This window comes from Epilithonimonas zeae (assembly GCF_900141765.1).
GTDB lineage: Bacteria > Bacteroidota > Bacteroidia > Flavobacteriales > Weeksellaceae > Epilithonimonas > Epilithonimonas zeae.
In genome coordinates this window covers 288047-345717 of the sequence record NZ_FSRK01000003.1, presented here as the reverse complement: position 1 = coordinate 345717, position 57671 = coordinate 288047, and the positions used below count along the sequence as shown (strand labels likewise).

General features: G+C 35.3%; 53 protein-coding genes, 1 tRNA gene and 1 riboswitch (2 of these 55 running past the window's edge). Of the genes, 20 read left to right on the top strand and 34 right to left on the bottom strand.

Annotation, left to right across the window (positions count from 1 at the left end; all coding sequences use genetic code 11):
• Positions 1 to 142, bottom strand: partial view of a hypothetical protein gene (locus tag BUR19_RS17840; protein WP_139297418.1) — the 5' portion only. 413 nt of this gene lie to the left of the window's left edge; only the first 142 of its 555 coding nucleotides appear in the window; its start codon is at positions 140 to 142; its stop codon lies off the left edge, out of view.
• 103 nt (positions 143 to 245) lie between these two features.
• Here BUR19_RS17840 and BUR19_RS17835 point away from each other — a divergent pair, with 103 nt between their 5' ends.
• The 3 genes from BUR19_RS17835 (at position 246) to BUR19_RS17825 (ending at position 3686) form a co-directional block, all read left to right on the top strand.
• The gene (locus BUR19_RS17835) at positions 246 to 1172 is read left to right on the top strand and encodes a transcriptional regulator (RefSeq protein WP_074236868.1); all 927 of its coding nucleotides are present in this window, start codon (positions 246 to 248) and stop codon (positions 1170 to 1172) included.
• Positions 1172 to 1972, top strand: coding sequence for a helix-turn-helix domain-containing protein (locus BUR19_RS17830; RefSeq protein ID WP_074236867.1), 801 nt, complete (start codon positions 1172 to 1174; stop codon positions 1970 to 1972). The genes BUR19_RS17835 and BUR19_RS17830 overlap by 1 nt, the downstream gene beginning before the upstream one ends.
• A 67-nt stretch (positions 1973 to 2039) precedes the next feature.
• Complete coding sequence (locus BUR19_RS17825; protein ID WP_074236866.1) at positions 2040 to 3686, top strand: serine hydrolase domain-containing protein; 1647 nt, start codon at positions 2040 to 2042, stop codon at positions 3684 to 3686.
• A gap of 3 nt (positions 3687 to 3689) precedes the next feature.
• Here BUR19_RS17825 and rimM read toward each other — a convergent pair whose 3' ends face one another.
• The 9 genes from rimM to mutY form a co-directional block, all read right to left on the bottom strand.
• Entirely contained in the window at positions 3690 to 4232 is a 543-nt protein-coding gene (gene rimM / locus BUR19_RS17820) for a ribosome maturation factor RimM (RefSeq protein ID WP_074236865.1), read from the bottom strand.
• Positions 4233 to 4311: 79 nt separating this feature from the next.
• Positions 4312 to 4884, bottom strand: a complete 573-nt coding sequence (locus BUR19_RS17815; protein ID WP_074236864.1) for a 30S ribosomal protein S16 — start codon at positions 4882 to 4884, stop codon at positions 4312 to 4314.
• A gap of 413 nt (positions 4885 to 5297) precedes the next feature.
• Positions 5298 to 6590 (bottom strand): cryptochrome/photolyase family protein, encoded by a 1293-nt coding sequence (locus BUR19_RS17810; RefSeq protein ID WP_074236863.1) that lies wholly within the window; start codon positions 6588 to 6590, stop codon positions 5298 to 5300.
• Positions 6591 to 6620: 30 nt separating this feature from the next.
• Positions 6621 to 7133 carry a nitroreductase family protein gene (locus tag BUR19_RS17805; RefSeq protein WP_074236862.1) on the bottom strand — a complete coding sequence of 171 codons (513 nt, stop codon included), beginning with the start codon at positions 7131 to 7133 and terminating at the stop codon, positions 6621 to 6623.
• Positions 7134 to 7213: 80 nt separating this feature from the next.
• Positions 7214 to 7663, bottom strand: a complete 450-nt coding sequence (locus BUR19_RS17800; protein ID WP_074236861.1) for a GreA/GreB family elongation factor — start codon at positions 7661 to 7663, stop codon at positions 7214 to 7216.
• Between the two features lie 90 nt (positions 7664 to 7753).
• On the bottom strand, positions 7754 to 8428 hold the full coding sequence (gene trmD, locus BUR19_RS17795) for a tRNA (guanosine(37)-N1)-methyltransferase TrmD (RefSeq protein ID WP_074236860.1): 675 nt from the start codon (positions 8426 to 8428) through the stop codon (positions 7754 to 7756).
• 73 nt (positions 8429 to 8501) lie between these two features.
• Positions 8502 to 9761 carry an NAD(P)/FAD-dependent oxidoreductase gene (locus tag BUR19_RS17790; protein WP_074236859.1) on the bottom strand — a complete coding sequence of 420 codons (1260 nt, stop codon included), beginning with the start codon at positions 9759 to 9761 and terminating at the stop codon, positions 8502 to 8504.
• A gap of 152 nt (positions 9762 to 9913) precedes the next feature.
• Positions 9914 to 11830: a TonB-dependent receptor plug domain-containing protein gene (locus BUR19_RS17785; protein ID WP_074236858.1), complete on the bottom strand. Its 1917-nt coding sequence runs from the start codon at positions 11828 to 11830 to the stop codon at positions 9914 to 9916.
• Between the two features lie 100 nt (positions 11831 to 11930).
• A riboswitch (cobalamin riboswitch) is annotated at positions 11931 to 12139 on the bottom strand.
• A gap of 29 nt (positions 12140 to 12168) precedes the next feature.
• Positions 12169 to 13227, bottom strand: a complete 1059-nt coding sequence (gene mutY, locus BUR19_RS17780) for an A/G-specific adenine glycosylase (protein ID WP_074236857.1) — start codon at positions 13225 to 13227, stop codon at positions 12169 to 12171.
• A gap of 47 nt (positions 13228 to 13274) precedes the next feature.
• On the opposite strand from mutY, the gene BUR19_RS17775 reads away from it, so the two are divergent.
• From BUR19_RS17775 to BUR19_RS17745, 7 genes are all read left to right on the top strand, one after another.
• Positions 13275 to 13565, top strand: coding sequence for an HU family DNA-binding protein (locus BUR19_RS17775; RefSeq protein WP_027383593.1), 291 nt, complete (start codon positions 13275 to 13277; stop codon positions 13563 to 13565).
• A gap of 239 nt (positions 13566 to 13804) precedes the next feature.
• Entirely contained in the window at positions 13805 to 15361 is a 1557-nt protein-coding gene (locus tag BUR19_RS17770; protein ID WP_074236856.1) for an Rne/Rng family ribonuclease, read from the top strand.
• A 180-nt stretch (positions 15362 to 15541) separates the two neighbouring features.
• Positions 15542 to 17086 carry a T9SS response regulator signal transducer PorX gene (gene porX, locus BUR19_RS17765; protein ID WP_074236855.1) on the top strand — a complete coding sequence of 515 codons (1545 nt, stop codon included), beginning with the start codon at positions 15542 to 15544 and terminating at the stop codon, positions 17084 to 17086.
• A 339-nt stretch (positions 17087 to 17425) separates the two neighbouring features.
• On the top strand, positions 17426 to 17929 hold the full coding sequence (locus BUR19_RS17760; RefSeq protein WP_139297414.1) for a ribosomal protein L7/L12: 504 nt from the start codon (positions 17426 to 17428) through the stop codon (positions 17927 to 17929).
• Positions 17930 to 17936: 7 nt separating this feature from the next.
• On the top strand, positions 17937 to 18701 hold the full coding sequence (locus BUR19_RS17755) for an exodeoxyribonuclease III (protein ID WP_074236853.1): 765 nt from the start codon (positions 17937 to 17939) through the stop codon (positions 18699 to 18701).
• Positions 18702 to 18788: 87 nt separating this feature from the next.
• Positions 18789 to 19421, top strand: a complete 633-nt coding sequence (locus tag BUR19_RS17750; RefSeq protein ID WP_074236852.1) for a trimeric intracellular cation channel family protein — start codon at positions 18789 to 18791, stop codon at positions 19419 to 19421.
• Between the two features lie 76 nt (positions 19422 to 19497).
• Positions 19498 to 21729, top strand: coding sequence for a C25 family cysteine peptidase (locus BUR19_RS17745; RefSeq protein WP_074236851.1), 2232 nt, complete (start codon positions 19498 to 19500; stop codon positions 21727 to 21729).
• Positions 21730 to 21800: 71 nt separating this feature from the next.
• Here BUR19_RS17745 and BUR19_RS17740 read toward each other — a convergent pair whose 3' ends face one another.
• Both BUR19_RS17740 and uvrC read right to left on the bottom strand, forming a co-directional pair.
• The gene (locus BUR19_RS17740) at positions 21801 to 22367 is read right to left on the bottom strand and encodes a hypothetical protein (RefSeq protein ID WP_074236850.1); all 567 of its coding nucleotides are present in this window, start codon (positions 22365 to 22367) and stop codon (positions 21801 to 21803) included.
• Positions 22368 to 22426: 59 nt separating this feature from the next.
• Positions 22427 to 24229, bottom strand: a complete 1803-nt coding sequence (uvrC, locus tag BUR19_RS17735) for an excinuclease ABC subunit UvrC (RefSeq protein ID WP_074236849.1) — start codon at positions 24227 to 24229, stop codon at positions 22427 to 22429.
• Positions 24230 to 24373: 144 nt separating this feature from the next.
• Here uvrC and BUR19_RS17730 point away from each other — a divergent pair, with 144 nt between their 5' ends.
• A complete protein-coding gene (locus BUR19_RS17730; protein WP_074236848.1) occupies positions 24374 to 25660 on the top strand; it encodes a DUF2130 domain-containing protein in 1287 nt (428 codons plus the stop codon).
• Positions 25661 to 25705: 45 nt separating this feature from the next.
• On the opposite strand, the gene BUR19_RS17725 is transcribed toward BUR19_RS17730, so the two are convergent.
• Positions 25706 to 26731, bottom strand: coding sequence for a lysylphosphatidylglycerol synthase transmembrane domain-containing protein (locus BUR19_RS17725; RefSeq protein ID WP_074236847.1), 1026 nt, complete (start codon positions 26729 to 26731; stop codon positions 25706 to 25708).
• 10 nt (positions 26732 to 26741) lie between these two features.
• Positions 26742 to 27092, bottom strand: a complete 351-nt coding sequence (gene panD, locus BUR19_RS17720; RefSeq protein WP_074236846.1) for an aspartate 1-decarboxylase — start codon at positions 27090 to 27092, stop codon at positions 26742 to 26744.
• Between the two features lie 329 nt (positions 27093 to 27421).
• Here panD and BUR19_RS17715 point away from each other — a divergent pair, with 329 nt between their 5' ends.
• A complete protein-coding gene (locus BUR19_RS17715; RefSeq protein WP_074236845.1) occupies positions 27422 to 27721 on the top strand; it encodes an HU family DNA-binding protein in 300 nt (99 codons plus the stop codon).
• Positions 27722 to 27791: 70 nt separating this feature from the next.
• On the opposite strand, the gene ribA is transcribed toward BUR19_RS17715, so the two are convergent.
• The 9 genes from ribA to BUR19_RS17670 form a co-directional block, all read right to left on the bottom strand.
• Positions 27792 to 28385 carry a GTP cyclohydrolase II gene (gene ribA / locus BUR19_RS17710; protein WP_074236844.1) on the bottom strand — a complete coding sequence of 198 codons (594 nt, stop codon included), beginning with the start codon at positions 28383 to 28385 and terminating at the stop codon, positions 27792 to 27794.
• A gap of 15 nt (positions 28386 to 28400) precedes the next feature.
• Entirely contained in the window at positions 28401 to 28862 is a 462-nt protein-coding gene (locus BUR19_RS17705) for a chitosanase (protein ID WP_074236843.1), read from the bottom strand.
• On the bottom strand, positions 28859 to 29473 hold the full coding sequence (locus BUR19_RS17700) for a DUF4254 domain-containing protein (RefSeq protein ID WP_074236842.1): 615 nt from the start codon (positions 29471 to 29473) through the stop codon (positions 28859 to 28861). Before BUR19_RS17700 ends, BUR19_RS17705 begins: the two co-directional genes overlap by 4 nt.
• Before the next feature lie 15 nt (positions 29474 to 29488).
• Entirely contained in the window at positions 29489 to 29695 is a 207-nt protein-coding gene (gene tatA, locus BUR19_RS17695; protein ID WP_074236841.1) for a twin-arginine translocase TatA/TatE family subunit, read from the bottom strand.
• Positions 29696 to 29725: 30 nt separating this feature from the next.
• On the bottom strand, positions 29726 to 31261 hold the full coding sequence (locus BUR19_RS17690; protein ID WP_074236840.1) for a peptidoglycan DD-metalloendopeptidase family protein: 1536 nt from the start codon (positions 31259 to 31261) through the stop codon (positions 29726 to 29728).
• Entirely contained in the window at positions 31258 to 32058 is an 801-nt protein-coding gene (locus BUR19_RS17685) for a DUF4292 domain-containing protein (protein WP_074236839.1), read from the bottom strand. Before BUR19_RS17685 ends, BUR19_RS17690 begins: the two co-directional genes overlap by 4 nt.
• A gap of 128 nt (positions 32059 to 32186) precedes the next feature.
• A complete protein-coding gene (locus tag BUR19_RS17680; protein WP_074236838.1) occupies positions 32187 to 33206 on the bottom strand; it encodes a sugar phosphate nucleotidyltransferase in 1020 nt (339 codons plus the stop codon).
• A gap of 52 nt (positions 33207 to 33258) precedes the next feature.
• The gene (locus tag BUR19_RS17675) at positions 33259 to 34716 is read right to left on the bottom strand and encodes a lipopolysaccharide biosynthesis protein (RefSeq protein WP_074236837.1); all 1458 of its coding nucleotides are present in this window, start codon (positions 34714 to 34716) and stop codon (positions 33259 to 33261) included.
• Between the two features lie 45 nt (positions 34717 to 34761).
• A complete protein-coding gene (locus BUR19_RS17670; RefSeq protein WP_074236836.1) occupies positions 34762 to 37059 on the bottom strand; it encodes a GH92 family glycosyl hydrolase in 2298 nt (765 codons plus the stop codon).
• A 114-nt stretch (positions 37060 to 37173) separates the two neighbouring features.
• On the opposite strand from BUR19_RS17670, the gene BUR19_RS17665 reads away from it, so the two are divergent.
• Complete coding sequence (locus BUR19_RS17665; protein ID WP_074236835.1) at positions 37174 to 38511, top strand: dihydroorotase; 1338 nt, start codon at positions 37174 to 37176, stop codon at positions 38509 to 38511.
• A gap of 187 nt (positions 38512 to 38698) precedes the next feature.
• Here the strand turns inward: BUR19_RS17665 and BUR19_RS17660 are convergent, their stop codons facing one another.
• Positions 38699 to 39301 carry an FMN-dependent NADH-azoreductase gene (locus BUR19_RS17660; RefSeq protein WP_074236834.1) on the bottom strand — a complete coding sequence of 201 codons (603 nt, stop codon included), beginning with the start codon at positions 39299 to 39301 and terminating at the stop codon, positions 38699 to 38701.
• A gap of 157 nt (positions 39302 to 39458) precedes the next feature.
• Here BUR19_RS17660 and BUR19_RS17655 point away from each other — a divergent pair, with 157 nt between their 5' ends.
• Positions 39459 to 39842, top strand: a complete 384-nt coding sequence (locus BUR19_RS17655) for a winged helix-turn-helix transcriptional regulator (RefSeq protein ID WP_074236833.1) — start codon at positions 39459 to 39461, stop codon at positions 39840 to 39842.
• A gap of 136 nt (positions 39843 to 39978) precedes the next feature.
• Here BUR19_RS17655 and BUR19_RS17650 read toward each other — a convergent pair whose 3' ends face one another.
• Together BUR19_RS17650 and BUR19_RS17645 are read right to left on the bottom strand one after the other, a co-directional pair.
• Complete coding sequence (locus BUR19_RS17650) at positions 39979 to 40893, bottom strand: helix-turn-helix domain-containing protein (protein ID WP_074236832.1); 915 nt, start codon at positions 40891 to 40893, stop codon at positions 39979 to 39981.
• Positions 40894 to 40942: 49 nt separating this feature from the next.
• Positions 40943 to 41782, bottom strand: coding sequence for an SDR family oxidoreductase (locus BUR19_RS17645; RefSeq protein ID WP_074236831.1), 840 nt, complete (start codon positions 41780 to 41782; stop codon positions 40943 to 40945).
• 375 nt (positions 41783 to 42157) lie between these two features.
• Here BUR19_RS17645 and BUR19_RS17635 point away from each other — a divergent pair, with 375 nt between their 5' ends.
• Complete coding sequence (locus BUR19_RS17635; protein WP_074236829.1) at positions 42158 to 43039, top strand: SDR family oxidoreductase; 882 nt, start codon at positions 42158 to 42160, stop codon at positions 43037 to 43039.
• Positions 43040 to 43128: 89 nt separating this feature from the next.
• Positions 43129 to 45063 carry a M1 family metallopeptidase gene (locus tag BUR19_RS17630; protein WP_074236828.1) on the top strand — a complete coding sequence of 645 codons (1935 nt, stop codon included), beginning with the start codon at positions 43129 to 43131 and terminating at the stop codon, positions 45061 to 45063.
• A gap of 115 nt (positions 45064 to 45178) precedes the next feature.
• Here the strand turns inward: BUR19_RS17630 and ribB are convergent, their stop codons facing one another.
• The gene (ribB, locus tag BUR19_RS17625) at positions 45179 to 46303 is read right to left on the bottom strand and encodes a 3,4-dihydroxy-2-butanone-4-phosphate synthase (protein WP_074236827.1); all 1125 of its coding nucleotides are present in this window, start codon (positions 46301 to 46303) and stop codon (positions 45179 to 45181) included.
• A gap of 308 nt (positions 46304 to 46611) precedes the next feature.
• Between ribB and BUR19_RS17620 the strand changes: the two genes are divergently transcribed.
• Positions 46612 to 46685 (top strand) — tRNA-Cys (locus BUR19_RS17620).
• Positions 46686 to 46920: 235 nt separating this feature from the next.
• Entirely contained in the window at positions 46921 to 47784 is an 864-nt protein-coding gene (locus BUR19_RS17615) for a lamin tail domain-containing protein (RefSeq protein WP_074236826.1), read from the top strand.
• A 159-nt stretch (positions 47785 to 47943) separates the two neighbouring features.
• On the opposite strand, the gene BUR19_RS17610 is transcribed toward BUR19_RS17615, so the two are convergent.
• The 6 genes from BUR19_RS17610 to BUR19_RS17585 form a co-directional block, all read right to left on the bottom strand.
• Positions 47944 to 48729 (bottom strand): phosphatase PAP2 family protein, encoded by a 786-nt coding sequence (locus BUR19_RS17610; protein ID WP_074236825.1) that lies wholly within the window; start codon positions 48727 to 48729, stop codon positions 47944 to 47946.
• Between the two features lie 17 nt (positions 48730 to 48746).
• Positions 48747 to 49769, bottom strand: coding sequence for a sulfite exporter TauE/SafE family protein (locus BUR19_RS17605; RefSeq protein WP_074236824.1), 1023 nt, complete (start codon positions 49767 to 49769; stop codon positions 48747 to 48749).
• Positions 49770 to 49848: 79 nt separating this feature from the next.
• Positions 49849 to 51834 (bottom strand): LTA synthase family protein, encoded by a 1986-nt coding sequence (locus tag BUR19_RS17600; protein WP_074236823.1) that lies wholly within the window; start codon positions 51832 to 51834, stop codon positions 49849 to 49851.
• 58 nt (positions 51835 to 51892) lie between these two features.
• Positions 51893 to 53203 (bottom strand): sensor histidine kinase, encoded by a 1311-nt coding sequence (locus BUR19_RS17595; protein ID WP_221407797.1) that lies wholly within the window; start codon positions 53201 to 53203, stop codon positions 51893 to 51895.
• A gap of 37 nt (positions 53204 to 53240) precedes the next feature.
• The gene (locus tag BUR19_RS17590; protein ID WP_074236822.1) at positions 53241 to 53918 is read right to left on the bottom strand and encodes a response regulator transcription factor; all 678 of its coding nucleotides are present in this window, start codon (positions 53916 to 53918) and stop codon (positions 53241 to 53243) included.
• A gap of 158 nt (positions 53919 to 54076) precedes the next feature.
• Entirely contained in the window at positions 54077 to 55051 is a 975-nt protein-coding gene (locus BUR19_RS17585) for an SDR family oxidoreductase (RefSeq protein WP_074237041.1), read from the bottom strand.
• Between the two features lie 283 nt (positions 55052 to 55334).
• Here BUR19_RS17585 and BUR19_RS17580 point away from each other — a divergent pair, with 283 nt between their 5' ends.
• Both BUR19_RS17580 and BUR19_RS17575 read left to right on the top strand, forming a co-directional pair.
• Complete coding sequence (locus BUR19_RS17580) at positions 55335 to 55742, top strand: hypothetical protein (RefSeq protein WP_139297412.1); 408 nt, start codon at positions 55335 to 55337, stop codon at positions 55740 to 55742.
• A gap of 125 nt (positions 55743 to 55867) precedes the next feature.
• Positions 55868 to 57205: a UDP-N-acetylmuramate--L-alanine ligase gene (locus BUR19_RS17575; RefSeq protein WP_074236820.1), complete on the top strand. Its 1338-nt coding sequence runs from the start codon at positions 55868 to 55870 to the stop codon at positions 57203 to 57205.
• A 39-nt stretch (positions 57206 to 57244) separates the two neighbouring features.
• Here BUR19_RS17575 and BUR19_RS17570 read toward each other — a convergent pair whose 3' ends face one another.
• Positions 57245 to 57671, bottom strand: partial view of a thioredoxin family protein gene (locus tag BUR19_RS17570; protein WP_139297411.1) — the 3' portion only. It continues 53 nt past the right edge of the window; 427 of the gene's 480 nt are visible here — the last part of the coding sequence; the start codon falls outside the window, past its right edge; its stop codon occupies positions 57245 to 57247.

The window sequence follows — 57671 nt, the reverse complement described above, 5'->3', positions numbered from 1 at the left end:
CAGAAGAAGAAATGTTTTTGTAAGTTCCGTCAATTTCGCTCAAGTTATTTTTATTGAAACTTCCGCTTCCAGTAGGGTTTTTAAAACCTGCGCAATTTGTATTCAATAGTACAACAAGGAACAATAAAACTAATTTTTTCATTTTCTTGAATTTTAAATTATAATTCAAAATTATTTCTGAAATCAAAGTTTCTCAATGCGGAAAAGAATTAATATTTTTTATAAATTTGTGAAAATCGCAAAAAGTGTATCAGGAACTTTTATTGAAAGAAATCAGAAACAAAATCGGGGACAAATCTCTGAATGACGAGTTAGCGAATGTCCTCAACATAAGCTACGACGCATCGCATCGAAGAACATCGATGAAGTCTAAATTTTCTCTGGACGAAAGCCTGCAATTAGCTAAGTTCTACAATGTTTCTTTGGATAGATTCCTTGAAAATAGCGATAATCTTTTGGTGAAAAAGACAAAAGCAGTTAGTAAAACTGAGGATTTGCATTCGTTTTTTGATAACACTTTGGATATTTTAAGTTCAATCACTTTTTCAGAAGATTCTGTGATTTATTATTCGGCGAAGGATATTCCGTTTTTTTATACGGTTTCGGATACGCTTTTGTCGAGATTCAAAATTTATGTTTGGATGAATCTTCTGAATTCTAAACAGGTTTTCATTCCGTTTCAGGATTTTCAGCCACAACAATTTAATTCAAAAACAAAAATTCTGAGAGAGATTTACGAAGAACAAAATGTAATAGAATTATGGAATGATATGACAATTTCCAGCATTCTTTTGCAGATTTCGTTCTATTTTGAAATTGGACTTCTCAAAAAAGAAGATGCTGTAAAAATTCTTTCAGAACTGGATGATTTGATTCATTATATCGAAAATAAAACCGAAACAAATTCTCGTTTTCAAATTTATCAAAACGAATTGGTTCATCTTTCCAATGATATTTTTATTAATAACGGGCAACAATCGACGTTGGCGATTCCTTGCAATATGTTTGGTTATCTGCTAATGAATGATTCAAAAACCTGTAAAGAAACGTTGAACTATTTTCAACATCAAATTAAGAACTGTAAATCTCTGAACACAGCTGGAAACAGAGATAGAAAACTGTTTTTCAACAAAATGTACCAACAAATCGAAAATCTAAAACAAAAATTGTAATGAAAAACCTTCGTAATGGCGAATTTTTCGGGCAGACCAATGAGAAGCTAAGTTTCGATGGATTGACCATTACGGATACAGAATACACGCATCCTTTTGTCGATTGGCATTATCACGAGAATCCATATTTCACATTTTTGCTTCAGGGAAATATGACGGAAGGGAATAAGAAGGAAATCTACGATTGTTCCGCCGGAACTTTGCTTTACCACCATTGGGAAGATGCACATTACAACATAAAACCGGATATTTTTACACGAGGTTTTCATCTTGAAATCACGGAAGAATGGTTTGAAAAATTCCAGCTTTCAAAGGAAAATGTTGAGGGAAGCTTCAATATCAAGAATCCTTCTTTCAAATTATTGATTTACCAGATTTTCAAAGAATCGAAATTGAATGATAATTCTTTTGAAGTTAGTATTAATCAAATTTTGCTAAATCTTTTCAGTCAATTGTCTAATCAAAAAATTTCTGCTGATAAGAACCCACTTTGGGTCAATAAGATTGATGAAATTCTTCACGAAAGTTTTGCGGAAAAACTGAATTTGACAGAACTTTCAAAAACTCTTAACATTCATCCGATGCATTTGAGTCGGGATTTTCAGAAATATTTTCAATGTAATTTGGGAGAATATATTAGAAAACTGAAAGTTGAAAAATCATTGATTTTATTGAATAAAAATGATTCGCTTTCCGATGTTGCTTTGGAATGTGGATTTGCGGACCAAAGTCATTTCAATCGTTGTTTCAAACAAAACATTGGCATCACGCCTTTGAAATATAAAAATTTACTGAAATAGTTACAATGTTAATTTCATTCTATTTTTTCCAAGATTGATGTTCTACATTTGTCTGATAAAATTTACAATGAAATCAATTTTCTTATTTGTCCTGATTCTCGTTTTCGGTTTTTCATTAAGCCAGACCAAAAATATTATTGAGCCGGAAAAAATTGAAAATCCAGTTCAGAAAAATCATTTAAACCAAATTCTGTTTTTAGATAAAGTCGTTCCGCTTGAAAATCTCAAAGAATCTGATTTTCTCAAAACAATGACTTTTCAGGAAGATAAAGATTTTGATATTCGGGTTTTTCTGGATAATTCTTTGGTCAATTATTTACACCAACTTGATAATTCTTTAACTATTGACGAATTACTTAAAAAAGGAAATTATCAATTCAATTTCTACGTTGATGGAAAATTGATTTACACCGAAAATCTGAATTCCGGAGCAGGAAAAATCGATGATAAAAAAGTCAAAACCAATTTCAGAATTCCGTTTCTGAATACAAAAAATGAAGATTCGTGGGGAAGATATCTTTGGTCTCGTTTTTATTTTGCCAACGGTGGAGTAGATGTGTTGGAAACAGGAAGTCATACTTTGAAAATAGAAGTCAAACCTTATTTGAAAACTTCAACTCTGAAAGTTGGAAACGTAATCGCGTCAGGAGAAATTCAATTAATTGTTCCGAAAAAATACGTTTCCGAAGAACAAATTGCAATTCAGAAAATCAAACCAAATAGCGGTTGGAAGGTTTCTGATGAGAAAATTAATCAAGAAAAAATCCGACTTCTGAATCAAAAGGTTGCTGAAAACAGATTTAGGGAAGTCACAGGAATTGTTGTCATTAAAAACGATAAATTGTTGCTAGAGGAATATTTCAACAGTTACGAGAGAGATAGCTTGAATGATACACGTTCTGTCGGAAAATCCTTTTCTTCAGCTTTAATGGGAATCGCGATTAAAGATGGTCACATCAAAAATGAAAATCAAACTTTGAAAGATTTCTATGATTTGAAACAATTCAAAAATTATTCTGAGAAAAAAGACAGCGTGACGATAAAAAGCCTGTTGACAATGAGTTCTGCTTTTGATGGGAATGATGCAGATTCGGATTCAGCGGGCAATGAAGAAAATATGTATCCGACGGACAATTGGGTCAAGTTCACTTTGGATTTGCCAATGACGGAAAGTAAAATCGGAAAAAACTGGCATTATTTCACATCCGGAGTTGTCGTGACCGGAGATATTCTGGACAAATCTGTTCCGAATGGTTTGGAAAAATATGCAGATAAAAAACTATTCCAACCGCTTGGAATCACGAATTACAAATGGCAATTCACGCCTCAGCAAAAACCATCTTTAGCGGGCGGATTGCGAATGAAAGCTTTAGATTTTGCTAAATTCGGGCAGCTTTATAAAAATAATGGAATCTGGAATGGAAAGCAAATTTTAGATAAAAACTGGATTCAAAAATCTTTCACCAATTATTTTGCTGATAATAAAGAATCAGAAGGTTACGGCTATTTATTTTGGAGAAAAGTTTACAAAGTCGGAAACAAAACCTTTGAATCTTATCAATCCAGTGGAAACGGCGGAAATAAAATCATTATTTTTAAAGAAATCCCTGTTGTAATCGTAATTACAGCGAAAGCTTACAATAGACCTTACGCTCATTCTCAAGCCGATAAAATTGTTCAGGAATATCTGTTGCCTTCCGTTTTGAATGAGTGATTTTTACTCATCCTTTTTCGAAGGCATCAAAAAAACATCCATCAAACCTTCCGGTAAAAACATTTTGATAAATTTCTCTTCACGATTTACCTCAAGAATCCAATCTTTAATCAACGGAATGATGATTTCTTTTCCGGCAAGATTCAGAATGAAATAATTCTGAGCCGTCATATCATTAATAGAAACGATATTGCCGCAAGATTTCCCATCCTCTTCACGGATTTCGAAACCGACAACTTCGTGATAATAGAATTTTTTCCCCGTCAATGGAGGTAGAGTAGAAAGAGGAAGATAAACACCTTTTCCAAGCGATTGATTGACTAAGGCTTCGGAAGAATTTTTAAAAGAAATAATTTTGGTGTCAGCTTTGGACCAAGATTGTTTTTCCACAAAAAAAGGAACGAGTAAACCGTTGACTTCCACAAAAATCGATTCCAATTTGTTGTACATCTCAGGTTGGTCTGTGTCCAGTTTTAGGATGACGTTGCCTTGCAGTCCGTGCGTTCTGGTAATGGTTCCTAAAAAATAGCAGTCTTCTTTTCTCATTATTTCTGGTGGTAAATTTTATTAAACAACAAAGACACGAGATTATCGTGTCTTTGAGATTGTATCTTTTTGTAAAGAATTAAGCCTGAGTTTCTTCAGTTCCTTCTGCTTCAGCAGTTGGCTCTTCAGTAGCAGCTTCTTCTGTTGCAACTTCCTCAGCAGGAGCGTTAGCAGCCTCTTCAGCAGCTTTTGCATCAGCTTCAGCTTTCGCAGCAGCATCAATTCTTGCTTGGTTTACTTTAGCTTCAGCATCTAGAGCCGCTTTTTTAGCGTCAGCTTTAGCAGTAGATAAACCTTCAACTTTTCCTTGTACTTTAGCATCTTTAGCTTCAACCCAAGCAGCGAATCTCTTCTCAGCTTCAGCCTCGTCAAAAGCACCTTTAGCAACACCACCTTGAAGGTGTTTTTTGTACAAAGCACCTTTGTAAGAAAGGATAGCTCTTGCAGTATCAGTTGGCTGAGCTCCGTTGTTTAACCACTTTACAGCAGAATCAACGTTCAAGTCGATAGTTGCAGGGTTTGTAATTGGGTTGTAAGTACCTAATTTTTCGATGAATTTACCATCTCTTCTAGCTCTTGCATCCGCAACTACGATGTGGAAGAAAGGTTTTCCTTTCGAACCGTGTCTTTGTAATCTGATTTTTACTGACATAAATTTTAAATTTGTGGGAACACGTCCCGGTTAAATGTTTGAGTTTGCAAAGATACAAAAAAAGTTCAATGTCCAATAGCTGGAATTAAAAAATCTAAAAACCTTAAGCATAGAACTTTAAACTTTCAATATCTAGAAGAAGTGAATCTGCTTTCCGTTGCAATTCCTCGCTCGATCGGCTACGCTCCGCCATCTCGCTGTGGGATTTCCACTGCAAAACAAAGTTTCGACGATTCCATTAAATAATTAAAAAAGAAAGGGTCAATCAGGGCTAAGGGTTTGTTTTTCCAACCGAAGTTTGTCAAACCATAGAAATTGGCCAAAACTCAAAATCGAAAATTTCAAAAACTAAACTGCTTTTATGTGAACTAAATCAAAAATCAAATAATTCACTTAAGTTGTTTATAAAAATATCAGTTCAAAGCTTTCTTATAGGCTGTCAAAGCTCTTTCCCTAGCAAATTTATGTTCCACGATTCTGTCATCCAAAATACTTTTCTCAAAATCAGGATTCCATTTTCGGGTGTATTTCAAATCTTTATCGAATTTTTTCGTCTGCTCATCCGGATTGAAAACTCTGAAGTAAGGCGCTGCATCGCAACCGCAACCTGCCGCCCATTGCCAATTTCCATTGTTGGCAGACAAATCATAATCTAACAATTTCTTCGCAAAATAAGCTTCGCCCCAACGCCAGTCTATCAGAAGATGTTTGGTCAGGAAACTTGCAACCACCATTCGGATTCTGTTGTGCATTCTTCCGGTTTGGTTCAGTTGTCGCATTCCGGCATCTACAATGGCGTAACCAGTTTCGCCTTTGCACCATTTCTCAAATTCAGATTCGTTGTTTCGCCATTGGATATCTTCATATTTTTCCTTGAAACAATGTTTCACCACTTTCGGAAAATGAAAAAGGATTTGCATAAAAAATTCTCGCCAAATCAATTCATTCAGCCAAGTTTCGTTATGACTCAAAGCAAATTTTACACACTTCCGAATCGAAATTGTTCCAAATCTCAACGCAATTCCCAAATGTGTCGTGGCGTCCAAAGCTGGAAAATCTCTGTTTTCATCATATACATCAATGATTTTGGATTCTAGTTTTGGTTCTTCAAAATCAAAATCTGTTTTCTCAAATCCGATTTCTCTTAGACTTAATATTTTCTTGGAAGGTAATTTCAGAAATTGATTTTTATCAATCTTAACCGACTTGTAATCCTCTTCGGTCAGAAGTTTTTTCCATTTGTTTGAAAAAGGCGTATAAACCGTGTAAGGTTCGCCGTTGTCTTTTATGACTTCATTTTCCTCAAAAATCACTTGGTCTTTGAAATCGAAGAACTCAATATTTTTTGATTTGAGAAAATCCTTAACCTCATCATCTCTTTTAATGGCAGAAGGCTCATAATCCCGATTACAGAAAACAGATTTCACATCATATTCTTTCTGTAATTGTTTGAAAATCTCCAAAGGTTTTCCATAGAAAGTCAATAAATTACTTCCGGATTTTTTCAATTCTTGATTTATTTTTTCCAGTGATTGATGAATGTAATCGACACGACAGTCATATTTATCTTCGAGAAGATCAAGAATGTCTCTGTCAAAAATAAAAATAGGAATTACTTTTTCATCAGCTTTCAAAGCTTCGGACAAGCCTTTGTTGTCATCCAAGCGAAGGTCTCTCCGAAACCAGAATATTGAGATTTTTTGCATTGATAATTTTATAATTAATCAAATAAAAAATTATTCCAAACTTCCCAGATAAAACAATCCCAAACATTGTTGATTTTCTTCAATTTTTAAAGAGTTTTTCAAGTTATTTACGATTTTCGGAGAACTCCAATAACAGCCGATTCGGTTGGCGGTACAAGTTAGATACATATTTTGAACAGCCATAGATGTTGCAGCAATCTCTTCCCAATCCGGAACCAATCCACTGAACTCAACTACAATTGAAATCACGGCATTAGCTTTTGAAATTTTAAACCCGATATCATCATATTTCTTTTGTAGAAACTGGAATTCTGGCGTAATTTCCTTATAAATATTCTGAAGTTCCTGACCAAGATTCTGTTTTTCTTCTCCTTTGAAAACTTTGAAGCGCCAAGGTTTCGTACGTTTGTGATTCGGTGCCAGAACGGCGTTGCCTAGAATTTCGTCAATGATTTGTTGTGGGATTTCTTTATCCGAGTAATCTTTTGGGAAGATGCTTCTGCGTTCTTCTATAATGTGTTTGAGAATTGTTGCGTTTTCCATAGTTCAAAGATACAAGAAGGAATGCAAAAGAGCAAAGTAAAAACAGTAACTGAAAAACTCAGGATATCTGACAACTGACTTTAAAAAATTTCCACAATTTCCTGACCGATTCTATTGAGGATAAAAGAATCACCAGGTTTCATTCCCATCATTGTTTGAGCCATTGGACTTTCCGGAGAGATGGCATAGAAGCGGTCGCCCTGAAAGAAAAATTCTCCCAAAGAAACAGAAATATAAAAACGGGCTTTATTTGTAATGACAAGCGAACCAAGCTTTACAACATCCGATTCCGAATTCAGAACTTTTCGCATCTGGTTCTGCATACTTTTCAGTGAAACCATCTGCTTATCCAAATGATAAATTTCTTCCTGAATCTCCTCTCTTATCGAATCGTATTTTGATGTTTTTTTGATATCACGACTTGCCTCCAAAGAAAAATTAAGATAAAACTCTAGTGTTTTAACTTTTCCCGAGAGAGAGTCGTTCACAAAATTCCGTAATTCACTTTTATCATAAACTGTCTTCTGCATAAATCCAATTTTAAATAAAGATAATGATTTTTAAAAACAAATAAAAACCTCTCTAAAATTAGAAAGGTTATATTTTGATTGTATCATTAATTATTCCAAAAGGTCTGGCCTGCGTTCTTTTGTGATCCTTACCGCTTCGTCGTGTTGCCATTCTTCGATGGCGCCGAAGTTACCGCTTAGTAAAATTTTCGGAACGGATAAGCCTTTGTAAGTTTCTGGTCTCGTATAGATTGGATAAGATAAAAGGTCGTCTTGGAAACTGTCTGTTAATGCACTTTGTTCGTCATTCAAAACACCAGGCAATAATCTGATAACAGAGTCTGCTAAAACGCAAGCTGCTAATTCTCCGCCGGTTAAAACATAATCTCCGATTGAAATTTCTTTGGTAATGTGTAAATCACGAACTCTTTGGTCAATGCCTTTATAATGTCCACAAAGAAAAATCAAATTCTTTTTGATGGATAAAGTGTTGGCGATTCTTTGATTCAGAGTTTCGCCGTCTGGTGTGAGATAGATGATTTCGTCGTAATTTCTTTGTGATTTCAATTCAGAAATACACTTGTCCAAAGGTTCTACCATCATAATCATTCCAGCACCACCACCATAAGGTTCATCATCAATCTGGCGATGTTTGCCAATGCTCCAGTCCCGGATATTGTGAAAATGAACTTCTGCCAGCCCTTTTTCCATCGCTCTTTTGAGGATTGATGTTTTGAATGGACTTTCCATAAGTTCCGGAAGTACGCTGATGATATCGATTCGCATATTTATAAATGATAAATGATAATTGATAGACGATGAATTGCAATCAATTATCACTCATCAGCTATCGATTATATTACTGTTCTGTTGGGTTTTTCTTAGATGGCGCAATAATCAGCCTTAGTGAAGAGTCTTTGTTGATATAACTCCACATCCAGTTGAAAAAAATTGCTAGTTTGTTTCTGACGCTCAGAATCAGCATCAAATGTAAGAACATCCATAGATACCACGCAAGAAATCCCTGAAATTTAAATTTCGGAAGGTCGACAACCGCTCTGTGTTTTCCTATGGTTGCCATAGAACCGCGGTCGATATACTCGTATTCCTGCCAGTCTTTTTCTGAATTTTTTTTGAAATTCCTAGCCAGATTTTTCCCTTGATTAATGGCGACATTCGCAACCTGGGGATGACCTTGTGGGTATTTTGGCGTTTCCATATAAGCGATATCGCCGATAGCAAAAATATTATCAAAACCTTTAACCTGATTGTAACGATTGACAATGTATCGATTTCGAACTAGATTTTCTTTATTAAAATCATCAATGATATTTCCCGTAACTCCAGCAGCCCAAATCACATTGTTTGTAGGAATGGAATTTCCGCTTTGCATATTAATGACTTCTCCATCATAATCTGTAACGCGTTCGTTTTTTAGGAATTTGACGCCTAGTTGTTTCAGATAATCTTCCGCAGCATCTTGAGATTCCTGACTCATTGCTTCCAATGGTTTGTCACCGGCGCTTATTAGAATAATATTAAGGTCAGAGAAATTCATTCTAGGATAATCCCTTGGGAGAATGTGGGTCTTCATTTCGGAAAAAGCACCCGCTAATTCCACTCCGGTTGGCCCGCTTCCTACAATTACGAGATTCCAGTTTCCATCGTCGCTGGATTTTCTTTCGATAATCATCTTTTCGAAGGTCATCAAAATATGATTTCGGATGGTAATGGCTTCCTGTGTGTTTTTCATTCCCAAAGCCAAATCCTGCATCTTTTGATTGCCAAAAAAATTGGTTTTACAACCTGTTGCAATTACCAATTTATCATAAGTGAAAACACCATCGTCGCCGATAATTTTATTTTCGGATGGAATAATTTTCTTAACCTCCGTCATTCGAAACTGGATATTCTTTGACTTTTGGAAGATTTTTCTGAATGGGAAAGAAATATTAGAAGGTTCAATTCGTCCTGTTGCAACCTGGTAAAATAACGGTTGGAACATATGATGATTCATCTTGTCGATGACCATTACTTTATATTTACCTTGATTATTAAGGTTTTTGGCCAATTGCAATCCTGCGAATCCGCCACCAATGATAACAATCTTTTCCCTCATTGTGATTTTTTTATAAAATTAAGGTTTTTATTGCATCAATAACATCAAAAATTATGCTTGAAATTTTTAAAAACAATGATTTGTGTCATCTAAATAAAAAAAGCTCTTTCAAAAAAACTTGAAAGAGCTCTAAAAACACAAATGATGAAATTTTAAAACTGATAACTTACACCAATGGTATAGTTTCTCGGTTTTGTTTTATATCCAATGATATCGACATATGAAGTGTTGAAAAGATTTCCAACATTTGCAAATGCTTCAATTTTATTGGTTATTTTTTGATTAACATTCAAATTGAAAAGATGAAAACTTTTGTTGATAACATTAACTGTTGCAAAAGTTGCTGAATCAAAATATGCATCGCTTCTACTTCCAACGAATTGGTGATTGATGTATAATCTTGTAGATTTGAAAGGTTTTACCTCAACATAAGAATTGATTCTTTGCTTCGGTTGACGTAACATTGTTGCTTCTTTATCTTTTTCTACATAACTGAAATTTCCACCAATTCCTACGTATTGATTAATATCATAATCGAAACCGATTTCAAAACCTTTGGCTTTGTTTTCATCAATATTTAGATACTGTCCTGCGAAAGTAACCATATCAACTATTTGATAGGCAAAAGCATCTTTTTCCTGACGTTGAAAAAGGCTTGCATTTACTACGAACGTTTTTGAACTATTCCCGATTGTTAAATCTATTTCGTGGCTTTGATTGGTTTCAGGCTTCAGATCAGCATTTGGAAGAATGTACGGAAGAGAACCGTAATTTTGGTATAAAGTAGGTGCTATAAAAGCTGTTGCATAAGAATAGCCAATTTTGAAAAACAAGCTTTCAGTTTCTCCTAAATAATAAGGATTAACAGAATAAACCCAATGATTTCCGAATTTTGAATTGTCTGTCATTCTAGCGCCTGCATCTAGATTGAATCCATTATAATTTAAATTGATTTTTGCAAATGCATCGAAGTTAGAAAGCTTTGTATCTTTTTCCAAAAGCACATCTTCCAATTCTGTTCCGCCCCAAGGCAAAGATGCAGATCCCATTTTTTGATCTTCATATTGAACTCCTACAGTAAAATTGAAAAAATCATTGACTTTGTAGAAATTGTATAGCTCTGTGAAAAGATTTTTTCCAGTGTAAGAAAACTGATCATTGTATTTATCAGTATAAAAATTCTGGCTCAATCTATCTGTTCCAGAATATCTGGAATTGAAAATAACTTCACCATTATTATACTTGAAACCGGCATTTACACCTCCAAAGAATTGTTTATCATTGCCACGATAAAGTCCGTCTGTAAAGGCTCCTTCATCATATCTGTATAAATTGTGGTTCCAGCCTCCGGAAAGATTAATGTTGAACTTCTCATCAGTGTATCCAACATTTGCAGAGATGTTTTGCTTTTCCCAACCATCTTTGTCGAAAGTATCGTTACCTTCTGCCGAAGATATTCCTTCAGATTTTTCATTGAAACCATTTATTTGGTAATTGAATTTATCTAATTTACCTTTGACAGTAGCATTCTGAGCAAATGTATTGAATGAACCTCCTCTTGCAGAAACAAGTCCTTCGATTGCTTTTTGAGAAGATTTTTTTGTTTTGATATTGATAACAGAAACGGTAGCGTTTGAGCCATACAAAACTGAAGAAGCACCATTAAGAACCTCTATACTTTCTACATTTTCCAAAGCAATCAGACGTAAATCGGAAACGGTATAATCATTTCCTGTAACATCTTTCAAAGGAATGCCATCTAATAAAATCAAAATATTAGCACTTTTTCCCCCTCTGATTTTCAAAGATCTCGGCTCGGTTTGGTTATTGAAATTACCTGTAATCTGAAAACCGGCAACTTGATTCAGAACATCATTTAAGGTTTGACCTTTGAAGTTTTCAAGATCTTTTTCTGTGAAAAGCTTTACATTTTTTCCTGTCTTATACAGCTGTTGTGGGATTTTGGAAGCTACAGTAACCTCTTCGATTTTTGTTTCGTCATTTTGTTGGGCAAAAACCGATGTTCCTATCATAAGCATCGCGCTGGCCAAAATTAATTTTCTGTTCATTAAAATATAATTAAAGTTTATAAATTAACTTTCAGAAAATAGCAAGAGAATACAAACACAAAATGTCTATAGAATCAGGCTTTTCCTCCGAAAGCATTTATTCAAAATATTATTTTTGGCAGGTCTCCTGACTTTCGCTGATTTTGCGCCTTCTCATTCTTCTCAGAACAATGGCCTTTGGCAAAAACAGTTAAAATTTAATTATTAATTAAATTTGTTGCGATTTACAGTTGCGGGGACAGTTGAAGAATTGCGCTTCATTCCCATTTTAATCCGAAAAATATCGGAACCAAATTTTTGCAAATATAATGAAGTTCGGATGAAAATTTTAATTATTCTTAAAACTGTAGTTTTCCAATTTCTGGTTTTCCAATATTTTTATAATAATTTTCCAGTGGTCTGGGAAACGATTTGTCGTCGGCTTGTTTTTCGGTTGCGATGATGAAATCATTATCAGAAGCAAATTTTTCAAATTCTTTCTTAGAATCGATGTCAACGAGATTGATTTCTATTGAGAGGTTTTTGTGAGTCAGTTTATGACCTATTATTTTTGAATTGATGATAGAATCATTCCAATTTTCAGGAATAGAAATCGGGAATTCATATAATTTCTTCCAAATGAAATCATTGCCTCTTTGTTTGATAAGGAATTGATTCTTGTGTTTAACAAAGAAATATTTCAGACTCAAATCCGAAACCTTAACTTTTTTCGTTTTTACAGGAAATTCGGAAATTCTTCCCGTTTGGAAAGCAATGCAATCATCATTCACAGGACATTCTCCACAAAGCGGATTTTTCGGTTTACAAATCTCCGAACCGATGTCCATTATCGCCTGATTGAATTCACCAGATTTATCATCAGGCATAATTAACAAAGCTAAATCCGAAAAATACTGAAAAGCCTTTGAGCCGGAAATATCAAAATCATCAGCAAATATCCTTGACAAAACCCGATAAAAATTTCCATCAACCGCAGGGACTTTTTCTTCAAAGCAAATACTTGCAATCGCAGCGGCAGTATATTTTCCAACACCTTTTAGTTTTAAGATATCACTATATTGATTGGGGAATTCACCATCGAAATCTTCTATAACTTGATGCGCCGCTTTATGCAAATTAATCGCTCTGGAATAATAACCCAAACCTTTCCAGTATAATAAAACATCATCTTCCGAAGCTTGATGAAGTTCTTTTACAGTTGGGAATCTTTCTATAAATCTAAGGTAATGACCAAGGCCTTGTTTTACCTGCGTTTGTTGCAAAACAATTTCGCTAATCCATATATTATAAGGAAGCTGATTTTCTCTCCAAGGAAGTTGTCTGGCATTAGTATCATACCACTTTGTGAGCTTTTTTCCAATGTGAAGAAAATCAGCATTTTGTTTGTTTGTTTTCAAAAATATGTCTTATATTTGCACACCAAAAATATAAAGAATTTTAGAAAATGACAAAGGCAGAATTGGTAAATACCATCTCGAACAAGCTGGGAGTAGAAAAGAATGATACACAGAAAGTTATCGAAGCTTTTATGCAAGAAATCAGAACCTCTATGTATAATGGAGATAATGTATATTTAAGAGGATTCGGTTCTTTTATTATCAAAACCAGAGCAGCTAAAACAGGTAGAAATATTTCTAAGAACACAGCTATAGAAATTCCTGCTCACAACATTCCTGCTTTTAAACCTTCAAAAACTTTTGTGGAAAAAGTTAAGACTAAAGTTGCAGTAAAATAATTAGTTGAATATTAACAGTATAAAAAATATATAAATTATGCCAAGCGGAAAAAAGAGAAAAAGACACAAGGTTGCAACTCACAAGAGAAAGAAAAGAAGAAGAGCAAACAGACACAAAAAGAAAAAATAATCTGTATTTTTTCAGTCTTAAACATATTAAATATAGTTGGCACTTTGTCAGCTATATTTTTGTTTTATATTTACAACCTAATCCTTAATAAAAACCTTTTTATGAAGTTATGAAGAAAGAACTGATTATTTCCAATGAGGAAGATGCTTCAAAAATAGCTTTATTGGAAGATGGCCGTCTTTTTGAGCTTCACGAGCAAGAGACGAAGTCAGATTTTGTTGTAGGTGACCTTTTTCTGGGCAAAATCAAAAAGTTGGCGCCCAACCTTAATGCTGCTTTCGTAAACATCGGAACAGACAAAGATGCGTTCTTGCATTATCAGGACCTTGGTCCACAGTTCCTGTCTTACCAAAGATTTCTGAAAAATACAATATCGAAAAAACAACAATCTCCCAGCCTTAAAAGTTTTGAAACTGCCAAGGATATTGATAAAATGGGAACTGTTGACAAAGTTTTGACGGCGGGCGACCTTGTCCTTCTTCAAATCACCAAAGAACCAATTTCTACAAAAGGACCGCGTATCTCTACGCAAATTTCACTTACAGGTCGTTTTTTGGTTTTGATTCCTTTCGATAACAAGATTTCTATTTCCAAAAAAGTAGCCGACCCAGAAGAAAAAAATCGTCTGAAAACTTTGATAGAAAGTATCCGTCCGGAAGGTTTCGGCGTGATTATCAGAACGGTTGCAGAAGGGAAGAAAGTAGCTGAGCTTCATAATGATATGAATCAGCTGGTGAAAAAATGGGAATCTACATTTAAAAATATTCAGAAAAATAAAGTTCCGAGCAAAGTCTTGAGTGAAGAAGATAAAGCGTCTTCTATCCTTAGAGATAACTTTAACCAAGATTTCGTAAGTATCATTTGTGATGACGAAAAAATGGTAGAGGATATGAGATCTTATATCGAAGTGATTGCGCCGGAACGTAAGAATATTGTTCAGTTTTACGATTCTCACATTCCTTTGATGGAGTATTATAATGTCGAGAAACAGCTGAAACAAAGTTTTGGAAAGCACGTGAATATCCCGGCTTCCAAAGGTGCTTATCTTGTCATCGAACATACAGAAGCGCTACACGTGGTAGATGTGAATTCCGGAAACAATATTTCATCATCTTCGACTAATAAAATGCACGCTTTGACCGTCAACAAAATGGCTGCCACGGAAATTGCTAGACAACTGCGTCTGCGAGATATGGGTGGAATTATCGTGGTAGATTTTATCGATATGGTAGACCCAGAACACAGGAAAGAATTGTATGAACATTTCCGGGACGAAATGAAACGTGACAAAGCCAGACACAAGATTTTGCCGCCATCTAAATTTGGACTTATCCAAATGACGAGACAACGCGTCCGTGCTGAGAAACACATCGAAACTTCTGAAGAAAACCCCAACAAAGATGGAGAAATCATAGCTCCAATTGTAATTGTGGAGAAAATGGAGGATTCTATCAGAACGATTATGCAAAAAGAAAAAGGAAAACTATACCTGCACGTGCATCCTTTTGTAGAAGCTTATCTTACAAAAGGATTGACCAGCATCCAAAATAAGTGGTTTTTGAAATACAAAAAATGGGTTACTGTGATTCCGAGAGATTCTTTCAAGATGTTAGAGTTTCATCTCTATAATGCAGAGAAAAAGGAATTGATAAGTTTCTCCAATTAAAAAAATATTAAGACAGACTTTTTAAGTCTGTTTTTTTATGACTTAAAATTAGTAACGTTCATTAATTTAAAAATAAAATTTCCTTTAACTAATATTTAACGCATAAAAACTGTTATTTAAAATATAATTATGATACTTTGGTTATAATTTTGATACAAACTACTTAAATTAAATAAATATATGTCAGGAAAAATTTTATGGATCGATGATGAAGTAGATCTTCTCAAACCTCATATTGTCTTTTTGGAAAACAAAGGCTACACCGTAACACCAGTTAACAACGTAAATGAGGCTTTGGAATTGATAGAAAAAGAAAAATTTGTGCTGACATTTCTCGATGAAAATATGCCTGGGATTTCCGGCTTGGAAGCCATCCCCATGATCAAAGAAAAAGACAATGCGATCAAGATTGTAATGGTTACCAAAAGTGAAGAAGAGCACATTATGGAACAGGCGATTGGTTCTCAGATAGAGGATTATATCTTAAAACCTGTGAATCCAAATCAGGTTCTTTTGTCACTCAAAAAAATCCTTCAAAGCGAATCTCTTGTTGAGCAAAAGACAATTGTCGATTATCAACAGGAATTCCGAAACTTGAGTATGGAATTGTCTTACTTGAGAACATATCAGGATTGGGCAGAATATTACAAGAAAATCCTAAGCTGGGAAGTGAAATTCGATAAAGTTTCGGATAACGAATTCGCTGATCTGCTTCAAAATCAAAAAGAAGAAGCCAACATCCAATTCTCAAAATTTATTGAAAATAATTATGAAGAATGGCTTCACGGCAACGAGAAGCCGATGATGAGCCACACGCTTTTCAAAGACAAGGTGAAACCGGAATTGGAAAAAGAGAAAGTACTTCTTCTAATGGTAGATAATTTGAGATATGACCAGTGGAAAGTGATAGAACCATTATTCACAAAGTTTTACAACAAAACTTCCGAGGATTATTATTTCAGTATTTTACCAACAGCGACGCAATATGCAAGGAACTCATTCTTCGCAGGATTAATGCCATCAGAAATAGAGAAAAGATTCCCGGAGTATTGGTTTAATGATAATGAAGAAGGTAATAAAAACGAACACGAAAGAGATTTCCTGGAAGACCAGATGAAACGTTTGGGACTCTCCAGCAAATCAATGAAATACCTGAAAATCCTAAATTCAGATTTTGAGAGAAAAATTTTAGACGATTTCAATCAACATAAAAACAATGACTTACTAGTTATTGTCTACAACTTTATAGATATCTTATCTCACGCAAAAACCGACAATAATATTGTAAATCAATTAATTAGAGACGACAAAACTTTCAGGTCTTTGACTTACAATTGGTTCGAGAACTCATCTTTGCTGAAAATTATCAAAACTGCAGCAGAAAATGGATTCAAATTGGTCATTACAACCGACCACGGCACAATTTATGTTAAAAAACCAAGTAAGGTAGTTGGCGACAGGGAAACTTCTACAAATATCCGATACAAGACCGGAAGAAGTTTGACGTACGAGGACAAAGACGTTTGGGCGATAAACAATCCCGACAAACTCTTTCTACCAAAAGGAAATTTAAGTTCCAAATATATTTTCGCAAAGAACAATATATTTTTAGCATACCCGAAGAACTATAATCACTTTGTGAATTATTACAAAGACACTTATCAGCACGGAGGGATTTCTCTAGAGGAGGTCATCATCCCGATAAGCATACTAGAACCCAAGTAGTTTTTTCATAGTTTATTTGATTTGGGTTTATTGGGCGGAAAGAGGCAACTTTTTCCGCCTTTTTATTTTTTGGAGCAAGAAGTTTGGTCATTCTTTAGACGTTTCCAACCCGCTATCCACTATATCTTTTTTGCTTTTAGAACATTTTGTCATCAAAAGAAGATTTGTGCCAAAAAGCAAAAAAGGATGCCGTTCCTATCGGGGCTAAGAAGAACTTTTTGTATTTCTTTTGACCATTCAATCCAAAATCCCGACCTTTGATTTTCAACCAAATCATTTCCAAAAGTAAACGGAGTTTTTTCTGAATCACTAAGAATCTTGAAAACCAAAATAAAAATTATGAAAGACATCGACGCATTACTAAAAGAATACAATCTCGACAGGCAGGAAATTGAAGAATTGCTTCAACAAAATGAAAAGATAAACGCCATCAAACTGGTATTTGATAAAACAGGTTTGGGTCTGAAAAATTCCAAGGATCTGGTAGAAGCCATTCAAAGCAAAGAAACACACTTTAAGGAAGATAATTCCTTAACTAACAGTAATATTTCCGTCAAGACTTTCAGCAAAAATGGACATTTGACCGTCAAATTAAAGTTGAACAATCAACCGGAAAAAGTGGTGTTTCCTTCCGATCCAGATTGGGCTGAGGTCAAAAGAGTGATGGGAAACAAACCAGAAATCATTACTTATGAAAAAGAATATCTGGAAAATCCAACGAAATTTCAAAGTCAGAAAAACACACTTTTCATAGAAGATGAAGGTTCAAGAAAATGGAAAGTCGTACTTTTGGCTTCTGTTTTAACAATCGTTATTATTTACTTCATTTATTCAAAATCATAATAAAATAATGAGAATCATTTCCTATAACGTCAATGGTATCCGTGCTGCATTTACAAAAGACTTCCTCGGTTGGCTCAATGTCGCAAGTCCGGATGTCATTTGCATCCAAGAAAGCAAAGCAGGAAATGACCAAATCGATATAGAAAGTCTTGAAAATTTAGGCTATCACAGCTATTGGCATTCCGCAGTGAAGAAAGGTTATAGCGGGGTAGGAATCGCTTCCAAAGTAAAACCAAACCATATAGAATACGGATGTGGAATAGAAAGCTATGACAACGAAGGCAGAATTATGCGCGCCGACTTCGACGGCTTTTCTGTGATTTCTGTTTATGTTCCGTCTGCTTCCAATATCGAAAGACTTGAATTCAAAATGCAGTTTTGTTTTGACTTTTTGGAGTACATCAAAGAACTCAGAAAAACCATCCCAAATTTAATTATCAGTGGAGATTTCAATATTTGTCATCATGCAATTGATATTCATAATCCAATAGGTTTGGCAAATACTTCTGGCTTCCTCCCAATGGAACGGGAATGGATGACCAACTTTATGAAAGAAAATAGTTTGACGGATAGTTTCAGATATTTTAATGACCAGCCGGATCAATATTCTTGGTGGAGTTACAGAGCTGGTTCACGAGCAAGAAACAAAGGCTGGCGTTTGGATTATAACTTTGTCTCCGAACCATTAAAAGAAAAAATGACCAGAGCAGTAATTCTCCCAGAGGTCAAACACTCCGACCATTGTCCGGTTTTAGTAGAGCTGAGTTTATAGATGATAAATGATAATCGATATTTCATCAGCGATTATTTCATCTAATATTTATAATTTATCATTCATCAACATCATTTATAAACAGTCGTGCACGAGCAAATCAATCTTATTATAGAAATCTTGGGAACTATTTCCTTTGCGATGTCGGGCAGTTTTGCAGCGATGCAAAAACGCTTGGATCCATTTGGTGTTTTGATTATCGCATTTGTAACATCCGTTGGTGGCGGAACTGTAAGAGATTTGTTGTTGGATGTTCCTGTTTTTTGGATGACCGATATGTTAACTTGTGGATTGATTTTCACCACTTGTGTCTTCTCAATGATTTTCAAATCGATAGAAAAGAATTTCAAAGTCACATTGTTTATATTCGATAGTTTCGGGCTGGGGTTGTTCACCATTATTGGTGTTCAGAAAGGTTTGAGTACAGGTTTTCATCCGCTGATTTGTTTAACTTTAGGAACAATTACGGGATGTTTCGGTGGGATTATTCGTGATATTTTACTGAACAGAATTCCGTTAATCTTCCGAAAAGAAATCTATGCGACTGCTTGTATCGTGGGTGGAGGAATTTTTCTTTTATTATCAAAATTCACAACGCTTTCTTATACGTTGGTTCAGATTTTTACTATTCTTTTGATTGTTACCATTAGAACTTTAGCAGTAAAATACCATTGGAGAATTCCGAAATTTTATAGCTATGAGCAAAATGATGAAATGTAGCTAAATTTTATTTTTTATTGAAATATATAAACTTAATCAGCTTTAAATTTATATATTTGATAAAAAAATAAAACTTATGAGAAAAAATGTACTATTTTCTTCCTTAATATTGATTTTTCTTTCCGGTAACTCGTTTGCTCAAGATTTCAAATTGATCAATTCTGACAATCAGAATATTACTGTTGATTTTGATCTGGGTCATTTTGAAAAAACAGAGAAAAGTATCAATGGTAAATATTATCATACCTTTTCCAAACAATATTCTGTTTTGATGTCTGAAGCAGGAAATCCTGCAATGCCATATTTCTCCAAATCTATTCAGCTTCCTGAGAAAGGCGATTTTGAATATAAAATAGTATATGACAGCTACGAAGATATTGATAATATTGATGTCGTTCCATCTAAAGGAAATCTAAAAAGAAATACAGACCCAGAAACCATTCCGTATGTTTTTGGAGATAGTTATAAAAAAGATAATTTTTTTCCTGGTCAACTCGCCAAATTCGGAAATCCTCACATTCTAAGAAATACGAGAGGTGTAACTTTTTCAATTTATCCTTATCAGTATAATCCTGTTCAACGCAAACTTAGAATTTATAAAAATCTGAGAGTAGAAGTTGTCCTTAATAATAAAAAAGGGACAAATGAAGTCACTGCAAAGAAAGCGGACAATACATTTTTCAATGATATTTATTCCAAACATTATCTTAATCATATAACATCCAACAAATATACTCCTGCAAAAGAAGAGGGAGATTTATTAATTATTACAACCCCAGCTTTTGAAAATCAATTAAGTTCTTTGGTGAGCTGGAAGAGAGAAAAAGGTATCAAAACGACAGTTGTGAACACAACATCGACTGGAACTACGGATACAACAATCAAAAATTATATCACCAATTTTTATCAATCCAATCCTAATTTGGTTTACATACTTTTAGTTGGTGACTCTGGAGATATTCCTTCACATACTTATGGTAATAATGGAGAACAGCTTTGGAGTGACTCCTATTATGGGCAATTTACAAATGATTATTATCCGGAAGCTTTTGTAGGAAGATTATCAGGAAATAGTGTCGGAATCAAAACTATGACGGATAGAATTCTAGAATATGAAAAAAATCCTCTTGCTGGAGATTGGATGAAGAATGCAATAGGAATTGGCTCGAATGAAGGAAATGGTTATGGTAACGATGGAGAAGCAGATTATGTGCATCTTAGAAAAATTAGAACTCAATTGAAAGATTATGGCTATCAAAATGTTTATGAGTTCTATCAAGGTTCACAAGGTGGAGAAGATGCGACAGGTGAACCAACGCCAACAATGATTAACAATGCAATGAATGCAGGGATTGGATTATTCAATTACACAGGGCACGGCGATTTGAATCTGATGGTGACTGGGAATTATACTTCTACAAATGTGAAACAATTGAAGAATAACGGGATGTATCCTTTTGTAATTTCTGTGGCTTGTAATAATGGAACATTTGTTGGGAAAACTTGTCTTGCTGAAGATTTGATGTCGGTAAGTTATAATAATTCTCCTGCTGGTTCTATTGCTACTGCGGCCTCAACAATTCTAATGGCTTGGGCGGAACCAATGGAAACACAAGATGAAATGATGAATATCCTTACAGGGGCTTATGAGAACAATAAAAAAGAAACGATTGGCGGATTGTTTTACAACTCACAAATTGGAATGTTGGAAAGTTACAATGCTTCACCAACTGCTATTGAAGTAATGCAGACTTGGGTTCTGTTTGGGGACCCTTCCGTTGTTTTCAGATATGATACGACCAAAGATTTAGAGTTACAACATCCGAATCAGATTGATTCAAATACGCAGACTCTTACTGTTGCCTGTGAAGAGACAGATGCGGTCATTTCTTTGACTAAAAATGGTAACATTATTGGTTCTGCTCGCAGCAAAGATGGAAGTGTTGTATTTGATTTGAGTGGAATTGCTGATGGAGAAGCATTGGCAATTACTGCAACAAAACAAAATTTCAAACCATATCAGGCGACGATTGAGGTTAAGACTTTGGGAGTAGCATCTTTCAAGAAAAATGGAATTGGTATTTATCCAATTCCTGCGAAAGATATTGTCAACTTGTCTTGGGAAAATAATGCTAGACCAACAAAAGTTCTGCTTTATGATTTAACAGGGAAACTATTGCAGACTATCAATAATAATACGGCTGATAAAAAATTACAAATCAACGTTTCCAAATATCCAAAAGGAACTTATCTGTTGAAATATGAAATTGACAACAAAGCTTATTCAGAGAAACTAATTGTTGAATAATCAAAGCGTTGAAAAAGAAAAGGAGCGAAAATATTTTCGCTCCTTTTTTTATTATTAAAATAATTTCTCAATTAGTGGAATTTCCCTCTCATTCTCATATTCGGGTTATGCATATGTTTTTGCATTGTTGGCATTTTCATTTGCTCTTTCATCATTTTGATTTGGTCGGTCATCATTCCTGCAGAATCCAATTGTTTAGCTTCATCCAGAAGTTTTTGAGCTTCATTTTTTCTGCCTTTAGAAAGTGCAGCAGCAGCCAAATTCAGTTTTGCCATTGCTCTGTCGTGCTTCATATTCAATCCGTAATCTAAAGCTTTTTTCATCAATCCTTCCGTTTTTTGAGGATTGTCCTGAGCCGTTGTCAACGCCTGAAGATAATGGAAATAACCGTACTGACTCTTGTGAAGCTGAGATTGATAATTCGTGATATTAGCCAAAAACTTAGAAGCTTTCTCCATATTCTGTTTTCTCAACTGCCAGAATGCTAAAAGAATATTTTCGTTTTTGAAGAAAAGTGCGATTGGAATTGCAGAAAGCACAACCAAAACGATTCCCCAGCCGATGTTACGGTTGAACATCAGATAAACGCCTAGAGCGATAATGATTGCAGCGACTACAAATTTTATGTATTTGTTCATTTTTAAAATTTAGGATGCAAAGATAAGAATTAACAAGAAGAATTCCGATAGTTATAATGTTATGAATTTTGTGGATTATTAAAAAACTCCCAGATAATTTTTGCCTTAGCTTTTCCAAGGATTTCTTCCAAAGTGACTATGTCTGCCTCTTTAACTCTTTTTACAGATTTCAGTTTGGACAGAAGCAATTCAATCGTTTTTCCACCAACACCAGGGATTTCTTCTAACTCAGATTTGATTGTAGAATTTTTCCTTCTAGTTCTGTGATGTTTCACGCCAAAGCGGTGGGCTTCATCTCTAACACGCTGAAGGATTTTCAGCGTTTCAGCCTTTTTATCAATATAAAGTGGAATCGAATCTTCTGGAAAATAAATTTCTTCCAATCTTTTAGCAATTCCGATGATTGTGATTTTTCCATAAAGGCCAAGCAATTTCAGACTTTTGACTGCAGAAGATAATTGACCTTTTCCACCATCAATAAGAATCAGCTGAGGCAAAGGTTCGCCTTCGTCCAATAATCTTCGATAACGTCTGTAGATGACTTCTTCCATTGTTGCAAAATCATTTGGTCCTTCAACAGTTTTAGGATGAAAAATTCTGTAATCTGCTTTGCTCGGTTTTCCATCTTTGAAAACTACGCAAGCCGAAACCGGATTGGTTCCCTGGATATTTGAGTTGTCAAAACCTTCTATGTGGCGCGGTTCTACAGGCATATGCAGAATTTTCTGCATCTCTGACATTATCCTATTAGTATGCCTTTCCGGGTCAACAATCTGAACTTGTTTCAACTTTTCAACACGATATTCTTTGGCGTTTTTTTCAGAAAGCTCTACAATTCTTTTCTTATCGCCAACTTTTGGGACAATCAATTTTACATTAGGGATTTCGATTCCTAAATGGAACGGAATTAGAATCTCCTTCGAACCCGAATCAAATTTCTGACGAATCTCCACAATGGCCTCTTCCAAAATATCTTCATCCGTTTCTTCCAAAACTTTCTTGATTTCCGTCGTAAAACTCTGAACAATAGAACCATTTCTGATTTTGAAATAATTCACATAAGCCGCCGTTTCATCGCTCGTCATTCCAAAAACATCCACATCATCAATACTTGGATTCACAACTGTGTGTTTGGCTTGGTAATCATCCAGAGATTCTATATTCTGCTTTATCATCTGCGCTTTCTCAAATTCCAGATTCGAAGCAAAACGATACATTCTTTCTTCCAGATATTTTTTTGCAAAACGAAAATCACCTTTGATAATTCCTCGGATAGCTTCTACTTTTTCGTCGTAATCTTCCTTAGATTCCAAGTCTTCGCAAGGACCATTGCAATTTTTGATATGATATTCCAAACAAACCCGGTATTTTCCTTCCGCAATTTTCTCTGGAGCAAGATTCAGGTTGCACGTTCGTATTTTATAAAGACTTTTAATCGTATCTAGAAGGATTCTTGCAGGTCTTACTTTGGCATAAGGTCCAAAATACTCTGAACCGTCTTTAATCTTAGTTCTCGTCAAAAAAATTCTTGGAAAATCCTCATTCTTAATACAAATCCACGGATAGGTTTTATCATCTTTCAACATCACATTGTAGAAAGGCTGATGTGTTTTTATCAGATTATTTTCCAGAAGAAGCGCGTCGTATTCGCTGTTTACAACTGTAGTTTCCAATCTATGAATCTTGGAAACCATAATTCGGGTTCGGTAACCGTTCTGATTTTTGTTGAAATAAGAAAGAACTCTCTTGTTAAGATGTTTGGCTTTCCCGACATACAAAAGCTGATCGTTCTTATCGTAATAACGATAAACGCCAGGTTCGGAAGGAAGAGTTTTGAGCTGAAGTTCTAAATTGGGATTCACATTACAAATTTAGCGAAATCGAAGGTTTAAATCTAATAATGACAAAAAAATTGCTAATTACGATTTAGCTTTTTCGATTGGATTTTAATTTCAAAATTATTGATTAATTTGTACCTTGCCTTAACGAAAGAAACCGAAATCATTATGAACGAGATAATTTGTCCAAATTGTAAAAAAGCATTTAAAGTGGACGAAGCTGGATTTGCCGAGATTTTGAAACAAGTTCGCAATCATCAATTTGAAGAAGAATTGCAGGAGCGTTTGAAATTGGCTGAAAGAGAAAAGAACAGCGAGATTGAACTTAATAAAGAAAAATTCAAAAGTTATCTGCAAGAACAGCTTTCTAAAAAGGATGCTGAAATTTCTCAATTAAAATCGGTTAAAGAATTAGAGATTACAGGTAAAGTTTCTGAAAAAGAAAAGGAAATTCTGGAACTAAAAGCAAGAATTGAAAAAGCCGAAACCGAAAAGAAATTGGCGGTTTCAGAAGCTGTTCAGAAATTTGAGAAAGAAAAAAATAATCTCGAAAATGAGAAAATTGATCTTGGCAACAGACTGAAAAATAAAGATTTGGAGAAAGAGCTTTCCGAAAAATCTTTGAAAGAACAGTTTAATGAAAAGCTGAAGTCAAAAGATGAAATCATCAAATATAAGGATGAAGAAATCGACCGTGTAAAGGAAATGAAAGCCAGACTTTCTACCAAAATGCTTGGTGAAACTTTGGAACAGCATTGCGAGATAGAGTTTAATAAATTGCGTGCTACTGCGTTTCCAAATGTTTATTTCGAAAAGGATAATGACTCGCGTTCCGGCAGTAAAGGTGATTTTATTTTTAAGGAATTTGATGATTCGGGTAACGAAATCATTTCAATTATGTTTGAAATGAAAAATGAAGCTGACCAAACTGCAACTAAAAAAAGAAACGAAGATTTTTTCCGAGAACTAGACAAAGACAGAAGTGAAAAAAAATGCGAATATGCCGTAATGGTTTCTTTGCTGGAAACCGAAAATGAGTTTTATAACACAGGTATTGTGGATGTTTCGCATCGTTTCCCGAAAATGTATGTGGTTCGTCCGCAGTTTTTTATTCCGATTATCACACTTTTGAGAAATGCTGCTATGAACTCTCTGCAGTATAAAAAAGAACTTGCTTTAGTAAGGAATCAGAATATTGACATTACCAATTTTGAAGAAAAAATCAATGTATTCAAAGAAGGATTTGCGAAGAATTATGAATTAGCAAGCCGACAGTTTAAAACTGCAGTTGATGAAATTGATAAAACGATAATTCATCTGCAAAAAACAAAAGATGCATTGCTTTCTTCTGTTAATAATCTGCGTCTTGCCAATAATAAAGCAGAAGATTTGACCATCAAAAAACTGACTTACGGAAACCCTACAATGAAGGAAAAATTTGATGATTTAAAATAAAAATATCATTCAAAAGAGTCAAAGAATATTTGGCTCTTTTTTTAATTAAATTTTTCTATTCTTAGCCAGCATTGGAATCGAAATCAAGCCCATTACAAGCATAATAATGATTTGTAATGGCAATGTTATGAAAGAGTAGGCGAGTCCTAATTCTCCACCTTCTATTGCATCTTTACCCATTGAAATAAACAATGCTGTGAACCCGAATTTCATCGCTAAGTTGAATGCGCCAATTCCGCCACTTGCAGGAATAATCATTCCTAATGTTCCGACAACTAAAATAAAGCATCCGTCTGCTGGTGTAAAATTTGATGTTTCTGGAAGTGAAAAACAAACCAAATAGGAAGCAAAGAAATAGCAAATCCAGATTCCTGCTGTCAAAAGAATGAATTTTCCTTTTTGTTTCAAATTGAAAATTGATTTTAATCCTTCGAAAATCCCTTTCCCAAAACCAATGATTTTATTGTAAATAGATAATTTTTGCAGCGATCTTCTGAAAATAAAGAAGATAATCAGAATAAAGATAATGCAACTTAAAACTATATAACTTGTACTATAATCAGATTGAGGTTGAGTTTGTTCTTTTTGTTGAGTCGCAGATTTGTAAAAAGCTAAAAGAGCATTATATTTGAAAATCAAAGTCAATAAAGCGAAAATTCCCATACAAACCAAATCAACAACTCTTTCCAGAATAATAGTTCCAAAAGATTTGTCAACCGGAACTTTTTCAACACCGTAAAGTGCTGTCGAACGTGCAACCTCTCCACTTCTTGGGATTGTAAGATTCATCAGGTATCCGAAAGAAAGTGACCAAAGCGAATTGCTGTTGGAAATTTTGTAACCCATTGGTTCCAGAAGAAGATTCCATCTCACGGCTCTGAAAATGTAAGCGGAAACACCAAAAACTGCTGCAAATGCTACCCAAAGATAATTGGCTTTTTGCAGAGAACCTTTGATTTTGTCAAAGTCCAATCCTCTAAGAGCAACCCAAAGAAAAACTCCCGCAATTGCAATAGAAATTAGAACAGTAAGAATATTTTTTAAAACAGATGACTTTTTTTCTTCCAAAATAGCTGAGGAGTTATGTTAGAAGATTGGTCTTTTCGTCTGGAAAAACGATTTTTGGTTGAAAATCTTTAGCTTCCTCAGGACTCATTTGTGCATAAGCAATGATGATGATAATGTCACCTTTTTGAACTTTTCTTGCAGCTGGTCCATTCAGACAGATTTCACCAGATTTTCTTTTTCCCTTAATCACATAAGTGTCAAAGCGCTCGCCGTTATTCACATTCACGATGTAAACTCTTTCGCCTACAATCAAACCGGCCGCTTCTATAAGGTCTTCATCAATAGTGATACTCCCAATATAATCAAGATCCGAAGCTGTGACACGGACTCTGTGGATTTTCGATTTAAAAACTTCGATAAACATAGGTGCAAATTTACGCTAAATAAATAAAAGTTTGAAAAAATTTATATTCAAAAAGTCAATATAAAACCTCGCAAAATAAATACCAATTATTATGGATTTATGAATACTGATATTACTCATTGTATTTTGGCTCAATTGTTGATTAATAGTGGCAAATCATCAAATACGGACTATGTTAAAACGTGTGTTTTCGTTAACATTGATTTTAATAAAAATTCATTATAATAAAATAAAAGATATATTTTTCACTAAATTTTATAAAAATATTTGCGTGATATCAAAATTGTCTTATATTTGCTATAACAACATAACTTTAATTAATAAATATTATGAACAAGTCTGAATTAATCGACGCTATCGCGAAGGATGCAGAAATCACAAAAGCTGCTGCAAAAAAAGCTTTGGAATCTTTTGTTGCTAATGTAACAGAAACGCTTAAGAAAAAAGATGGTAAAGTATCTCTAGTAGGTTTTGGAACTTTCTCAGTATCTGAAAGAGCTGCTAGACAAGGTATCAATCCTGCAACTAAAAAACCAATCCAAATTGCAGCAAAAACAGTTGCTAAATTTAAAGCTGGTGCTGATTTGGCTACTGCGGTTGCTGGTCCTGCAAAAGGAAAGAAAAAATAATTTTATTTGAGTTTATCAAATAAAAAACCCGTCTAAGACGGGTTTTTTTGTTTTTATAAATTAAAGATTTTTAATTTTCGTCATCCAAAAGATGTCCGAAGAAATCTTTTTTAGTTTTTAGATAAGAAGCGCTGGATTCATTCGATTTGATTTGAAGCGGAATTCTGGAATTGAAATTAATTCTGCTATCTTTTATAATCTGAATTTTCTCCGGATTATTAGTCATTAAATTCAAAGATTTGATTCCGATTTTTTCAAGCATTTCTATTGCGATTCCAAAATCTCTGTCATCTGCAGGCAATCCTAATTCCAAATTAGCCTGAACAGTATCAAAACCTTTTTCCTGAAGCGCATAAGCTTTCAGTTTATTAATGATTCCGATGTTTCTGCCTTCCTGCCTAAGATAAATAATTATTCCTCCATTTTCCTGCATATATTGCATTGCGGAATTGAGCTGCTGCCCACATTCACATTTTTGTGAATGAAAAACTTCGCCAGTGATACACTCAGAATGAATTCTAACATTAACAGGTTTTTCTAAATCCGTATTTTCAGCTATAAGAGCCATATGTGGCATCCAGTTTTTATCGTCCTCGGAAAAAGCCATCATTTTGAACTTCCCAAATTCTGTGGGAACATTCGCTTGTGCTTGTATATTTAACATCGAATATTAGTGTAATTAATTGGAAGACATAGAAGTAGTCTCCATATTTTTATTGAGAGAGGCTTCCAAGAGATTCATATTGGTTTTTATTTTAACCATATATCTGTTCAGAACTTCGTCATCGTCTGTAATCAAAAACTTTCTAAGTTTCTGAATTTTTTTGTACGCTTTTTCAAATCCTTCCAATGATCTGTGTTTATCAGATTGATTGAAATTGCGAATTGCCGTTAAGTAATCTGTAAGAGAATTTTTCAAAACTCCAACTTCTCTGTTTACAGCATCGTTTCTGAATTTTGGAAAAGTGGAAACTAAATTTGAAATTGAGGAAGCATAAACAATTGCTTCAGGAGTAAGATATGCATAGGTATCTGATAAAGAATCACCATGCAATTCTTCTGACGCTGCCGAACTTGTAGAGCAAGAACCAGCAACATTGATAATGAATATTGTCGTTAAAAGTTTAAAAAAACTTTTCATTTTTTCTGCATTTTTTGATACAGGATTGGGTTAAGACTTTCATCATTATACATCTTCATTTGTTTGTAAAGTTTCATCTTAACTTTACCATTCTCTATATCAGAAAGCAGCTGATCTATAGCTGTTGACAAATCTTTATGTTGTTCCAAAAGGATTTGCAGTTTTTGAGAACATTGTAGTTTATGTTCTTCAGAAGCATCTTCCCGAGAAGCTTCTATAGACATATGATAAATTTTCAAAGATAAAATAGAAAACCTATCGATAGACCAAGCTGGCGTTTCGCTGTTGATTCTGGCATCAGAATTGGGAGTAATGGTCTCAAAATTTTTATAGAACCAAAAGTCGATTTGCTCAACAAGATCTGTTCTTTTTTGATTGAGTTTATCAATCCTTCTTTTTATTTTTAAAGCCTCTATCGGGTCAATATCTTCTTCTCGAATAATATCTTCCAAATGCCATTGAACGGTATCAATCCAGTTTTTTGAATACAAAATCCATTCCAAACTATTAGCTTGGAATGGATTGATTTCTTCTGAATTAACGTCATCTTTTATGTGATAATCTTTAACTGATTGGTTAAAGATTTCCCATGCTTTTTCTGTTAAACTCATTTAAAAATTCTTTTTTTAAGAAGGGTTGTTTGAATTGTCAGATGATGAAGAATTGTTTTTTTTATCTTCATCCTTAACAGCATCTTTAAACTCCTTGATACCTGAGCCTAAACCTTTCATTAATTCAGGGATTTTTTTACCTCCGAATAATAAAAGTAATATCAAAGCAACAATTAATATATGTTGCCAAGAAAGACTTAATATAACTGTGGATATTGTCATTTCAATTTTTTTACAAAGTTAAAGTATTTTTTAATACGAAACCCAACCCAATGGGTCTACTGGATTTTCTCCACTCCAGATTTGGAAATCCAATGTTATAGATTCATCAAAATCACTGCCAACTTCACCAATTAAAGTTCCAGCAGAAACCTGTTGATTAGCTTTTACCAATGTTGATGCTAGATTAGAGTAAACTGTAAAATAGTTCCCATGTTTCACAACAACCGTTCTGCTTCCGTTGATAGATTGGATGCTGGAAACAACCCCAGGGAAAACACATCTAGCTTTAGTTCCTTTAGCAACTGCAATTTTGATTCCGATATTTTCTTCTACAATATTTTTGAAAACAGGATGTGGCTGTCGTCCGAAACGGTGTGTTACGCTTCCTCTCTCAACAGGGAAAGCAATATGTCCTTTATTATCTGCAAAATTACTTCCTACAGTAGAGCCAACGCCGTAACTTTTCATTACTTTTTTCTCAGCTTCATCTTTTGCATCTTCATTTCTTTTGTTGATGGCATCTTCATTAGCTTTTGCAGCAGCCAGTTTTTCAGATGCTGCTTTTGCTCTTTCAGCTGCGTCTCTGGTTGCTTTTTCAGCAGCCGCTTTTCGCTCAGCCGTTTTATTAGATTCGGCTAATTTTCTTTCTTCTTCAATTCTTTTAGCCGCTAGTTCAGTTGCTTTTTTTGATTCTGTTTCTGCTCTTTTTCTTTCTGCTTCTGCAGCTGCTAGTCTAGCTCTGTTTTCAGCCTCGATTCTTTCTTTTTCTTTTTTAGCAGCTATATCGGCTAATCTTTTTCTTTCTGCTTCCGCTTTTCTTTCTGCTTCTTCTTTTGCTTTAGCAAGTCTGATTTCCTCAGCAATGATATTTCTGATCTGGCGTTCTAAGTCTTTGGATTGAGCTTGTTTTTGTCTAAGTTCAGCTGTTAATCTAGCTTCATTCTTTTTAAATTCATTAAGGAGATCCTGCTTTTGTTTTCTTTCGATTTCTATAGTGGCAAGATCTTTTTTCTGAGCTATCAAAAGATTATCCTTTTCAGACATCGATTTTTTCTTCAATGCGATGTTTCTTTTGATTTGGGTTGCTTTATTTGTGATTTCAGCGGCTTTCTTGTCTTGATATTCAGAGTATCTTTTGAGATATTCAACCCTACTAAGTGCTTCTCCAACATTTTTAGATGAAAGTATGAAGGTTACTTTGTTTTGAACACCTTTTGTTTTGTACGCTTTTACTAGAATTTCAGCATAGTTTTTACGCAGAACTTCTAACTCACGATTATTTTTGTTGATTTCCAGCTGACGTTTGTAGATATCATCTTCTATGAATCTTTTTTCTTTCTGGGTATTGGTGTAAACCTTTTCTCTCAGTGTAATCTTTTGATTCACTGCATTTAAGTAGGAGATAGAAAGTTTGGATTCTTGTTTAGTTTGATTCAAAGAAGCATTGATGGAAGAAATTTGTTTTTTAAGGTCTGCATTTTGTTTTTGCAGAACCTCTTTATCTTTTTGTCCAAAAACGCTTCCGAAAAGGATGATACTTATAAAAAAGCTTAATTTCTTAATCATTTGATCTCTGTCTTAGTATAATTGGCAGGAACGGAATAAGTAGTTTCCATCCGGGAAAAATCAAATTTCGTATTTTCAATTAATATTTCGTCAGTTTTATTAGCTTTTATAATTATTTTAACATTTTTTGGAAAGCTCTCATTGTTCAAAATTATCCTGTTAGAATAAGTAATTTCGAGTTGATTATTGTTAGCTGGATTTGTTAAAAGAACGTGATTTAAATTTAAATCCTGATCATAACCTAATTTGATATTGTACTCTGTAGTTTTACCATTTTCAGTAATTTTTTGAGTCTCTTTGGATTTTAATATGAATCCAGAAATATCCGGTGTCAAATTATAATTCTTTTCTGAGACTGGGATGAAAGTTTTACCAAGAAGCAAATTCTGTAAAGCGTTATAATCAATGAAATTAACATTCAGAAGTTTGTTAAGATAACCAAAATCTGAATCAATATAAGTTTTGTCCAATTTATAATAACCTTTGATACCTTCTGGTGTTGCAACGCCTCTGGCAGCTTGCAAAATGACTGCTGTAAGATTCATCCAAACTTTCTGTCCATTTTCTACATAGATTACAGCGTCCAAAGTTGGAATGAAAGAACCTGTTCTTGCATCAATTTTACTGTTGATTTTAACAGCATCAAAAGTTGATTTTTTTTCTATTGTAGAGAAAAACTGAGAGTTGTTTTCAATAGGTTTTGTTGTGCTAACTGGTTGCTCTTGAGTTTGTTTCTTTTGAACACTACAAGATGTAACCAATAAAGCTGAAAATATGATTTGAAAATATGATTTCATAAATTTTTTTCGAATGAATCTAACAATATTAACGCCAAAAAAGAATTAATATTTCTAAAAACTTAGTTAAATAAAATAACAAACTTTGCCAGATATCTGACAAAGTTTGTACTATAATTAATGTTGAATTAATCCTTTGAAAGGAAATCCAAAACTGAATAATCTCCTAAAGAAATCTCTCTTGCTACTCCAAAATATTTGGCAGAATTACCAATCATAGAGTTGCTTAAATTTCCGTGGTCGATAATTGTATCCTCCTGAATTAATGAATTATCAATATTAGAATTGATAACGACTGTGTTTTTTCCCAGAGAAACGTTAGGTCCAATTTTCGAATTAGAAATTTTCACATTTTCTCCGATAAAGCAAGGCGGAATAATCATACAATTTTCAATCTCTGCAGAATCTGGATAAGTCGCCATACATTCTTTTTCGTATTCCAGAATTTTGCTGTTGGTTTCAACGGTTGCGTTTTTGTTTCCACAATCCATCCAGTCATCCACTTTCCCAAGAGAGAATTTAGCGCCTTTTGCTCTAAGATTTTCTAATGCTGTTGTCAACTGGTATTCGCCACCTTCCATAATATTGTTATCCATGATATGGTCAATTTCTGCCATCAATTTTTCAGCAGAATTGAAATAATAGATACCAATAATTGCCAAATCAGAAACGTATTCTTTGGGTTTTTCTACAAAATCTGTAATGAAGCCATAATCATCCAATTTCACAACACCGAAAGCTGAAGGATCTTCTACTTTTTTTACCCAAATTACACCATCTGCATTGGTATCCAAATGGAAATCTGCACGGAAAAGAGTGTCAGCAAATGCAATAATCACGGGTCCGCTCATACTTTCTCTCGCGCAATTAATCGCATGAGCAGTTCCAAGTGGTTCATTCTGAGCATATATGCTACCTTTTGCACCAAGATTTTCAGCAACTTTGATTAGAGAAGCTTCTACTTCCGGGCCAAAATCTCCAATGATGAAAGCGATCTCTTCGATTGGTTCATTAGCTACTTTTGCGATATCTTCAACCAGTCTTTGTACGATTGGTTTTCCTGCAATTGGAATCAACGGTTTAGGTACCGTAAGAGTATGTGGTCTAAGTCTGGATCCACGTCCAGCCATTGGAACTATTATTTTCATAAATTATTTTTAAATAGTTGACTATTAGTTTTTTAATAGTGATCTTGAGTTGTTACTTTATTCCTAACTTGTTAAGGATTTTAGCAGGAATTAATTTTTCCTTTCTTAGCAAGAAGGTTGCCAAAATTAGAAATATAACATTTCCTAACCAAATGTTTTCTTTTAAATATTGGTAATATGCCAGAGACACTACCATTGTGATCAGAATCACAGTTATATTTTTATAAATATTGTAAGGAATCGGGTATTTGTAATGTCCCCAAATGTACGAGATAACCATCATAGCAAAGTAACTCGCAATGGTTGCCCAAGTCGAAGCCCAGTAACCATATTTTGGAATGAAATAAAAATTAATAGCTATGGTTATTAAAACGCCAATTGCAGAGATGTATGCACCGATAATCGTTTTGTCAGTCAATTTATACCAAATCGAAAGGTTAAGATAAATACCTAAAAATAAGCTGGCAAAAAACAGAATAGGAAGAATTGAAATACCTTCGTAATATTCCGGATTGTTGATGTAAACTTTTGCGATCCAGTCGAGATTGACAGATAGGAACAAAACAATCAGACAGTTGATTGCAATGAAAATATCCATTAATCTGACATAAGTTTGATTGGCATTTTTGTTTTTTGAATTACTAAAGAAAAAAGGTTCAATTCCTAAAGAATAAGCTTGTCTAAAAAGAATAACAAAAGTCACAACCTTCGCAACACCACCGTAAACGCCTAATTCGTGTCTTCCGATTTCTTCTGGTAAAAGAAATTTAAGAAACTGTCTGTCAAATGTTTCGTTGATGATTCCAGCTAAACCGGCAATCGTAATGGGCCAGGAATATTTGATCATTTTTTTCCAAAGTTCCCAAGAGAAATGCTTTATCCTTGCGATTAGTAATTCTTGTGACAGCATCAAAAAAGTGACAGCACTTGCAACCAGATTCGCGACAAAAACGTAACCGATTCCAAACTCCGGACTGTATTTCAACCCAAAAATTCCGTCCGGATATTTTGGAAGAATGATGATGAAAAATACAACTAAAAGAAAATTTATAATTCCGTTTGTGATTCGGATTCCGGCATATTTTAATGGTCGTTCGTTTTTCCTTAGCATTACAAAAGGCATTGCGCAAAAAGCATCCAAGGCTAAAGTCACAGTAAGAATTGCCAGCAAATCTACTTGGTCAGGCGTTTTAAAAGCATTCGCCAATGGTTGCCTGTAAAGTAATGTGAAAATTAAATAGATTAATGTTACTGTTAAAACACTGAAAAATGAAGTCGAAATCAATTTTCTGTCATCTTTCTCATCAAGGGCAAAGCGAAAAAATGTGGTTTCCATTCCGTGCGTCAAAAGTACAGCGATAACGCCAGCTACGGAATAAAAATCAGCAAAAGGTGAATAGGCTGTAGGACCGAAAGTTCTTGTAATAATTGGATTAATTACAAATGGAAACAGTCTGATAATCACAGTTGTTAATCCATAAAGCGCAGTTTGTCCGAGAAGCTTCTTCAATTCAAAAATTTTTGCAAAAATAATCTATTATTACAAGAATCCGATTTATTTCTTCAGCTTATAATTCATAAAGAAAACCAATTTTCCACCTTTCATAATATCGTCGTGCTTCAATTTGTAGCCTTCAAATGGTTTTCCGTTCAGCTCGATTCTTTCGATGTAAATATTTTTCTCTGATTGATTTTTGGCTTCGATTTCAAAAGTTTTTCCGTTCTCCAAATTCAGTTTTGCATTGACGATATTCGGACTTCCAATCCAATATTCATCCGAACCCGGCGAAACAGGATAGAATCCCAAACTGCTGAAAATATACCACGCGCTCATCTGCCCGCAATCGTCATTTCCGCCCAATCCATCTGGTTTTGCTTTGTATTGCATTGTCAGGATTTTTCGGATTTGAGCCTGCGTTTTCCAAGGTTGTCCTGCAACATTATAAAGATAAGCGACGTGATGCGCAGGTTCGTTTCCGTGAACATATCCGCCGATAATGCCTTCTCGAGTAATATCTTCCGTATCAGCAAAAAACGCGTCAGGCAAATGCATTGAAAATAATTCATCAAGATTTTCCCCGAATTTCTTTTTCCCACCCATAACTTTCATTAATTCCTCAGGATTGTGCGGAACGAAGAAACTGTAATTCCAGGAATTTCCTTCGATAAAGCCTTGTCCGTGCGTACTCATCAAATCAAATTCTTTTTTGAAACTTCCGTCAGATAATCTCGGTCTCATAAAACCAATCGATTTATCGAAAACGTTTTTCCAGTTTTCGGAACGTTTCAGATATTCATTATAAATATCAGTTTTGCCTAATTTCTTAGCGATTTGAGCAATGGCCCAATCGTCATAAGCATATTCCAAAGTGTTGGAAACCGATGTCCCGTTTTTCTCCGCAGAGATGTAACCTTTATCGATGTATTCGCCGATGCCTTCGTAATTTCTTTTTTTGGAAGTCGCAATACAAGCCTTCAAAGCTTCCTCCGGATTTCCGGTGTAAGTTCCTTTGATAATCGCATCAGCAATCAGTGAAACCGAATGATAACCGCTCATACACCAGTTCTCATTCGCATAATGTGACCAAACAGGCAACATTTTCAAACTGAATTGGTCGTAATGCGCCATCATCGACTGGGTCATATCATTGTTCCGTTTTGGCTGAATGATATTGAAAAACGGATGCAAAGCGCGGTAAGTGTCCCAAAGTGAAAACGTGGTGTAATTCGTAAAACCTTTGGCTTGATGTACATTTTGGTCAAGACCTTTGTATTCGCCATTCGCATCCATATAAGTGGTTGGATTGATGAATGTGTGGTACATCGCCGTGTAAAAATTCACTTTGTCATCTTCGGAAAGTGTGTTGACAACGATTTTATTAAGTTCTTTATTCCAATCGTTTTGAGCTTGAGATTTTATTTTTTCGAAGTTCCAATCCGGCGTTTCTTTGGTTAAATTTCCCAAAGCATTGGCTTGGCTAACTGGCGAAATCGCAAATTTGATTTGAATTTTCTCATTTTCCTGAGTATCGAAACCAAAATGCATTCTGATTTTCTTTCCTGCAATCTCGGGGAAATTATCGTCCTGATTCCACTTTCTCCAGAAACCTCGGTAAGCTTGTTTCGAATCAAAATTTTTCTGACCATAAGATTTGAATGGTTTCGAAAATTCCATTGCGAAATAAACCGTTCTCGTTCTTGCCCAGCCATTTGTTTGTCTGTAACCTGTGATTCTGTGGTCGTTTTCAATTCTTATATAAGTCCAGACATTTTTGTCATCGTAATTGTAAATGCCTGCCATCAAATCCAAAATAATATGTGCGTCATCGGATTTCGGAAAGGTGTATTGATGAACGCCAACTCTTGTAGTAGCCGTCATTTCAGCCAGAATATTATAATCGTCAAGCTTCACTTTGTAATAGCCGGCTTCCGCTTTTTCGTTTTGATGAGAAAATCTGGAACGAAATCCACTTCCCGGATTTTGAACAGTTCCGGGATTTAATTTTAACTTTCCAACTGTCGGCATTATCAAAAAATCGCCCAAATCCGAATGTCCGGTTCCGCTGAAATGCGTGTGCGAAAATCCGACAATCGTTTTGTCTTCATAGCGATAACCAGCGCAATATTTATAAACGTCAGGATTATATTTTCCGTTAACTTCATAAGAAAGCGAATCGGTTTCTGGACTCAGCTGAACAGCGCCAAATGGAACGGTTGCGCCTGGAAAAGTGTGTCCCATTTTTTCGGTTCCGATGATTGGATTTACGAATTTCGAGAGGTTTTCTAATTTTTGGGAACTGAATAATGAAGTGAATAAAACGGGTAGAATTAAAATGTATTTTCTCGGAGACATTCTTTGGAATTTTGAAGCAATTTAGTCAAATAATTTTTGCGCTGATTTAATACTTCAAATATTTGGAGTAATCATTTTCAAAAACTTAATTTTGTTTCTGTCTAAAAAAGTAAAATGAAAATCCTAATAAAAAATGCTCAAATCGTAAACGAAGGAAAAATTATCCAAAGTGATATTCTTATCGAAAACGATTTGATTTCTAAAATATATTCCAATATTAATGAAGAAGCTGACCAGATTATTGACGCTTCCGGAAAATATCTTTTGCCTGGAGTAATTGATGACCAGGTTCATTTCCGTGAGCCGGGCTTGACACACAAAGGTGATATAGAATCTGAATCCCGTTCTGCAATCGCAGGTGGAACAACAAGTTTCATTGAGCAACCTAACACGGTTCCAAATGCGGTAACTCAGGAATTGTTGGCTGATAAATACAAAATTGCGTCGCAAAAATCTTTTGCCAATTACGGATTTATGATGGGCGGAACGAATGATAATCTTGAGGAAGTTTTAAAAACAAATCCAAGAAATGTTCCTGGAATCAAATTGTTTTTAGGTTCATCAACGGGAAATATGCTGGTTGATAATCCCGAAACGCTGGAAAATATTTTCAGCAATACCAAAATGCTGATTGCCGTTCACTGTGAAGACGAAGCAACAATCAGAGCCAATACCCAAAAATATCTGGATGAATATGGCGAAGATATTCCCGTGAAATTCCATCATTTGATAAGAAGTGAAGAAGCTTGTTATAAATCTTCATCAAAGGCGATTGAATTGGCAAAGAAAACAGGAGCTAGACTTCACGTTTTCCATTTGTCAACGGATATTGAGACTGACCTTTTCCGAAATGATATTCCATTAAAAGAAAAGAAAATAACTGCGGAAGTTTGCGTTCATCATTTGACTTTCACGAATGAAGATTACGAAACAAAAGGAAACCTCATCAAATGGAATCCGGCGGTAAAAACTTTAAAAGATAAAGACGGACTTTGGGAAGCTCTTTTGGATGATAGAATTGATGTGATTGCAACAGACCACGCGCCACATACTTGGGAAGAAAAGCAAAATGTTTATACGAAATGTCCTTCCGGAGCGCCTTTAGTTCAGCATTCTTTGGTGGTAATGCTGGAGAATTTTAAAAATGGAAAAATTTCTCTGGAAAGAATTGTTGAAAAAATGGCTCATAATCCTGCAATTTTGTTCAGAATTGAGAAGAGAGGTTTCATCAGAGAAGGTTATAAAGCAGATTTGGTTTTGGTTGATTTAAATCAAAACTGGACAGTTGATAAGGAAAACATTCTTTACAAATGTGGCTGGAGTCCACTCGAAGGAATGAATTTCAATTCAAAAGTTACTCATACTTTCGTCAATGGAAATCTGGTTTACGAAAACGGAAAAATTAATGAAGAAAAATTCGGGGAGCGATTGCTTTTTGAAGTTCAGGAATAAATTATAGCGAAATAATTATATCAATAGGAACGGGCTTTAGCCCGTTTTTTATTTTTAAGAATCAAAATTAGCTTTAGCCAAAATTTAAATCTCTCGCAGATTGAGCAGATGAAGCAGATTTTAAAAACAATAATCTGTAAAATTTTCTCAATTTGCGAGAGAGTATTTATCTAACAATCACTTGAAATTAATCAATCACAATACTGTCAATTCCTTTTTCTAAAGCATTTTCCATAATTCCCGGAATTGCCAGACCTTCAGCACGGAAAACACTTACATCCGAAACTCCATAGAATCCAAAAACATTTTTAATATACGGAACATTCGAATCAAACACTTGGAAAGGCCCTTCAGAATAAATATTTCCTGAGGCAAAAGCGATATATAGTTTTTTGTCATTCAACAGGCCTTTTGGTCCATTTTCGTCATATTTAAAAGTATATCCGGCTCTCGAAGTGAAATCAAGATAAGCTCTCAGCGTTGCAGGAACGGAAAAATTGTACATTGGAGAATCGATAACAATAATATCGGCTTCTTTTAATTCAGAAATCAAATCTTCAGAATATTTGTTGATGGATTGTTGCTCTGTAGAATGGTTTTCAGCCGGCGTAAAAAAAGTGTTGATGTGAGACTCATCCAAAAGTGGAGTCGGGTTTGTCGTAAGATCACGTTCTTTTAAGACAGCATCAGAATATTTTTCCTGAATTTTTTCGATAACTACATTTCCTAATTTTCTGCTTGCAGACAAATCTTTTCTAGGACTTGTGATGATGTGAAGTACATTTTTCATATGTAAATGATTATTTTTTAATTTTTTTAGAATTGCTTTTCAGCTAACTCATTTTTAATGATTAAAATTTCTACAGCAAAATTATGTACATTTGCTTATCAAAAGTAAGTAGTGAACAAAAGGTTAGTAGTAACCTTTGGGTAAGTTAACAATCATTATGGAAAATAATATCGAACTGGAAGAGCCTGTAACCAAAGCCAGATGTACGGAAAGCCTGTCTTCTGTAGAAGATGCGATTTACGTCATCGGTGGAAAGTGGAAACTGAAAATCATCATTGCATTGCAGGAACACGGAAACATTCGGTTTAACGAACTGCAAAGAATCGTTGCCGGGATTTCCGCAAGAGTTTTGTCAAATGAACTGAAGGATCTGGAACTGAACGGTTTCGTCAAAAGGGTAGTGCACGCCGAACAGACGCCGGTTGTGGTAGAATACCTTTCCACAGATTACAGCAGAACTTTAAAACCAGTGATTATGGCACTTTCGGAGTGGGGAAGAACACATAAAAAAAACATCAGAGAAGATGTTTTTGAAAAGTAAATATCAATAGGAGTAGGTTTTAGCTCGTTTCATAATTTTAAAATAAGATTGGCTTTAACCAAAATTTAATCTCACGCAATGCAGATTTTAAACTCATTTATCTGGTAAATCCACCAATCTACGAGAGAATAAAAATCTAATTAAACGACTGCCGAAACTCCAACGGCGAAATATCGGTCTTAGCTTTAAACAATTTGCTGAAAGACTGTGAATGTTCAAACCCCAATTCATACGCAATTTCACTCACGGAAAGCTCCGTTGTCGACAATTTTTCTTTGGCTTTCTCAATCAGTTTTTCGTGGATGTGCTGTTGCGTGGTTTGTCCGGTTAATTGTTTTAATAAACTTCCGAGATAATTGGTTGAAATATTCAGTTGTTCGGCAATGTAATTCACAGTTGGCAAACCTTTATCAATAACATCTTCATTAAAATAATCTTCTAAGATGATTTCTAATTTCTCCAAAATATGATGATTGGTCTTTTTTCTGGTGATGAATTGTCTTTGATAAAAACGTTCGCAATAATTCAGAATCACTTCGATTTGTGAAATAATGATACTCTGAGTAAATTCATCAATTCCTGACTGATATTCTCGCTCGATGCCTTTGAAAAGTCCAATCAATGTTTCTTCCTCCTTTTCAGAAAGAAACAAAGCTTCATTCACATCATAACCGAAAAATTTGTAGTTATGAATGGTCTTTGCCAAAGGCGTATTCCAGATAAAATCGGGATGGAAAGCCAAAAGGTAGCCCGACGGTTTTGTGTCGTACTTGTCGATAATCATTTTCACCAATTGCCTCGGCGCAATGAAGCACATCAAACCACCGTCAAAATCATACTGGCTCTGCCCGTAATGCAATTTCCCCTGAATATCACGCTTGAAACCCATAAAATACAATTCCTGAATCCAACTGATTTCCGATTCCTCTATTTGATATTCCACCTGGCTGTAATCCACCAAACTAATCATTGGGTGTTGAGGTTTAGACAATCCGCAAATCCTATGAAATTCAGCAACGGAGTCAATCGTATATAATTTTCTGTTATTCATAATCTAATAAGATTAAAGGCAACAATCCGAAAACTGTTGCCTTACAAAGTTAGTAATCTGTTGAAATACTTAATGTTTTGAAGTCGGAAATTTCATTCTGAAGAGAACTTAATTTGTTGTTCGCCATTTGAAAAGCATCCGAACCTAAAACCAAATGAACGGGTGGATTTTCCATTGCAACCAGTTCCAGCATCGCCACAGCCGCTTTCTCAGGATCGCCAGGCTGATTGCCGTTGATGTCCTGCTCGTGCGCTACTTGAAGTTTTCTTGCTGTGGTATAAGCCTCGATTTCATTTTCTGGTGTGCGAAGCGAACCGCCGGTCAGGAAATCGGTTCTGAAGTAGCCGGGATAAACAACCGTTGCATTCACGCTGAATTCTTTGACCTCCGCGGCCAAAGCTTCCGTAAAACCAACGACTGCAAATTTCGTAGCGCAGTAGATTCCCCAACCTGGAAAATCTCCGGATAATCCGCCAATCGAAGCAATGTTGATGATGTTTCCGCTTTTTTGATTTCTGAAATGCGGCATCGATGCTCTGATGATATTCAAAGAACCAAATACATTGGTGTCAAAATTCTGACGGCTTTCCTGGTCAGTTAATTCTTCCAAAGTTCCCAATTGGCCATAACCAGCGTTGTTTACCACAACATCGATTCTCCTGAATTTTTCAATCGTTTTTGAAATCGCTAGTGAAACTGACTCTTCATTAACCAAATCTACTTCCAATGGAAGAAAATCAGAATTTTCTGCGCTGATGACTTTCTGTAGTTCCGAAACATTTCTGGATGTTGCTGCCACAGAATAGCCGTCGGATAATAATTTTTTAACTAATGTGAGACCTAATCCTTTTGAGGCTCCGGTTACGAACCATACTTTTTTTGTACTCATTGTGATTGTTTTTAAAGGGTTAATTATTTACAAGACAAAGTTGAAAAATGATGAACGGAACGGTGTGACCAAATCAAAGATTGTTGTAGCCAAAACTACGATGATAGATTTTTGGACGCCTTTTCCGTCTTCCACTCCCGCTTTTTTGCTCCACTCTGTTCCGCAAAAAGAGCTCCGTTCAAGCCGGGGCGCAATCGTATGACGTTCATATTTTGCGCATAACTTTTGTTAATTCTCAAAACAAAATAAAAATCTAAATTTACCACAGGCACAAACCTTTAAATTTTAATTATGAAATCGCCATGATGGGAAGCAAAACGTCCAATGAAGATACAGCGATTGCATATGACTTTTAAAAACAATAAACATCTACATATGAATCTATATACACAACCAATGTTGCGCGAAGACGCACTCAAAGATAAAGTGGCCATTGTTACGGGAGGCGGAAGCGGGCTTGGTAAAGCTATGACCAAATATTTTTTGGAATTAGGCGCAAAAGTCGTTATCACTTCACGAAATTTAGAAAAGTTGCAGGGAACCGCGAAAGAACTAGGAGAACAAACAGGAGGTAAAGTGCTTTGCGTGGCTTGCGACGTGCGAAATTGGGAAGAAGTAGAGTCGATGAAAGAAGCCACTTTGAAAGAATTCGGGAGAATTGACATTCTTTTAAATAACGCTGCCGGAAATTTCATTTCACCTACAGAAAGATTGACACATTCTGCTTTTGATTCTATTTTAGACATCGTTTTGAAGGGAACTAAAAACTGTACATTGTCCATTGGAAAATATTGGATAGATAATAAAGTTCCGGGAACAGTTCTTAATATCGTGACAACCTATGCCTGGACTGGTTCGGCTTACGTGGTTCCATCGGCTTGCGCAAAAGCAGGCGTTCTGGCAATGACAAGAAGTCTGGCGGTTGAATGGGCAAAATATGGCATCCGTTTCAATGCGATTGCACCGGGACCATTTCCTACGAAAGGAGCTTGGGACAGATTACTTCCGGGAGATTTGCAGGAGAAGTTCGATATGAAGAAGAAAGTACCGTTGAGAAGGGTTGGCGAACATCAGGAATTAGCCAATCTTGCGGCTTATCTGGTTTCCGATTATTCAGCTTATATGAATGGTGAAGTGGTGACTATTGACGGTGGCGAATGGCTGCAAGGTGCTGGCGAGTTCAATATGCTGGAGGATATTCCTCAGGAAATGTGGGATATGCTGGAAGCAATGATAAAAGCAAAAAAATCGAATTGATTTAAAAATAAACCTTATTTAATCTCAAGTTTGTAACAAATTTGAGATTTTTTTTACCTATTTTTAAATGTTATAAATCTTTTTACGTAATGAAATTCAAACTCCCTAATTTGATTTCTGCTGTAGCGATATTTGCTTTTGTCGGCAATTCTTACGCTCAGGAATCTCCAAAGTATGATTATACAGAAGCCTTCAAACCATTTTTCTATCCTCAGACCGGAACTGAAACACGTTCGGCAAGCGGACAGCCGGGACACAAATATTGGCAGAACTCCGCCGATTATCAACTGAATGTCAGTCTTAATGAATCTAACAATGAATTAACAGGGTCGGCCGAAATTACTTATACCAACAACAGTCCGGACCAACTGGGTTTTCTTTGGTTACAACTCGACCAAAATCTCTTTGCTAAAGATTCCAGAGGTAATGCTGTAGTTCCGTTGTCAGGAAGTAGAAACGGTGCGCACGGCGAGACTTTTGATGGCGGCTACAAAATCAAATCAGTAAAATATGACGGGAAAGATGTAAAATATACAGTTACAGACACCAGAATGCAGATTGACCTTCCAAGTGATTTGAAAGCGAACGGCGGCGTTGCAAAATTGAAAATAGAATATTCTTTTCTCTCTCCAAAATACGGTTCGGACAGGATGGGAGTTGAAGATACCAAAAATGGAAAAATCTTCACATTGGCGCAATGGTATCCGAGAATGTGTGTATATGATGATGTAATGGGTTGGAACACGTTGCCATATTTAGGAGCTTCGGAATTTTATTTGGAATACGGAACTTTATCAGCAAATATTACTGTTCCGACTAATCATTACGTTGTAGCTTCGGGAGAATTATTGAATGAAAGAGAGGTTTACTCGAAAGAAGAAATCAACCGTTGGAATGAAGCTAGAAAAAGTGACAAAACTGTGATGATTCATCCAGAATCTGAATTAGGTAAAGGAAATCAATCAGGAACAAAAACCTGGAAATTCAAAATAGAAAAAGCAAGAGATTTTGCCTGGGCTTCGTCTTCTGCATTCATTATAGATGCCGCGAGAATCAACCTTCCAAGCGGAAAAAAATCTCTAGCAATCTCGGCTTATCCTGTAGAAAGTGCAGGCGACAAAGCTTGGGGAAGATCAACAGAATATACAAAAGCTGCTATAGAGCATTACTCCGGAAAATGGTTCGAGTATCCTTATCCAGCAGCGACTAATGTTGCCGGAAACGAAGGCGGAATGGAATATCCTGGAATCGTTTTTTGCCACAGAAATTCAAAAGGTGCTGATCTTTGGGGTGTAACGGATCACGAATTTGGTCACACTTGGTTTCCTATGATTGTTGGTTCCAATGAAAGAGTTTTTGCCTGGATGGATGAAGGTTTCAATACTTTTATTAATGAATTATCAACGGAAGCTTTCAATAAAGGCGAATATTATCACAAACAAGATATCAGCAAGATTGGACCATTTGTTCAGAGTGATAATTTTGAACAGATTATGGTTGGTCCGGATAATATGAAAGAAAGAAGCATTGGTGTTTTGGCTTATTTCAAACCTGGAGTTGGGTTAGGGATTTTGAGAGAAACCATTTTAGGTCCTGAAAAATTTGATAAAGCATTCAAAACTTATGTTCATAGATGGGCGTTCAAACATCCGACACCTTGGGACTTCTTCCATACAATGGAAAATGTTTCCGGCGAAGAACTGAACTGGTTTTGGAGAGGCTGGTTTATGAACAAATGGAAAGTGGATCAAGCTGTAAAAGCAGTAAAACCTGTGAATGGTGATTTCAAAAATGGCGCGCAAATTACAGTTGAAAATATTGGACAATTACCAATGCCGACAATAGTTCTTGTAACCTTTAAAGATGGAACTACGCAGACTGTGAAGTTGCCTGTTGAAGTTTGGAAACGTAATACGGAATGGACTTTCCAAATCGATTCTACAAAAGAAGTTACGAATGTAAAATTGGATCCGCAATCCATTGTTCCAGATATCAATCCTAAGAATAATGCTTGGCTGAATTAGACTTGTAGATTCAAGATAAAGAATCAAGACATAAAAAAACGCTCCTATTTTGGAGCGTTTTTTATTGATATAAGATGAAAGTCTATCATCTATCTGTCTATTCTCTCAAAATAATCTATAAAGCAACCATCTCAGTCACTTCCACATCATAACCGGAAAGAATCGGTTTGATGTTAGGATTCTGGGTAATCACTTTAAATTTGTTAATTCCAAGGTCTTTCAAGATTTGAGTTCCGATGCCATAATCACGGAAATTAGGCGCAATTGTAGGTTGTTCACTTGTTCCGTCCTGGTAATTCAGGAAATGTTTGATTCTGCTCAACGTATTTTCTTTGTTAGAAACATTGTTGATAAAAACCACAGCGCCTTTTCCTTCTTTGTTTATAAGATCGGTTACTTGTTGCATCAAAGGATGTTCGCCATTCGACAATCTGCTGAAAACGTCAAAATAAGTTCCTGAAGATTGTACTCTCACCAAAACAGATTCATCTGCAGACCAAGTTCCTTTTGTTAAGGCGTAATGGATTTGCTCCGTCGGTTTTTCCTCAAAAACATAAAATTTGAAATCTCCAAAATGCGTTTTGATATCACGTTCCTCTATTCTTTCCACAAGATCGCCTTGTCTCATGATTCTGTAATGAATTAAATCTTCAATAGAAATCACTTTCAAATCGTGCTTCTTCCCAAATTCCAAAAGTTGTGGCAGTCTCGACATACTTCCGTCCTCATTTAGGATTTCGCAGATAACGCCGCCTTCTTTCAGTCCTGCCAATCTTGTCAAATCAACCGCCGCTTCCGTATGTCCTGCTCTTTTCAAAACGCCGCCTTCTCTTGCACGCAATGGGAAAATGTGACCAGGTCGCATCAGGTCGCCAGGTTTTGTGTTAGAATCCATAATCGCTTGGATGGTTTTGGCGCGGTCACCAGCGGAGATTCCCGTCGTAGCACCTTTTCCAAGAAGGTCAACAGAAATAGTAAAAGCCGTTTCTTTTGGGTCGGTAGAATTCGAAACCATAGAGTGCAGTTCCAATTCGTCGCATCTCGTTTCAGTTAGCGGCATACAAATCAAACCTCTTGCATAAGTTGCCATAAAATTGACAATCTCAGGTGTAGTCAGTTCAGCAGCAGCGATGAGGTCTCCTTCATTTTCACGGTCTTCATCATCTACTACAATGACCATTTTGCCATTTTTAAGGTCTTCCAGTGCTTCTTCTATCGTATTAAGTTGGAATTTATCCATTATTTCTAAAAATTTTTTGCAAAGATACTTATTTAGAACCTAACCAAAGGTTGTATTAATCGATTAAAGATATGTAAATCATTAATATTTGGGAGCCGTGAACCTGCTGTCCACTCATACTCCTCGCTCTGGCGCTCCACTGCGTTCCGCGCCATCGCTGTGGGGTAACCGTTACCATCAGGGCTATGTGTAACTCGATGGTTTTAAAAAAAACTTCAAAATTTAAAAAATCTAAAAAAATCAAATAAAAAAGATAGATAAAATTTGAAAATTAAAAAAAAACACTAAATTTGCAAACCAAACAAAATGGTGCTTTGGCCGAGCGGCTAGGCAGTGGTCTGCAACACCATCTACAGCGGTTCGAATCCGCTAGGCACCTCCAAAACCCTAATTCATTTGCTTAGAATGTCTTAGGGTTTTTTATTGCCTTTTTTCAACAGTTAATTTCAATCTTCCAACAAAAAAATAAATTCACGCTAAAAAATGGTTAAAAAGCTAATATTATTCTGCTTTAATTTTTATTAATAATTATGATATTCGTAATCATAATGTAAATAATCGATTTTATTTTGGTATTATAATTGTAAATTATATTTAAATCACTAAAATAAATTATTATGAAAAAGTTTTTTACATTTGTTGGACTTGTGTCCTCAGTGGCATTTTTTAATGCGCAGATTGTTATCAACGAAATTTATACAGCAGGTGGGCTTCTTAACGCCTTGTTTCGTACTGATTTTATTGAATTGAAAAATATTGGATCTTCTACGGCTTCTCTTACTGGAGCAACTATTCAATATGGGGCTTTTTCTGGTCAGTTTACACAATATCATAATCTTCCAAGTATTACTTTGGCACCCGGTCAAACCTATTTAATTCAGCAAGGTTCTGAGGGAACTGCAGGTGACGGTCTTATTGGCGTGAATCTGATTGTAGATGTGGTTCTTAATTTAGATGGTTCCGGTCCTGTAGCGGGTGTTGGTCTCCAATTGGGATTAGCTTCAGGAAAAGTGGCCTTGGCAACCAATAATGTCCGTGTCACGGGGCCTACAGCGTCTAATGTTATTGACTTCGTAGGATATGGTCTGGCAAATCAATTTGAAGGCAATGGAGCTGCACCGTCACCATTGCTTGTATTATCTATCTCAAGAAATGCAAATGGAACAGATACTAATAATAACAATATAGATTTTACCGCTGGGCTTCCAACGCCTCAGGGTAGTGGTCAGACTTTAGCAGTTGGCGATATTAACGGTTCTAAATCAGCATTCATTAGAAATACATTGGTGAAAAATAACGAAGTTTATTTCAGTTCTGATGTTCAGGATGTTCAGTTCTTTACAATGTCCGGACAGCTTGTAAAAAAGGCTAATGTTAAAGCTGGTGCAAAAGTGAGTATCGCAGATTTGCCAAAAGGTAATTATATTGTTACAGGAACTGTGAATAATAATAAAGTTACTGAACGAGTTTTGAAGGAATAATTTAATTTCCAATTAAAAAAGAGAGAGCTATCATTTGATAGCTCTTTTTATTTATAATTTGAATCTAATTATGTCTTTTTTTAATAAAAAAAAGTAGGAAGACCAACGAAGCATCCCCCTACTTATATTTTTAAAAGCAAGTATTTTGCCAAATCAGCTTCAAAAATTTTTCACCAATCCAATTCCCGCTGTTTTATTCTGATAGAAAGGCATCATCATTACTGAAGAATTTTTATTTTTTCCGGATAATAACTTGTTTATTTTTGGATACAACCAATAAGAAGCTTCTGTCGACAAAATCCCAATTCCTGCTCCGGCAACCACGTCACTGAACCAATGTTTATCATTCAGCATTCTGTAAACGCCAGTGAAAACCGCCAAAGAATAACCGGAAACTCCCAGCCAGAAATTGGTATCCTTGTATTCTCTATACATAAACTGTGCGGATGCAAATGCAAAAGCCGTATGACCGGAAGGAAACGACAGCCGATTCGATTGGTCGGGTCTTTCTTCTTTTGCTAAATGTTTCGTCGGCATTATGACTGCAGATGCCAATAATAATGATGTTCCGTAGATGATGCTTCGGTCTCGGAAATTATGTTTTCCCTCAACGCCAAAAGCATTCAAGCCATAAACCAAAGCGGCAGGAGCAAATTGCGTGTAATTATCCAGTCGAATATGGTCAGGCTGATGTTCGTTGATTTCGCTTCTTGTCGAAAAATTCAATTGTTTTAGTTTGTCAAACTTCAAAGTAGCCACGCCGTAAGTTATAAATGCAGCGGGAATAATCAGTTTTTTATAATTGAATTGATAGGCTTTGTCAAGAGGCAAATGCGCAACAGAAACACTGTCAATAGAATCTTTTTTTACAGCTAAACTGTCCTGAGCCAAAAGGTTTTGAGAACTTAATAAAATAATTAATAAGCCTGAGAATATTAGTTTCATATATAATAAATTCTAAGTTAACTTTCAAATTTGGTAAGCTGATTGTCTTTGTAACAATAGAATTCGTAGGAAGGTTCATTTCGGAAAGTGAAAACCTTTTCCAGATGAATCACATCATAATGATCTTTCAGAGAATCATATTTTGTTTTAAGATGATTGGGTAATTCTTTTGGATGGATAGGTCTTTCGATTTCCAAGCCGTCATCAAACGCAAATTCAATCACAAAATCTGTCGACCGCCAAGAGATAATCGATTCACTTTTTGCTATCGTAACGCCCAATTTATCTTGTTGGATGATTTTGTCGGAAGTTCCTATCAATAAAGTGATTCCCGCAACAACCATTGCTCCGTAACCAATTTTTCTGAAGAGATTTTCACTCAGGTAAGGTAGGATATATTTCACTGTATAGGATGAAATAATCGTTGCAACAGCAATCGCCAATCCCAGCCACAAAGCAAGATTGGAATACAATCCGAGAGAAATATAAATCACCAATTTGATGAGATGTAGGAAAACTTCATTCGCCGCACGAGTCGCAACAATCTCTTCTTTTTTTAATCCGAATTTCAAATAAAATCGATTAAATAATAATCCAATTGCGCCAGTAATTCCGGAAACAAATCCTGCCAGAAAACCGATGATGGCCAAAACATATTTCGGAGACGCTTTTTCATCTGTTTCGTCATTCTTTACTTTTTTGAAAAGTTGAGGAACATTGGCAATAAGAAAAAAAGCGACAATCAATTGAAGATAATTCGGATTGATATATTTGATGAGGTAAGCGCCAATCAATACCGCAGGAATCGAAAACGGAACAAACCAAAAGAAAATCTTCCAGTTGATATGTTTTTTGAAAACCGCAATTCTTGAAACCGAACTCGTAAATGTTCCGATTGTCAAGGAAAAAGGAACGACAGAAGCTGGTAATAAAAGATTTAAAATAGGGATTAAAATGAGGCTTGCGCCGCCTCCGCAAATCGCACTCAGCCAGAATGCGAAAATGGTTCCGAAGAACAATAGAACAACTTCAACAATCATTTTTACTAATAAAAAAGGTTACACCATAAATTTTACTTTACAAAGGTGCAACCTGATTTAGAAGATATTTAGAAGAAAACTATTTCGCCTTCATTTTTCCATTTTTAAATCTTTCACTCGCAGTTTGATAATAGGAAATTGTCTCAGAAATCAACTGCTGATTTTTAGATTTTACTTCAGATAAACATTGATTCGATTTTTTTACATCAAATTGCTTGACCTTTTTCCGGTCATCAATCTGAGTGAAAATATTACCTTTCAACATTCCCAAAGTTCTGTAATTTCCTATGAATGCGCGTTCATCGCCAATTTTTGTCTGATTAATATCTTTTCCGTACAAGCTTGTTGTGTAATTCCAGCCGAGATAACCGAATAAGGTAGGCATCAAATCAATCTGAGAAGCCAGACGATTGATTTTCTCTACTTTTTGAGGAAGATTGTAAATAATCGCAGGAATATGGTGTTTGTCGATATTGATTTCCCACTTTCCGGCGCTGCTCGCACAATGGTCGGCAACGATGACGAACACAGTGTTTTTGAACCAAGGTTTTGTTTTTGCATCAGCCAGAAATTTCCCTAAAGCATAATCGGTATATTTTACCGCCGCATTTCTGTCGCCTTGCGGAAGGTCGATTTTTCCAGACGGAAAAGTGTAAGGCTTATGATTGGAAGTCGTCATCACAAACTGGAAAAAAGGCTTGTTGAGCTTGCTGTTTTTATCAGCATATTTTATAGATTGTTTGTAAAGGTCTTCATCGCAAATTCCCCACGCATTTTCAAAACTCACTTCGTTGTCCGGAATATTGAAACGCTGAGTTTTGATTTCGTCTGACAAAGGATTTCCACGATTCCTGTCTACAATATCAAAGCCCTGTCCTCCGAAAAAATTATTCATATTATCAAAATAACCATCACCACCGTAGATAAAATATGGTTGATAATTTTTCTCTTTAAAAATCGTCGCCACAGAAAATAGATTCTGATTATCAGGTCTGCGAACAATACTGTTCCCCGGAGTCGGCGGAACGGACAAAGTTAAAGCTTCCATTCCACGCACAGTTCTGGTCCCGGTTGCATAAAGATTGGTAAAGAAAATACTTTCGTTAGCCAGTTTATCATAATTTGGAGTGAGATTATCTTTGTTTCCGAAAGCTTTCAGAAAATCTCCACTAAAACTTTCTATCGCAATTAAGATAACATTCGGGCGTTGCTCATTTTCGGATTTCGTAGTTCTGGAAATATCGTCCCATTTGTTGGTAGCGTAAGTCTGATTTTCCTGCAAAAGATTTTTCTTCAGAACAGAATACGCTTCTTTATCATCGATTTTCGGATAAAAAGTTTCATAATCCAGTTGATTGGATTTGAACGCCGCAAAGAATGAGAATGTTCCGTTCTTACCTAATTCATTTAAAACTAAATTGTTAGTAAAGTCTGCTTGTTTATTTTTCATGATAAGACTTAGTACTAAAGCCGGAAAAACTAACATTGAGAAAAAAGCGAACCGTTTGGAAATCGGTCTTTTATCAGAAAATGTTTTTTGGAATATTTTTCTTTTGTGAAGGAAAACAAACGTCAGAACAATCAAAGCAACCAATATAAAAATAATGAGCGGTAAAGGATAAGACTCATTGATGTTGGAAACAACCTCGTAAGTATAAATCAAATAATCAACCGCAATAAAATTGAACCTCACACCAAACTCATCCCAGAAAGGAATCTCTGCCAAAAGACTGAAATAAATAATGAGAAGAACAATCGCCAGATAAACGTATGTGAAAATTTTATCAAACCGGGAACCAATCCATCTTTTTGGAAAAAAAAGAAGATACACGGAATACAGCAGTAAAAATAGAGCCCCCACTGCAAAATCGAAGCAGAATCCTGTGAAAAAGGCCCGCAACATACCTGCCAGATTAAAATCAAGATCTTTGGATGACCAAATCAGAAATACTATTCTTATGACACTCGAAAACAGAATGTACAAGCTTAAAATTGAAAATAATATAGAAAACCTGCTGTTGGAAATTTTGTAAAAAGGCCTTAAAGTCTCATGTTTTTGATCCATTGGATACGCGTTTTGTAAAACCGTAAAGTAATAACTTAATTTAGAAGAAATTTAGAATTTAAATTATTACTGAAAAAAAGTGATGATTTTTTTCAAATTTATAATCGATTTTCCAATTCTGAGATTTGCAGATTTCTTTTACAATAGCAAGTCCGAGTCCGCTTCCATTGTTATCTTTCGAGAATCTGGAAAACCGTTTGAACAGCAAATCAGGATTGAGTTTTTCTGTTCCCGAATTGGAAACTTCGAACACAGAATTGTTTAATATAATAGAAATCGAACCGTTAATCAGAGTATGCCGGATAGCGTTTAAAATCAAATTATTAATCAAAACTTCGGTTAATCCAATGTTTCCATTCACTTTTACATCAGAAGAAATTTCGCTGTGAACGGAAATGTTTTTCTGATCAAAATGTTCTTGCAGAATTTCCAAGCTTTGATTAAGTAATTTGTCCAGATGTATTTCAGAATTCTCAAACTGATTGTTTTCAATTTTTGCTAATAATAAAAGGTTTTTATTGATTCTCGAACTTCTGGACAAAGCGCGGTTCATTTCTTCGGCAATCTGATATTGTTTTTCCGTCAAATCTTCGTTTTGCAAAAGAATATCGAGTTTGTTTTTCAGAATCGCCAAAGGTGTCTGCAACTCGTGGGAAGCATTTTCTGTAAACTCTTTCTGAGTTTTATAAACGGAAACATTATGTTCTATCAGCTTGCTTAATGATTGATTCAGTTCGTCAAATTCACTGACATCGGTTTGCGGAAATTCAATTTTTGTCTGATTATTAAGACTGAAAGTTTTCAGTTGATCCAAAGTCTCACGAAAAGGTTTCCAAACCGATTTTGAAAGTCTTCTGTTGAGAAATAACAATCCGCCGACAATAAGAATGAAGAGAATAACCGTGGTTGCGGAGATGAAAAAAATAGTTTCCTGAGATTCTTCGATATTGGTTTCTATGTTGAAACGATACGGTTTTTTGTTGAGATAAATAATCTTCGATAAACACCTGAACCTGTCGATATCTTCAAAATGCAGAAACTGATGTTTTTTTTCGATAATGAAAATCCGGTCTTTCAGATCATCATTTTGTTCTAAATTTTGAATGTTTGTGCTTGGCTGGATGGTGTTCCAGAGTGTTATCGTTTCGGCTAGTTTCCGGTCAGATAATTTCTGGCTATTGATTTGGAATGCTGTTTTTTCAGCAACAATCTCATTGTGTTCATCCAGTTCGTGTTTCCAAATTGCATCTACCACAAAATAGTAAACCGGTATGCTGATGACCAGAATAATCAGGACATAAATGATGAATGGTTTGGTGGTTTTACTAAGTAGCGGTTTCAAGTCAATAATGATTTTCAGGTTTTCCAAAGGATAAAATTAATTATAATTGGCAATTAACTAATATCTAATTAGAAATCCATTTATACCCCGTTCCATAAACCGTTTTTAAGTATTTGTCACAGCCAGCGTCATTCAGTTTTTTCTTTAAATTTTTGACATGGGCATAAACAAAATCGTGATTGTCCAGCATATCTGCAAAATCGCCGGAAAGATGTTCTGCTAAAGTACTTTTGGATATGACTTTGTTCTTGTTTCCGATAAAATAAATGAGCAAATCAAACTCTTTTTTTGTTAATGCAATTATTTCATTGTTGACTGAAACAGTCTTTGCCAAAAGATCGATTTGTAATTCATTTTGATTGATAATATTAGAATTATTAAACTGTTTTCTCCTGATTATAGAATAGATTCTAGCCATCAATTCCGATAAATGGAATGGTTTCGTCAAATAATCATCTGCACCAAGTTGCAAGCCTTTTATTTTATCGTCCAGAGCATTTTTTGCAGAAACGATAATAACACCGTCTTCTTTATTTTGCTTTTTCAGTTCTTCCAGAATTTTCAAGCCATTGCCGTCTGGAAGCATAATGTCCAGAATAATACAATCATATTGGAAGGTCTCAATCTTGTACATCGCTTCATAGAAAGTGAAGGCAAATTCGCACAGATAGTTTTCCTCAGAAAGATATTCTGCAACACTTTTTGCCAATTCTGTTTCGTCTTCAATAATCAGGATTTTCATCGGTAATTCTATTTTATAAATATCGGGATTTTTATTTAGCGAATTTATATTTTGAATTTAGAAGAAATTTAGAAGAAATTTTAAAATAAAAAATCAAAGACGTAAAAAGAGGTGATTGCAACAACAATTACCTCTTTTGTATATCGATTTGATTTGATTTATGCTTTTGGTTTCAGTTGTCTGGATAAAAAGACAAGTGCAGCGATTCCCAAGCCTGTGATAAGTAGATTTTTTGATTTCTTAGTCGGTGATAGCATTGTTTCGCCATAGATTCGCATTGGATTCTTAGAAGGCGTCAGTATATTTCCGTCTGTGTCTGTTTCGTTGTCTTCTTTCATCAATAACCTCAATGCGGCAGAAGTGGTGTTGATAAGTGGTTTTGGCATAATGCTGTACATTCCCTTCATCATTAATGAAGAGAAATCTGTGAATTTACTTTTCTGAGGATTTTTTGCCATTTCTACCATTGCCGCGGCTAATTTTTTAGGGTCAGAAGCTGTTGGCGGAATTTTAAAATCCAAACCGGAATATTTTGCAGAATGCATATTTCCCGTCGATTTTTGAATACTTGGATACAATCCACAAATATGAATATCCGGTTCATCTGAGACTTCGCCTTGTAAACATTCCGTCATTCCTCGGATTCCATATTTTGAAGCGGAATAAGCTGTTCCATAAGGAGCAGGCATCCATCCACCAATAGAAATATTATTAATCAAAACACCATGCTTTTGTTTTTTGAAAACTGGTAAGATGCTTCTTGCACCATGCATATAACCTAATAAATTGGTTTTGATGACTTGGTCAATTACCTCAATCGGGGTTTCTTCATATTTTCCTGTTGCCATAACGCCGGCATTATTCACCCAAACGTCAATCGTTCCGCTAATTTTTAATGCTTCTCCTGTCAAATGTTCAACATCTTTGAAATCCGAAACATCGGTCGGGATTCCTACAGCAAATCCACCAAGTGCTTGACATATCTCTATTGCATTTTCCAGGGCTTCCTTGCCTCTAGCTGCTAGAACCAGGTTGCAGCCTTCTTGTGCAAAAGCTTCTGCAGCAGCTAAACCGACACCGCTCGATGCGCCGGTAATAACAACTGTTTTATTGATAAGATTGTTTGATGTCATAATATTTTGATTTTGGAATTCAATCAAGTTCAAAGAATATACCATTGATTCCATTTGGTTTTGCATTTAATATTAAAATAAAAAAGAAATGTTAAATTATTCATAATAAGACATGATAGACAAAGGATGGAGAGATGGCAAAGGAGTTGTATAGTGATAGCTTAAATATGAAGCAATAAGATTTATAAAAATAATGTGAGTTTATTATTGATTTTGCATCAACTTGGCAGACGTTTTGCAAGTGTATTTCTACACAATTCAACTTATAAATCACACCACCGATATGGAAGCTACAGAACTTAGACTAAACAATTTGCTGATTTACGGCAACGAGATCGTTCCGGTAATGGGAATGGAGAATAGTAACAACAATCTTATTGTTAAAATAGATTCTGACACAGCTATCGATCACAGAAATTTGAAACCAATTGCTTTGACGGCAGAATGGCTTAAAAAATTAGGATTCAAAGAAGCTTACAGATCTTCCAGCAGAATAAGATTTGAACTTTCCAACTACTGCAGGTATGACTTTGATTTAGATTCCAATAAGATTTTACAAGGTTTCTTGTACTTTGGAAACTATATTAAATGTAATTATCTTCACCAGCTTCAGAATATTTATTTCACGCTGACCGGTGAGGAACTTAAAATAGAATACGAATTACAACACGCCCAAACCACTCATTCATAAATATTCTCGAAACCTGATTTTTATAAAGTCAGGTTTTTTTTATTTCCAAAATCAAGGATAAAAATCTAAGATCACGCTTCCCACTTCTAACATCTTTCCTTACTTTTGTCTAAAATTATTCAGAATTGAAAACCCATTTTATTGCTATTGGCGGTTCTGCGATGCACAATCTTGCCATTGCGCTCAAAGATAAAGGCTATCAGGTCACAGGCTCAGACGATGCTATTTTTGAACCTTCAAAATCCAGATTGGAAAAAAGAGGGATTCTTCCTGCAGAATTAGGTTGGTTTCCGGAGAAATTGACTTCGGATATTGATGCCGTAATTCTCGGAATGCACGCCCACGCAGACAATCCCGAACTCGCAAAAGCAAAAGAATTAGGTTTGAAAATCTATTCTTATCCAGAGTTTCTCTACGAACAATCCAAAGAAAAAACCAGAGTAGTCATCGGCGGTTCCCACGGGAAAACTACCATTACATCAATGATTCTTCACGTTTTAAACTTCCATCAAAAAGACATCGATTATATGGTCGGTGCGCAGTTGGAAGGTTTTGATTGTATGGTGAAGATTACGGAGGATAATGATTTTATGATTCTTGAAGGTGACGAATATCTTTCTTCTCCGATTGATTTGCGTTCTAAGTTTTTGCTTTATCAACCTAACATTGCATTAGTTTCCGGAATTGCCTGGGATCATATCAATGTTTTCAAAACGTTTGATGATTATGTGGAACAGTTCAGAAAATTTGTTGCGAGCATTACGCCTGGTGGTGTTTTGGTTTATAACGAGGAAGATGAAGAAGTGGTAAAAGTGGTACAAAGTGCTGAAAATTATTTCCGTAAAATCCCATACAAAACACCGGATTATGAAATCGTGGATGGCATTGTGAATCTTAAAACCGATATGGGCGATATTCCACTGTCCGTTTTCGGCAAACACAATTTGTTGAATATGGAGGGTGCCAGATTCATCTGTTCGCAATTGGGAATTATGGAAGAAGAATTCTATGAAGCGATTATGAGTTTCAAAGGCGCTTCAAAAAGATTGGAGAAAGTCGAAAGGCAAGACGGAGGTTTGCTTTACAAAGATTTCGCACACGCACCAAGCAAAGTGAAGGCTACAGTTTCTGCATTTGCAGAACAATTTTCAAAAACTGAAACATTCGGATTTTTAGAATTGCACACCTACTCAAGTCTGAATCCTGTTTTCCTTGAGCAATATGACCACGCAATGGATGGCCTGGATAATGCCGTCGTTTTCTATTCCGAAGATGCTCTGAAAATCAAAAGAATGGACCCGATTTCTCCAGAATTAATAAAGGAAAAATTCAAAAATGAGAATCTGAAAGTGTTTACTAATGCAGAAGATTTACAGCAATATTGGGAAACGTTAGACAAATCAAAAGGTGCTTTTGTAATGATGAGTTCCGGTAATTTTGGCGGTCTGGATTTGACGAAATAAGATTATTAAATATAGATTATCAACCTTCTGGATTAATTTTCAGAAGGTTTTTTTGTTTAATGTCACACTGAGCGGAGTCAAAGTGTTTATCAATAATTTCAAAATCCCATTATCAAGCAATCCTTCATTTCGAAACAAAATTTTCCCATCTTTATCAATCAAAATCCAGCTGGGATAAACTGGTTTTTTATTGGATGAAATTTCAACCGCCAATTCGTGAATCCCAGAATTTCCATTTGAAATATAATTGTAATTTTCACCAAAAAAAGTAATCGATTCTTTATGTTTTTCAGGATTGAAAGTGATAAAATAAACCTTTTCATCAATCAGATTTCTCAACTCCAAATCCTTCTCCATCTGATATTTCTGAATTTTACAAATCGAACACCAATTAGTTTTCATAAAAATCAAAATCGGTTTCTCCAACTTTTCCGGTAAACTCTCAAACCCATATTGCTTCACTTCC

Excerpts from the sequence above, each read along its gene's own strand:
- BUR19_RS17690 (WP_074236840.1), bottom strand. The coding sequence starts at position 31,261 with ATGATTAAGAAATTAAGCTTTTTTATAAGTATCATCCTTTTCGGAAGC.
- BUR19_RS17730 (WP_074236848.1), top strand. The coding sequence starts at position 24,374 with ATGAACGAGATAATTTGTCCAAATTGTAAAAAAGCATTTAAAGTGGAC.
- rimM (WP_074236865.1), bottom strand. The coding sequence starts at position 4,232 with ATGAGAAAAGAAGACTGCTATTTTTTAGGAACCATTACCAGAACGCAC.
- ribB (WP_074236827.1), bottom strand. The coding sequence starts at position 46,303 with ATGGATAAATTCCAACTTAATACGATAGAAGAAGCACTGGAAGACCTT.
- BUR19_RS17785 (WP_074236858.1), bottom strand. The coding sequence starts at position 11,830 with ATGAACAGAAAATTAATTTTGGCCAGCGCGATGCTTATGATAGGAACA.
- BUR19_RS17645 (WP_074236831.1), bottom strand. The coding sequence starts at position 41,782 with ATGAGTACAAAAAAAGTATGGTTCGTAACCGGAGCCTCAAAAGGATTA.
- porX (WP_074236855.1), top strand. The coding sequence starts at position 15,542 with ATGTCAGGAAAAATTTTATGGATCGATGATGAAGTAGATCTTCTCAAA.
- BUR19_RS17805 (WP_074236862.1), bottom strand. The coding sequence starts at position 7,133 with ATGGAAAACGCAACAATTCTCAAACACATTATAGAAGAACGCAGAAGC.
- BUR19_RS17590 (WP_074236822.1), bottom strand. The coding sequence starts at position 53,918 with ATGAAAATCCTGATTATTGAAGACGAAACAGAATTGGCAAAAAGTGTT.
- BUR19_RS17585 (WP_074237041.1), bottom strand. The coding sequence starts at position 55,051 with ATGACATCAAACAATCTTATCAATAAAACAGTTGTTATTACCGGCGCA.
- BUR19_RS17760 (WP_139297414.1), top strand. The coding sequence starts at position 17,426 with ATGAAAGACATCGACGCATTACTAAAAGAATACAATCTCGACAGGCAG.
- BUR19_RS17700 (WP_074236842.1), bottom strand. The coding sequence starts at position 29,473 with ATGAGTTTAACAGAAAAAGCATGGGAAATCTTTAACCAATCAGTTAAA.
- trmD (WP_074236860.1), bottom strand. The coding sequence starts at position 8,428 with ATGCGAATCGATATCATCAGCGTACTTCCGGAACTTATGGAAAGTCCA.
- BUR19_RS17615 (WP_074236826.1), top strand. The coding sequence starts at position 46,921 with ATGAAAAAGTTTTTTACATTTGTTGGACTTGTGTCCTCAGTGGCATTT.
- BUR19_RS17660 (WP_074236834.1), bottom strand. The coding sequence starts at position 39,301 with ATGAAAAATGTACTTCACATCATCACAAGTCCTAGAAAAGATTTGTCT.
- panD (WP_074236846.1), bottom strand. The coding sequence starts at position 27,092 with ATGTTTATCGAAGTTTTTAAATCGAAAATCCACAGAGTCCGTGTCACA.
- BUR19_RS17680 (WP_074236838.1), bottom strand. The coding sequence starts at position 33,206 with ATGAAAATAATAGTTCCAATGGCTGGACGTGGATCCAGACTTAGACCA.
- BUR19_RS17810 (WP_074236863.1), bottom strand. The coding sequence starts at position 6,590 with ATGCAAAAAATCTCAATATTCTGGTTTCGGAGAGACCTTCGCTTGGAT.
- BUR19_RS17605 (WP_074236824.1), bottom strand. The coding sequence starts at position 49,769 with ATGATTGTTGAAGTTGTTCTATTGTTCTTCGGAACCATTTTCGCATTC.
- BUR19_RS17705 (WP_074236843.1), bottom strand. The coding sequence starts at position 28,862 with ATGAAAAGTTTTTTTAAACTTTTAACGACAATATTCATTATCAATGTT.
- BUR19_RS17715 (WP_074236845.1), top strand. The coding sequence starts at position 27,422 with ATGAACAAGTCTGAATTAATCGACGCTATCGCGAAGGATGCAGAAATC.
- BUR19_RS17580 (WP_139297412.1), top strand. The coding sequence starts at position 55,335 with ATGGAAGCTACAGAACTTAGACTAAACAATTTGCTGATTTACGGCAAC.
- BUR19_RS17610 (WP_074236825.1), bottom strand. The coding sequence starts at position 48,729 with ATGAAACTAATATTCTCAGGCTTATTAATTATTTTATTAAGTTCTCAA.
- BUR19_RS17770 (WP_074236856.1), top strand. The coding sequence starts at position 13,805 with ATGAAGAAAGAACTGATTATTTCCAATGAGGAAGATGCTTCAAAAATA.
- BUR19_RS17630 (WP_074236828.1), top strand. The coding sequence starts at position 43,129 with ATGAAATTCAAACTCCCTAATTTGATTTCTGCTGTAGCGATATTTGCT.
- BUR19_RS17665 (WP_074236835.1), top strand. The coding sequence starts at position 37,174 with ATGAAAATCCTAATAAAAAATGCTCAAATCGTAAACGAAGGAAAAATT.
- ribA (WP_074236844.1), bottom strand. The coding sequence starts at position 28,385 with ATGTTAAATATACAAGCACAAGCGAATGTTCCCACAGAATTTGGGAAG.
- BUR19_RS17800 (WP_074236861.1), bottom strand. The coding sequence starts at position 7,663 with ATGCAGAAGACAGTTTATGATAAAAGTGAATTACGGAATTTTGTGAAC.
- BUR19_RS17755 (WP_074236853.1), top strand. The coding sequence starts at position 17,937 with ATGAGAATCATTTCCTATAACGTCAATGGTATCCGTGCTGCATTTACA.
- BUR19_RS17740 (WP_074236850.1), bottom strand. The coding sequence starts at position 22,367 with ATGAACAAATACATAAAATTTGTAGTCGCTGCAATCATTATCGCTCTA.
- BUR19_RS17685 (WP_074236839.1), bottom strand. The coding sequence starts at position 32,058 with ATGAAATCATATTTTCAAATCATATTTTCAGCTTTATTGGTTACATCT.
- BUR19_RS17670 (WP_074236836.1), bottom strand. The coding sequence starts at position 37,059 with ATGTCTCCGAGAAAATACATTTTAATTCTACCCGTTTTATTCACTTCA.
- BUR19_RS17825 (WP_074236866.1), top strand. The coding sequence starts at position 2,040 with ATGAAATCAATTTTCTTATTTGTCCTGATTCTCGTTTTCGGTTTTTCA.
- BUR19_RS17815 (WP_074236864.1), bottom strand. The coding sequence starts at position 4,884 with ATGTCAGTAAAAATCAGATTACAAAGACACGGTTCGAAAGGAAAACCT.
- BUR19_RS17635 (WP_074236829.1), top strand. The coding sequence starts at position 42,158 with ATGAATCTATATACACAACCAATGTTGCGCGAAGACGCACTCAAAGAT.
- BUR19_RS17790 (WP_074236859.1), bottom strand. The coding sequence starts at position 9,761 with ATGAGGGAAAAGATTGTTATCATTGGTGGCGGATTCGCAGGATTGCAA.
- tatA (WP_074236841.1), bottom strand. The coding sequence starts at position 29,695 with ATGACAATATCCACAGTTATATTAAGTCTTTCTTGGCAACATATATTA.
- BUR19_RS17650 (WP_074236832.1), bottom strand. The coding sequence starts at position 40,893 with ATGAATAACAGAAAATTATATACGATTGACTCCGTTGCTGAATTTCAT.
- BUR19_RS17600 (WP_074236823.1), bottom strand. The coding sequence starts at position 51,834 with ATGGATCAAAAACATGAGACTTTAAGGCCTTTTTACAAAATTTCCAAC.
- BUR19_RS17745 (WP_074236851.1), top strand. The coding sequence starts at position 19,498 with ATGAGAAAAAATGTACTATTTTCTTCCTTAATATTGATTTTTCTTTCC.
- BUR19_RS17775 (WP_027383593.1), top strand. The coding sequence starts at position 13,275 with ATGACAAAGGCAGAATTGGTAAATACCATCTCGAACAAGCTGGGAGTA.
- BUR19_RS17830 (WP_074236867.1), top strand. The coding sequence starts at position 1,172 with ATGAAAAACCTTCGTAATGGCGAATTTTTCGGGCAGACCAATGAGAAG.
- BUR19_RS17655 (WP_074236833.1), top strand. The coding sequence starts at position 39,459 with ATGGAAAATAATATCGAACTGGAAGAGCCTGTAACCAAAGCCAGATGT.